The organism is Alkalicoccobacillus plakortidis, from assembly GCF_023703085.1.
Lineage (GTDB): Bacteria > Bacillota > Bacilli > Bacillales > Bacillaceae_D > Alkalicoccobacillus > Alkalicoccobacillus plakortidis.
Map to the genome: position 1 here is coordinate 1 of NZ_JAMQJY010000004.1, position 57,671 is coordinate 57,671.

55 protein-coding genes, 2 pseudogenes, 1 riboswitch and 1 other annotated feature (1 of these 59 running past the window's edge) are annotated in these 57,671 nt (G+C 32.9%); of the genes and pseudogenes, 47 read left to right on the forward strand and 10 right to left on the reverse strand.

The window, feature by feature from the left end:
* The 3 genes from fni to NDM98_RS19425 all read left to right on the forward strand — a co-directional run.
* A partial coding sequence (gene fni, locus NDM98_RS19415; protein WP_251611154.1) for a type 2 isopentenyl-diphosphate Delta-isomerase occupies positions 1 to 895 on the forward strand: 895 nt, incomplete at its 5' end.
* A 183-nt stretch (positions 896 to 1,078) separates the two neighbouring features.
* Complete coding sequence (locus tag NDM98_RS19420) at positions 1,079 to 1,981, forward strand: terpene synthase family protein (RefSeq protein WP_251611156.1); 903 nt, start codon at positions 1,079 to 1,081, stop codon at positions 1,979 to 1,981.
* 292 nt (positions 1,982 to 2,273) lie between these two features.
* Positions 2,274 to 2,666, forward strand: coding sequence for an RrF2 family transcriptional regulator (locus tag NDM98_RS19425; protein ID WP_251611158.1), 393 nt, complete (start codon positions 2,274 to 2,276; stop codon positions 2,664 to 2,666).
* A gap of 570 nt (positions 2,667 to 3,236) precedes the next feature.
* On the opposite strand, the gene NDM98_RS19430 is transcribed toward NDM98_RS19425, so the two are convergent.
* Positions 3,237 to 3,638, reverse strand: a complete 402-nt coding sequence (locus tag NDM98_RS19430; protein WP_251611160.1) for a hypothetical protein — start codon at positions 3,636 to 3,638, stop codon at positions 3,237 to 3,239.
* 113 nt (positions 3,639 to 3,751) lie between these two features.
* On the opposite strand from NDM98_RS19430, the gene NDM98_RS19435 reads away from it, so the two are divergent.
* The 16 genes from NDM98_RS19435 (at position 3,752) to NDM98_RS19510 (ending at position 19,029) form a co-directional block, all read left to right on the forward strand.
* A complete protein-coding gene (locus NDM98_RS19435; RefSeq protein WP_251611161.1) occupies positions 3,752 to 4,402 on the forward strand; it encodes a hypothetical protein in 651 nt (216 codons plus the stop codon).
* Between the two features lie 887 nt (positions 4,403 to 5,289).
* Positions 5,290 to 5,826, forward strand: coding sequence for an RNA polymerase sigma factor (locus tag NDM98_RS19440; protein ID WP_251611162.1), 537 nt, complete (start codon positions 5,290 to 5,292; stop codon positions 5,824 to 5,826).
* A complete protein-coding gene (locus tag NDM98_RS19445; RefSeq protein ID WP_251611163.1) occupies positions 5,819 to 6,595 on the forward strand; it encodes a hypothetical protein in 777 nt (258 codons plus the stop codon). The genes NDM98_RS19440 and NDM98_RS19445 overlap by 8 nt, the downstream gene beginning before the upstream one ends.
* Entirely contained in the window at positions 6,582 to 7,457 is an 876-nt protein-coding gene (locus NDM98_RS19450; RefSeq protein WP_251611164.1) for an ABC transporter ATP-binding protein, read from the forward strand. The genes NDM98_RS19445 and NDM98_RS19450 overlap by 14 nt, the downstream gene beginning before the upstream one ends.
* Positions 7,432 to 7,683 (forward strand): hypothetical protein, encoded by a 252-nt coding sequence (locus tag NDM98_RS19455; protein ID WP_251611165.1) that lies wholly within the window; start codon positions 7,432 to 7,434, stop codon positions 7,681 to 7,683. The genes NDM98_RS19450 and NDM98_RS19455 overlap by 26 nt, the downstream gene beginning before the upstream one ends.
* 91 nt (positions 7,684 to 7,774) lie before the next feature.
* The gene (locus NDM98_RS19460) at positions 7,775 to 8,368 is read left to right on the forward strand and encodes a hypothetical protein (RefSeq protein ID WP_251611166.1); all 594 of its coding nucleotides are present in this window, start codon (positions 7,775 to 7,777) and stop codon (positions 8,366 to 8,368) included.
* A gap of 32 nt (positions 8,369 to 8,400) precedes the next feature.
* Positions 8,401 to 8,586 (forward strand): hypothetical protein, encoded by a 186-nt coding sequence (locus NDM98_RS19465; RefSeq protein ID WP_251611168.1) that lies wholly within the window; start codon positions 8,401 to 8,403, stop codon positions 8,584 to 8,586.
* Position 8,587: 1 nt separating this feature from the next.
* Positions 8,588 to 9,814: a hypothetical protein gene (locus NDM98_RS19470; RefSeq protein ID WP_251611170.1), complete on the forward strand. Its 1,227-nt coding sequence runs from the start codon at positions 8,588 to 8,590 to the stop codon at positions 9,812 to 9,814.
* 885 nt (positions 9,815 to 10,699) lie between these two features.
* Positions 10,700 to 11,146, forward strand: a complete 447-nt coding sequence (locus NDM98_RS19475; RefSeq protein WP_251611172.1) for a hypothetical protein — start codon at positions 10,700 to 10,702, stop codon at positions 11,144 to 11,146.
* A gap of 73 nt (positions 11,147 to 11,219) precedes the next feature.
* Positions 11,220 to 13,385, forward strand: coding sequence for a DUF1430 domain-containing protein (locus NDM98_RS19480; protein ID WP_251611174.1), 2,166 nt, complete (start codon positions 11,220 to 11,222; stop codon positions 13,383 to 13,385).
* A gap of 233 nt (positions 13,386 to 13,618) precedes the next feature.
* Entirely contained in the window at positions 13,619 to 14,242 is a 624-nt protein-coding gene (locus NDM98_RS19485) for an ABC transporter ATP-binding protein (RefSeq protein WP_251611176.1), read from the forward strand.
* Positions 14,243 to 15,770: 1,528 nt separating this feature from the next.
* Complete coding sequence (locus NDM98_RS19490) at positions 15,771 to 16,397, forward strand: S8 family serine peptidase (protein WP_307728904.1); 627 nt, start codon at positions 15,771 to 15,773, stop codon at positions 16,395 to 16,397.
* A gap of 2 nt (positions 16,398 to 16,399) precedes the next feature.
* On the forward strand, positions 16,400 to 16,558 hold the full coding sequence (locus NDM98_RS19495) for a cupin domain-containing protein (protein ID WP_307728905.1): 159 nt from the start codon (positions 16,400 to 16,402) through the stop codon (positions 16,556 to 16,558).
* A 59-nt stretch (positions 16,559 to 16,617) separates the two neighbouring features.
* Entirely contained in the window at positions 16,618 to 17,475 is an 858-nt protein-coding gene (gene spoIIP, locus NDM98_RS19500; protein ID WP_308807785.1) for a stage II sporulation protein P, read from the forward strand.
* Between the two features lie 407 nt (positions 17,476 to 17,882).
* Positions 17,883 to 18,305 carry a MarR family winged helix-turn-helix transcriptional regulator gene (locus NDM98_RS19505; protein WP_251611178.1) on the forward strand — a complete coding sequence of 141 codons (423 nt, stop codon included), beginning with the start codon at positions 17,883 to 17,885 and terminating at the stop codon, positions 18,303 to 18,305.
* 88 nt (positions 18,306 to 18,393) lie between these two features.
* Positions 18,394 to 19,029 (forward strand): pentapeptide repeat-containing protein, encoded by a 636-nt coding sequence (locus NDM98_RS19510; RefSeq protein ID WP_251611180.1) that lies wholly within the window; start codon positions 18,394 to 18,396, stop codon positions 19,027 to 19,029.
* A gap of 195 nt (positions 19,030 to 19,224) precedes the next feature.
* On the opposite strand, the gene NDM98_RS19515 is transcribed toward NDM98_RS19510, so the two are convergent.
* Positions 19,225 to 20,238, reverse strand: a complete 1,014-nt coding sequence (locus NDM98_RS19515) for an alpha/beta fold hydrolase (protein ID WP_251611188.1) — start codon at positions 20,236 to 20,238, stop codon at positions 19,225 to 19,227.
* A 140-nt stretch (positions 20,239 to 20,378) separates the two neighbouring features.
* On the opposite strand from NDM98_RS19515, the gene NDM98_RS19520 reads away from it, so the two are divergent.
* Positions 20,379 to 21,284, forward strand: coding sequence for a LysR family transcriptional regulator (locus NDM98_RS19520; protein ID WP_251611189.1), 906 nt, complete (start codon positions 20,379 to 20,381; stop codon positions 21,282 to 21,284).
* A gap of 420 nt (positions 21,285 to 21,704) precedes the next feature.
* Here the strand turns inward: NDM98_RS19520 and NDM98_RS19525 are convergent, their stop codons facing one another.
* The gene (locus NDM98_RS19525; RefSeq protein ID WP_251611190.1) at positions 21,705 to 22,154 is read right to left on the reverse strand and encodes a VOC family protein; all 450 of its coding nucleotides are present in this window, start codon (positions 22,152 to 22,154) and stop codon (positions 21,705 to 21,707) included.
* 80 nt (positions 22,155 to 22,234) lie between these two features.
* Here NDM98_RS19525 and NDM98_RS19530 point away from each other — a divergent pair, with 80 nt between their 5' ends.
* Complete coding sequence (locus tag NDM98_RS19530; RefSeq protein ID WP_251611191.1) at positions 22,235 to 23,152, forward strand: helix-turn-helix transcriptional regulator; 918 nt, start codon at positions 22,235 to 22,237, stop codon at positions 23,150 to 23,152.
* Between the two features lie 33 nt (positions 23,153 to 23,185).
* Here NDM98_RS19530 and NDM98_RS19535 read toward each other — a convergent pair.
* Positions 23,186 to 23,753 (reverse strand): annotated as a pseudogene (locus tag NDM98_RS19535) (YdeI/OmpD-associated family protein).
* Positions 23,754 to 24,569: 816 nt separating this feature from the next.
* On the opposite strand from NDM98_RS19535, the gene NDM98_RS19540 reads away from it, so the two are divergent.
* A complete protein-coding gene (locus tag NDM98_RS19540) occupies positions 24,570 to 25,427 on the forward strand; it encodes a manganese catalase family protein (RefSeq protein WP_251611192.1) in 858 nt (285 codons plus the stop codon).
* A 78-nt stretch (positions 25,428 to 25,505) separates the two neighbouring features.
* Positions 25,506 to 26,015: a DUF3231 family protein gene (locus NDM98_RS19545; RefSeq protein WP_251611194.1), complete on the forward strand. Its 510-nt coding sequence runs from the start codon at positions 25,506 to 25,508 to the stop codon at positions 26,013 to 26,015.
* Positions 26,016 to 26,765: 750 nt separating this feature from the next.
* Here the strand turns inward: NDM98_RS19545 and NDM98_RS19550 are convergent.
* The 3 genes and pseudogenes from NDM98_RS19550 to NDM98_RS19560 all read right to left on the reverse strand — a co-directional run.
* Positions 26,766 to 27,127, reverse strand: a pseudogene (locus NDM98_RS19550) (alpha/beta fold hydrolase); the annotation flags it as partial.
* A 70-nt stretch (positions 27,128 to 27,197) separates the two neighbouring features.
* Positions 27,198 to 28,523, reverse strand: a complete 1,326-nt coding sequence (locus NDM98_RS19555) for a TrkH family potassium uptake protein (protein ID WP_251611201.1) — start codon at positions 28,521 to 28,523, stop codon at positions 27,198 to 27,200.
* A 1-nt stretch (position 28,524) separates the two neighbouring features.
* Positions 28,525 to 29,193 carry a potassium channel family protein gene (locus tag NDM98_RS19560; RefSeq protein ID WP_251611203.1) on the reverse strand — a complete coding sequence of 223 codons (669 nt, stop codon included), beginning with the start codon at positions 29,191 to 29,193 and terminating at the stop codon, positions 28,525 to 28,527.
* A gap of 57 nt (positions 29,194 to 29,250) precedes the next feature.
* Positions 29,251 to 29,403: riboswitch (cyclic di-AMP (ydaO/yuaA leader) on the reverse strand.
* Between the two features lie 216 nt (positions 29,404 to 29,619).
* Between NDM98_RS19560 and ytvI the strand changes: the two genes are divergently transcribed.
* Positions 29,620 to 30,678 (forward strand): sporulation integral membrane protein YtvI, encoded by a 1,059-nt coding sequence (ytvI, locus tag NDM98_RS19565; protein ID WP_251611205.1) that lies wholly within the window; start codon positions 29,620 to 29,622, stop codon positions 30,676 to 30,678.
* 11 nt (positions 30,679 to 30,689) lie between these two features.
* Here the strand turns inward: ytvI and NDM98_RS19570 are convergent, their stop codons facing one another.
* Both NDM98_RS19570 and NDM98_RS19575 read right to left on the reverse strand, forming a co-directional pair.
* Positions 30,690 to 31,607: a GerAB/ArcD/ProY family transporter gene (locus tag NDM98_RS19570; protein WP_251611207.1), complete on the reverse strand. Its 918-nt coding sequence runs from the start codon at positions 31,605 to 31,607 to the stop codon at positions 30,690 to 30,692.
* On the reverse strand, positions 31,543 to 31,767 hold the full coding sequence (locus tag NDM98_RS19575) for a GerAB/ArcD/ProY family transporter (RefSeq protein WP_251611209.1): 225 nt from the start codon (positions 31,765 to 31,767) through the stop codon (positions 31,543 to 31,545). Before NDM98_RS19575 ends, NDM98_RS19570 begins: the two co-directional genes overlap by 65 nt.
* 405 nt (positions 31,768 to 32,172) lie before the next feature.
* Between NDM98_RS19575 and NDM98_RS19580 the strand changes: the two genes are divergently transcribed.
* From NDM98_RS19580 to NDM98_RS19590, 3 genes are all read left to right on the forward strand, one after another.
* Positions 32,173 to 32,613, forward strand: coding sequence for a hypothetical protein (locus NDM98_RS19580; RefSeq protein ID WP_251611211.1), 441 nt, complete (start codon positions 32,173 to 32,175; stop codon positions 32,611 to 32,613).
* A gap of 241 nt (positions 32,614 to 32,854) precedes the next feature.
* Positions 32,855 to 33,517, forward strand: coding sequence for a potassium channel family protein (locus tag NDM98_RS19585; RefSeq protein ID WP_251611212.1), 663 nt, complete (start codon positions 32,855 to 32,857; stop codon positions 33,515 to 33,517).
* On the forward strand, positions 33,504 to 34,880 hold the full coding sequence (locus NDM98_RS19590) for a TrkH family potassium uptake protein (RefSeq protein ID WP_251611213.1): 1,377 nt from the start codon (positions 33,504 to 33,506) through the stop codon (positions 34,878 to 34,880). Before NDM98_RS19585 ends, NDM98_RS19590 begins: the two co-directional genes overlap by 14 nt.
* Before the next feature lie 256 nt (positions 34,881 to 35,136).
* Here the strand turns inward: NDM98_RS19590 and NDM98_RS19595 are convergent, their stop codons facing one another.
* Positions 35,137 to 36,012: an alpha/beta fold hydrolase gene (locus NDM98_RS19595; RefSeq protein WP_251611214.1), complete on the reverse strand. Its 876-nt coding sequence runs from the start codon at positions 36,010 to 36,012 to the stop codon at positions 35,137 to 35,139.
* 730 nt (positions 36,013 to 36,742) lie between these two features.
* Here NDM98_RS19595 and NDM98_RS19600 point away from each other — a divergent pair.
* The 20 genes from NDM98_RS19600 to NDM98_RS19695 all read left to right on the forward strand — a co-directional run.
* On the forward strand, positions 36,743 to 37,114 hold the full coding sequence (locus NDM98_RS19600) for a VOC family protein (protein WP_251611215.1): 372 nt from the start codon (positions 36,743 to 36,745) through the stop codon (positions 37,112 to 37,114).
* A 611-nt stretch (positions 37,115 to 37,725) separates the two neighbouring features.
* Positions 37,726 to 38,265, forward strand: a complete 540-nt coding sequence (locus NDM98_RS19605; RefSeq protein ID WP_251611216.1) for a nucleoside/nucleotide kinase family protein — start codon at positions 37,726 to 37,728, stop codon at positions 38,263 to 38,265.
* A gap of 813 nt (positions 38,266 to 39,078) precedes the next feature.
* Positions 39,079 to 40,032, forward strand: a complete 954-nt coding sequence (locus NDM98_RS19610) for a hypothetical protein (RefSeq protein ID WP_251611217.1) — start codon at positions 39,079 to 39,081, stop codon at positions 40,030 to 40,032.
* An 86-nt stretch (positions 40,033 to 40,118) separates the two neighbouring features.
* Positions 40,119 to 40,388 carry a hypothetical protein gene (locus NDM98_RS19615; RefSeq protein WP_251611219.1) on the forward strand — a complete coding sequence of 90 codons (270 nt, stop codon included), beginning with the start codon at positions 40,119 to 40,121 and terminating at the stop codon, positions 40,386 to 40,388.
* Between the two features lie 213 nt (positions 40,389 to 40,601).
* The gene (locus tag NDM98_RS19620; protein WP_251611221.1) at positions 40,602 to 41,006 is read left to right on the forward strand and encodes an NUDIX hydrolase; all 405 of its coding nucleotides are present in this window, start codon (positions 40,602 to 40,604) and stop codon (positions 41,004 to 41,006) included.
* A 443-nt stretch (positions 41,007 to 41,449) separates the two neighbouring features.
* The gene (locus NDM98_RS19625) at positions 41,450 to 42,079 is read left to right on the forward strand and encodes a flavin-containing monooxygenase (protein WP_251611222.1); all 630 of its coding nucleotides are present in this window, start codon (positions 41,450 to 41,452) and stop codon (positions 42,077 to 42,079) included.
* Positions 42,080 to 42,187: 108 nt separating this feature from the next.
* Positions 42,188 to 42,577, forward strand: coding sequence for a hypothetical protein (locus NDM98_RS19630; protein WP_251611224.1), 390 nt, complete (start codon positions 42,188 to 42,190; stop codon positions 42,575 to 42,577).
* A 448-nt stretch (positions 42,578 to 43,025) separates the two neighbouring features.
* Positions 43,026 to 43,448, forward strand: a complete 423-nt coding sequence (locus NDM98_RS19635) for a MarR family winged helix-turn-helix transcriptional regulator (RefSeq protein WP_251611225.1) — start codon at positions 43,026 to 43,028, stop codon at positions 43,446 to 43,448.
* A gap of 88 nt (positions 43,449 to 43,536) precedes the next feature.
* Complete coding sequence (locus NDM98_RS19640) at positions 43,537 to 44,172, forward strand: pentapeptide repeat-containing protein (RefSeq protein ID WP_251611226.1); 636 nt, start codon at positions 43,537 to 43,539, stop codon at positions 44,170 to 44,172.
* A 462-nt stretch (positions 44,173 to 44,634) separates the two neighbouring features.
* Positions 44,635 to 47,025, forward strand: coding sequence for a GH39 family glycosyl hydrolase (locus NDM98_RS19645; RefSeq protein WP_251611227.1), 2,391 nt, complete (start codon positions 44,635 to 44,637; stop codon positions 47,023 to 47,025).
* Positions 47,026 to 47,249: 224 nt separating this feature from the next.
* A complete protein-coding gene (locus NDM98_RS19650; protein ID WP_251611228.1) occupies positions 47,250 to 49,112 on the forward strand; it encodes a beta-glucoside-specific PTS transporter subunit IIABC in 1,863 nt (620 codons plus the stop codon).
* A gap of 24 nt (positions 49,113 to 49,136) precedes the next feature.
* Positions 49,137 to 50,564, forward strand: coding sequence for a glycoside hydrolase family 1 protein (locus tag NDM98_RS19655; RefSeq protein ID WP_251611229.1), 1,428 nt, complete (start codon positions 49,137 to 49,139; stop codon positions 50,562 to 50,564).
* Between the two features lie 446 nt (positions 50,565 to 51,010).
* Positions 51,011 to 51,553, forward strand: a complete 543-nt coding sequence (locus tag NDM98_RS19660) for a TetR/AcrR family transcriptional regulator (RefSeq protein WP_308807783.1) — start codon at positions 51,011 to 51,013, stop codon at positions 51,551 to 51,553.
* Positions 51,554 to 51,700: 147 nt separating this feature from the next.
* The gene (locus tag NDM98_RS19665) at positions 51,701 to 52,051 is read left to right on the forward strand and encodes a DMT family transporter (protein ID WP_251611395.1); all 351 of its coding nucleotides are present in this window, start codon (positions 51,701 to 51,703) and stop codon (positions 52,049 to 52,051) included.
* A gap of 2 nt (positions 52,052 to 52,053) precedes the next feature.
* Complete coding sequence (locus NDM98_RS19670; protein ID WP_251611232.1) at positions 52,054 to 52,365, forward strand: DMT family transporter; 312 nt, start codon at positions 52,054 to 52,056, stop codon at positions 52,363 to 52,365.
* 19 nt (positions 52,366 to 52,384) lie between these two features.
* Positions 52,385 to 52,627 (forward strand) — a binding site (T-box leader).
* 67 nt (positions 52,628 to 52,694) lie between these two features.
* Complete coding sequence (tyrS, locus tag NDM98_RS19675) at positions 52,695 to 53,909, forward strand: tyrosine--tRNA ligase (RefSeq protein ID WP_251611233.1); 1,215 nt, start codon at positions 52,695 to 52,697, stop codon at positions 53,907 to 53,909.
* 78 nt (positions 53,910 to 53,987) lie between these two features.
* On the forward strand, positions 53,988 to 54,665 hold the full coding sequence (locus NDM98_RS19680; protein WP_251611235.1) for an adenine nucleotide alpha hydrolase family protein: 678 nt from the start codon (positions 53,988 to 53,990) through the stop codon (positions 54,663 to 54,665).
* A gap of 61 nt (positions 54,666 to 54,726) precedes the next feature.
* Positions 54,727 to 55,041, forward strand: coding sequence for a family 1 glycosylhydrolase (locus tag NDM98_RS19685; protein ID WP_251611237.1), 315 nt, complete (start codon positions 54,727 to 54,729; stop codon positions 55,039 to 55,041).
* Between the two features lie 631 nt (positions 55,042 to 55,672).
* Positions 55,673 to 57,331: a glycoside hydrolase family 2 protein gene (locus tag NDM98_RS19690; RefSeq protein ID WP_251611239.1), complete on the forward strand. Its 1,659-nt coding sequence runs from the start codon at positions 55,673 to 55,675 to the stop codon at positions 57,329 to 57,331.
* A gap of 81 nt (positions 57,332 to 57,412) precedes the next feature.
* Positions 57,413 to 57,671 carry the 5' portion of a DUF4982 domain-containing protein gene (locus NDM98_RS19695; RefSeq protein ID WP_251611240.1) on the forward strand. The gene runs 662 nt beyond the window's last position, so only the first 259 of its 921 coding nucleotides appear in the window; its start codon is at positions 57,413 to 57,415; its stop codon lies beyond the right edge, outside the window.

Below are 57,671 nucleotides of genomic sequence, written 5' to 3' on the forward strand. Positions count from 1 at the left end.
GGTGGTGGAGGGAAGAAGACGAGAAATAAACAAGAAGTTAGCTTCAATGTGTAACAAGTACTCTATTGCAATGGCAGTAGGATCTCAAAAAGCCAGCTTAAAAGATAGGAGCGAACGTAAAACATTTGAAGTGGTGCGTAAATATAATGAAGATGGTTTACTTTTTGCAAATATTGGAGCTGAATGTAGCCTCGAATATGCAAAAGAAGCGGTTAAAATGATTTCGGCTGATGCATTACAACTTCATCTCAATCATATACAAGAACTTGTTATGCCAGAAGGTGATCGTAATTTTGTTAATAGATTACATAATATTAGTAAGATCGTAGAGAAAATTGGCGTTCCAGTCATTGTAAAAGAGGTTGGGTTTGGTATAAGTATGGAGACTGTAGAAACTTTAGAATCGATAGGGGTTCAGTACATAGATATCAGTGGAAGAGGAGGAACCAACTTCTCGAAAATCGAGAATGAAAGAAATAACCATTCCTATCTAGAATTATTTAATGAGTGGGGGATATCTACTCCAAGCTCTCTAATTGAAGCACTATCTGTTGCAAAACAATCCTCAATAATTTCTTCGGGAGGATTAACTAATGGTTTAGATATAGTAAAGTCTTTGGCGCTTGGAGCTAAAATATGTGGTTTATCATACCCGGTATTAAAGGCACTTAATGAAAATGGGGTGGAGGGGCTTGATACATTCATTCAGAGCTTGCAAAAGCAAATTACATTCATAATGACAGCATTAGGTACTCCTACTATTGATGATTTGAATAATACGGATATTGTTATTACTGGTGAAACAAATCATTGGTTAAGTAAAAGAGAAATTGATACATCAATTTACAGTGTAAGAAGCAAAGGAAAGAGATCTTTCCCAACCTATCATGTATAGTAAACCTTCATAATTTATAGTAAGTTTAGTCCAGGTCTTAAATACTATTAATTCTAACTTATTTTTAAATATAAGTTGTAATATATATAGGTATTTCTGATTACAACACATAAGGGAGATGATTATTTGACACATACCGTCGTAATACCTGAAATTAAGTATCCTTTCACAGGGGCAATTAACATGGAGCATGCGAAAGAAGTTAATTTAATCACCTACGAATGGGCAGCAAGTAAAAATATTTTAGATCCAATAAAATTAGAAAGTTATAACGATGAAAAAGCAGGTTATCTAGCAGCTAGGGTACATCATAAAGGTGATATACAAGATATGATAACAACATCTGAATTCATCTTATTATATTGTATCTTAGATGAATATAGCGATAATGCGAAAAATGAGATGGAATATAAACTTCATTCTGATGAAATTTTATCTATTTTTAAAAAGGGTTATACCAACCAGACTGATCCTATATTTGGTGCATGGGCAGATTGGTGGAGACAAATTAAAGAAATAACTAATTCGACTTGGAGAGAACAATTCATATATAATGCTACTAACTGCTTTAATACAATGGTTTGGGAAGTTGGTTATCGGATAAGTGATAGATCTCCCTCATTACATGAATACAGGATTGAGCGACAACATACTGTGACTTATTTGATGTTTGATTTAGCAGAAAAATCAAATCAAAATTATATTCCTGACAAAATTAAAGACGAAACATTCTTTAATATGATTGAGTCTGCCAATAAAATTGTAAACTGGGCTAATGATCTTGTTTCGCTAAATAATGAACTAGAAGATGGAGACGATCATAATTTAATAATACGTATTCAAAAAGAGAATAATGTAACATTAAATGAGGCAATAAATAAAGTATTTCTGATGCATAATCAAGAAGTTGATAACTATATGCGATTCGAGCATGAATTATTAACTAACGCTAACAAAGAATTCAAAGACGAATTGAAGGAATTTGCTCTCATACTTAGAAGATCAATAATTGGGTTTTATGATTGGAGTGAAGAGTCGAAAAGATATAAAACTTCAGAAAAAACAAAAGAGATAAAGTCAAACTAACTCTATTATCAAAAATTTCAAATGAGGTTACACATCTTGAATGTACAAAACTTATTTGAGTGCTCTCAAAAACAGGAAAATCTATCATTAGTTGATGCAATCAATAAAGTTGAAAAGTTGTATAATCAAGAGGTAGATAACTTTATGCAGATTGAGCAAGAATTGTTGAATGCTACTGATAACATCAACACGAATAAATCGATTTTATTCTTGGACTGAGAATTTAATAGCTAGATATTATGATTGGAGTGAAGAAACGGAGAGATATTAGATTAGAGGGAGTGAAAATAAAATGAAACTGACTTTATTTACTGAAAACTCAATCAAAGTTCTTGCATACTTTGTTAATAGCCAGCACAAGACTGTTATTACAGTAAAAGAAGTTGCTGACTATTTGTTACTCTCATATGATCATTTAAAGAAGATATTTTGGAATCTAGATAAAAAAGGGTATTTAGATTCTATAAGAGGTAGGAACGGTGGGTATCAATTTAATCACAATCCAAACAGGATTAAATTAGGTACACTTGTAGTAGAATTAGAAAATTTGAATGTATTATCAAATAAATTCATTGGCAATTGTGAATTGAAGAAAAGTATTAAGTTTGCATTAGATTGTTTTATTAAACGATTGGATCAATATACTTTGGATGATTTAATATCGGAAAATCAGAAAATAAGTTAGTTCGATTTAAAATTAATAACGAACATTTCCTTTTATAAATTCGGAAATGTTCGTTATTTTCATCTTCGATTCTTTCCACATTCTTTCCATAACTATCTAACTTAAACTAAAATACATGTAAGAGAGAACGGTTTTATATAGTTGAACGAGGTTAGTGTAGTCATGTATATCATTTCGCAAAATTGAGGGCTTAGTGAGGTTAAACTCGTGGAGGTTCGACTCCTCTCAACCGCATACCAGTAGTACCAATGCTTTCAGAGCTTTGGTGCTTTTTTTGGGTAATATATAGTCGATTAAATCTTGAAACTTTCCAAATTCTTTTTTGCTTATTTTCTATATATATTTACAAATAACTAGAATGTTCGTGTTTTAAGGAAATAAACAATTACGTTCGGATAGAAAGGTTATGTGTTCTTCATTATAATCGAGTTATAAATTATACAAATAAAAAAACGCTCAAACTCTTATCAAGAATCGGTTTGAGCGTTTTTCACGAAACTTACACAAGATAAATGTATAAGACTCATTGATTTGATCTTTTTCATATAAAATGAGAGTAAGTGGGTACTATCAATCTATTTCTAATATCTCGCTTAATTGTTTTGAAAGATCGTCATCCAATAGTAAAAAACTATTCTCTTCATTATTAAACCCTCTAGAAATTATGAATGTACTATTGTCGTTATTCCAAATAGAAACATACATAACGATTGTTGAGTCAGCTTGGTTATCAATTCTAACGATATGAACGGGTTCTTCCTTAGGAATTTCGTTAGGTTGACTCCCTAAACTTTCTGCTTCATTTATAATCGACTTGAATTGATTAATCTCTTCCTCATTGGTAATCACTTCTTGTGAGAATATCACATTGTTTTCATCATCATATTCTCCAACTGATAATTGTTCGTCCGTCGAGTTACAAGCAGTAAGAAAAGTAGCACACACTAAAACACCAACTAGTTTTTTAAACATTTTGAACACACTCCAAAATTATCAAATTAATTACAAATATATCTTGTGAAAAATATTCCACTAGTATATTATATACTAGTACGATTAAAAAAAATGTAGAAATGAGGAAAGAAATGAAAAGTATTGTTAGTATAAATAAAGGTCAATTGTTGCTAACTTCTTTTGTTTTGATTATCGCATCACTTTTTTACAACACTTCTTTTGCAGACGCTTTGACTAATGAAGAAGAAGAGTTTGAGACTGAGACTCCAGAAGTACAGTTTGTTCCGGAAATTATTGATCAGTATGAAGATGAGGATGGTAATTTAATTACTGAATATAGTGAATTGCCAGATGAATATACAACTGACGCTAATGGTAACTTAATTACTGAAGATACAATGAGTATTTTTAATGCATGTGCAAAAACTTATAGTTTTAAGGATAAATCTAATACTAGAATAAAAACAGATAAATTTATAGCCAATCACCCAGATTTCAAGAAATGGGACAAAGTTGATGGATATTGGTTTAGCAATAAATCAAAAAGTTATTCTGTTGGTTTAAGTGGTTATGGAGCTTCTGTTTCTGTTTCTGTCTCAGGTCCGGGAAGTGGAACCTTTATAAAAGCAACTTCTAGTAAATGGTCACGTCCAGGGATTTATGGTAACGTTAATAAAATTGTACAAGAAGTAACAGTGCGAAATCCATGCGGTCCTAATGATAAATACGATAGAACAGTATATAGAACTAATAATACGTACAATAAAACTGTTTATAAATAAAACACTGGTAGGTAAAGATCGATAGATCCTTACCTACTTTTTTATTGATATAAAAAGATTAGAGAGTATAATAATCAAAATTTAGAAAATGAATTGAAGGTTCTTTTAGTAACTTAAACAAATAGATTTATTGTATAAAGGGATTATTTATATAGTGGTGTAATTGATATGTCATGCTGGCTACCGTTATTCCTAATTATTAAAAAGCGAATAGTTTCGTTATTTTCAGGTTTGTTGTTCGGATATTTTATCATCATTTCTTTCCGAATTCTTTCCATAGCCATATGATTTAAACTGAAATATGTGTAAGAATGAAGGGTTTTATATAGCTGAACGAGGTTAGTGTAGTCATTTATACCAGTTCGCAAAATTGAGGGCCTAGTGGGGTTAAACCCGTGGAGGTTCGAGTCCTCTCAACCGCATATAGTGAAACGTAGTAGTACCAAGGCTTTTAGAGCTTTGGTGCTTTTTTTTGCCTGAATTGTCGTAGTCTAATAAATAGCTGTTTACTCCATGGGTAGAAATGGATATTTAACGGTATAAACTTTATGTTCGTGTTTTCCATATTCTGAAAATTCTATAATGTACAATGATTAATAATGTGTAATATAAAAAACCTATATTAATGTTTATAAAACATATCACCTATCTCGTTATCGAGTGCTTAGTGGGTTTAGACTGCTCTTAACCGCAAATAGCCACATATGTGTACCAAAATTTATAGATCTTTGGCATTTTTTTGAGAGGTATTAATTAAATTTCATACGTAGTGCAAGTGAACAACTTTTAAGTCCAATGATGATTATTTGATTTAATAAAGCTCAAAATGCAACGATTGCAAGTTAGATTTCGAATATAAGTATGATGAAGTCGAAAGGAGTAGAAATGTGTTATCTGATAAGCGTTTAATCCGTTACATTTTAAAAAAAGGCTCGGATCAAGCTTGGGATGAATTGATTCGACGTTATTACAATGACCTGTATTTTTATCTTTATCGTCAAGTTGGTCATGGAGATGATGCTCTTGATTTAACACAGGATGTTTTTATCGCCGCTCTAAAAGGTTTGAACTCTTATGATGATCGTAAATCTTCCTTTCGAACGTGGCTCTTTCGTATAGGAACATACAAAGTCATAGATGCGCGTCGCAAGGTGAAAATGACTTGGTTAGAACTGAAAGAAGTAGATTGGATAGAAGAGAAGGATTTTGATAACAGTCTGTATCAAAAGGAGCTGTTAGACGAGATTAATCAATTTGTTGCAAGTTTTAAACCGCAAATCCAGGAAATTTTTCGATTAAGAGTCTATGGAGATTTATCATTTCCTGAGATCGCTTCATTGCTTGGAGAAAAAGAAGAGAGAATTAAAGCTCAGTACTACCGTTTGATTAAAAAAATTAGAGAGGAGTTTAGTAACCATGAATAAAGACAGAAAGAATATTCCTTTCACACAAATTGAAAAAGAAAACAGTATTGATTTTATTTTAAAAGAAGTCAATCTTCAACCAGTAACGTTTAGAGCATTTATTCGTTCTTATTTTCAAGAAGTTGGTTTCCGTTATCTTTTCTGGGGTTTGGGAGATATCTTATTTATTGTCGGACTATTGTTGGTAGGAGTAGCCATTCTCTATCTTCCTTATTTACATCAGTCACTTGATAATGGGCATAGTGATAAGATTTATTTTACTGTTTTTATGGCCTCGCCTCTTTGCTATGCAGTCTTATACTTTTTGGGGATTTGGAAAGAAAGGTTGTTAGGTACCTTCGAGCTAAAAATGACACTACGCATTTCTTTAAAGGAACTACTTATCTTACGTATGTTGGCGTTTAGTGGGATTGCTTTGGTTGTTTCTGTGGGCAGTAACGTCCTTATGTGGCAATTGCTCGGACAAGAACTTTCGTTGATGAGATTGTTTAGTCTGTCGTTTACCTCCCTATTTTTATTTGCTAATATTCAACTCCTTTTAGAATATAAAGTACCGTTGCGTTGCAGTTATTGGGTGACGCCAATTATATGGAGTGTTGTGGGTGTTCTCTTAGTTTGGAAACAAGAATGGATTGCACAGCTTCTGGTGTATCTACCGTTTTCGATTGTGACAGTGATCGTTTTTGGGTTACTCCTTTTATTTATCTATTTATTGCGTCACAACTACTTTTTGCAAAAGGAAGGAACGATTACGTATGCTAATGCTTAATCATGTCAGTAAGAAGTTTCAGTCCAATTATATCTTGAAAGATCTTTCATTGACCTTCGAAAACGGTGTTTATGGCCTATTGTCTCCAAACGGTGCAGGAAAGACGACTTTATTAAAAATGATTACAACACTCTTATTTCCAACATCCGGTGAAATACTATGGAATGGACAAGCAATTAAAGAGCTTGGAGCAGATTATCGTGGAATATTAGGTTATTTGCCACAAGATTTTGGTTATTATGGCCATTACTCCCCTATAAAATTTCTAAAATATATTGCAGCTTTACAGAAAATGAATAAGAAAGTAGCAGATAAAAAGATTGATGAGCTTTTAGAACTTGTTGCACTTACTGATGTTAAAAATAAGAAAATGAAACGTTTCTCAGGTGGGATGATACAAAGAGTAGGAATTGCTCAAGCGATGTTAAATAATCCAAAGTTACTCATTTTGGATGAACCGACAGCAGGTTTAGATCCAAAAGAACGCGTCCGTTTCCGCAATTTGATTCATCGTCTTGCTCAAGACAGGATTGTCATTTTATCTACGCATATTGTTTCCGATGTGGAAACGATAGCAAAACAAATCATTATGATTAGAAATCAACAATTGTACTGTTGCGAAACGCCATCTCACATTACTCGGTCAGTACAAGGGAAGATTTTTGAAGTTCCTTCTAGCTATGCACTAACTGCAGAGCAATTACTATTAAGTGAAAGAGAAAGCGACGAAGGTCATTTGCTAAGAATAGCAAGCCCAGTTGTTCCAAAGGAAGGGGTGGAAGTACGCCCGAGTTTAGAAGACGCGTTTTTGTATATTTATCGAGACGAGGTGGCTAATGATGCTGCGAATCCTGCTTTTTGAAATTCGTAAGCTATTAGAACAGCCAATTATTCTCTTGTTTTTTATCGCATGTTTAATGTTGAATACCATTTATATTGCCACAGCAGGCTTGGATCAGTCGTATTTAAATTATGTTCAGGACACAGAAACAAAAACAGGATCCTTCATTACATCTGAATTCCATGAAAAACTCTCTAATATGTCATCTAGTAATCAACACCAAGCGATTACTGACCGAAACGGATGAACGAGAGAATATTTTTAACCATTATTCAACAGAAGCATTGGGCCAAGAGATGATTGATTATTTTCAAATACAAGGTTCAGTGGCTGAAAAAATGAAGATAAAATATGAAAAATTAACGCCCATTGTCCACGAATTAGCAGAAGAGCAAGCTGCACTAGAAGTGGGAGCAGCAGAAGAAACAATGAGTTTCTTTACCTTTTTAAGAAATCGATTATTTCATGCGATTTTAGGCGAAAGTTTAATTTTTGCATTATTGCTTGGTTTATATGGAAGTACATCTGAAAGATTAACCAAAACAGATGTACTCATGATAACCTTAAAAACAGGTCGTAAAACACAAGTGACTAAATATGTAGCGAGCTTAATGATTACGCTTCTTTTTTATGTAACGACGGTTACTTTGTCGTTTGCTATTTTTAATCAAATGCATTCCATTGGTACATTATGGAATGCAAGTATATCAACACAATTTCACCTAAATGTGTATGTTCTTCAATCATTAGAAATCCCTTTTATTCCTTGGCAACCAATGACATTGTTAAACTATATCCTCTTATCCATTGTATTAGGTGGCTTACTCGTTTTCATCTGTCATGGATTTAATTTTCTTATCGGCTTATGGACTGATCATTTATTTCGGGGGTTTGTACTATTTGTCGTCTTTTATGTTTCTTTGCTGGACTAGAACAAATCATTAATCATTTAAACTGGTGGGATATGCGTTCTCTATTAATGTGGCATCCCATTTCACTTTGGAATTTACAAGCTCATTGGTTTACGGAAATGGGTCCTTTTTCAACGATTCCATGGCATGAATCTATTGCAATGGCTGTCAATATTGTTCTCTTAATTATAGCAGGTATGTTAACAACTAAATACTATTCAACAAAGGAGGTAAAATAAAGTGTTAACTGTTGAGCTCAAGAAATTATTCCAACCGCTTTTACTGCTTGTAGCACTAATGATAACGATTGTTTACTATAATCAACAGTTGAACTTCATCCATACATATTGGCCGAACGGGGGTTTGGTACCAATTTATGATCATGCTTCTGATTGGCAAGATCGATTTGGACAATCTCTAGAGAAAGAAGATATAGCAGTAGTTGAGGATGAGTATTTAACTCTCGTAGAACAAGCAGACAATATTCTATTGGAAAATGCTATAGCAGAACAATTAGAGCTTAAAAATTATGCTGATTTTGAATCATGGTATAAAGAAAACCTACCTAGTGTAGCGATCAACGAGATGGATGAAGATGAAAAAGAAATCGTTGAAAAAATTGATGCAATTCAACAAGACTTAATAGATTATACTGGTCAATCAATAGAGGATAAAATTGTTGCCTTACAAACATTATATCTTTCGATAGAGCAATTTGATTCATCAGATACCTTTCTCATGAATGAACACTATACGGTAAAAGAAAGAGAAATACTTTCAGCAAACCTATTTATGGAAGAAGGTTGGCGCAATATTTTGCCCACGTATTTATCTTCAACAGTGTCCGGTTATTTTGAAAGTATTCTTACACTCCTTATTTTTCTTTTATCTTTATTAATCTCTTCCGTTTTTGTTAGAGATCGCTTGTTAGGATTACAGAAGCTTCAATGGAGTAGTCGCCACGGGCGGAACATTCTTTGGACACAATTTGTAAGTGGTATGATTGCCAGCTTCCTGTTGATTACGTGTATCGTGGGATTATTTTGGGGTTTGTTGTATCTCACTGATTTCACACAATATTTTTCGAATGGTTTGAATTCATTTTTTATAAGAGATGATGAACCTTTACTGGTATCATTATTTCAATGGACTTTTGGTGAGTGGATAATAAAATTGGTCCTGTTAGTATATTTGATTGGAATGGCTTATAGCGGGATTCTCATATTTCTCTCTCAGACTAGTAAACACTATCTGTCCTTACTAATGAAAATCATTCCCGTGGGCTTTATTTTTATTGCCATTGCTAATCGTGTGTTTAAAGATGCGTTTTACTTAAAGAATGATTTGTACCAATGGACAAACATTTCTTTAGTTGAATTATATGTGGGAATCCTTTTATTCGTTCTTTGTATTGGTTTGCCAATTATTTATTGTATTCATCAACGGAATAAAGATTTAGTAAATTGATTATGAAAGAAGTCGAATGTTATGGTTATTAATTATAATTTTGTTCGGTTTTAACTATAGTTGAATTCTCCTGTTTTACTCCATAATGAAGATAAATATTCAAAATCACGTGGAATAGAATTCAAATTATGTACTTAATACAAGGATGTGTACCCCACAACATCCATTCTCGCTATTGAGGGCCTAGTGGGGTTAAACCCGTGGAGGTTCGAGTCCTCTCAACCGCATATTTAACAAAACCAATTGGTATCAAGGCTTACGTGGCTTTGATGCTTTTTATTTTGCCAAAATTAGTCGTGTTGTCTAATGGGGGAAAAACTAATCCGTTGACATTTAGTTCTGATACGACGGCTAAATATATCTTTTGTCGGTTCGTGTTCTCTTTATTTAAATTGATGTACTTTGTCATTATGCTCTAACTTCATGCCATTATATTTAACTTTCTGTGTTTATTTCTGCAAAAGCAATAGTTCTATTAATCTTGAATTGATATTAATCCTTCTTATTGAGTTCTTCACTTTAGGCTTCTTAATTTGATTTATTTTTTGAAATAAGCAAGAAACTAGTACACTTTAATCTCATCAATAAAGGTTTCAATATATTTCTAATTAATTGCTAAAAATTCACCACAATACTTTCCAATAAAATAAACCACAGGAGGGGTATATAAATTTTTAAGATATTTATAAAAAATTTATAATTATAGGTTAATATATTATAAGGATTCTAAAAATTATTTACTTGCTATCTGGTAATTGTGTTCACAAAAAATTCGACTAAGAAATTCAACCTATAAAAGAATAAATTTGAAAAAATGAAAAAATGTTGATATATTTGGGATTCGTGATAATATTATCAAGTAAGATAAAAAAGGAGGAGAAATCTATGAAAAAGTTTTTAGTTTTTAGTTTTTGTTCAGCTGTTCTATGTGGGAGTATGTTTTTAACGAGTGGTGAAGCAAAAGCTCACGATGAGAATGAACCACAAAAAATAATCGCAGCTGAATACAATTACGACACTGGTTTATATTCTTTTGAGTATGTTGATGGTTATGACCCGGCAGATGAAGGTGAATTTAGCATTATGAGCCATGACCCTAGAGCTGGTGGCGGTTATTGGACTCACTATATGAACGGACTAAAAGATCATGTATCAAGTTATGATCACAAAACATGGTTACATAGAGGGAAGGCAAGTAATTCACGAAACACAGTTAATGGTCCATGGAAAAATAAAAAATCCGGGTATTCCACAGCTAGAGCCTATCAGTCTCTTACAGGAAACAAAGCAAATTGGCAGATCTCAGTTGACTCAAGCCTACCTGAAAACTAATTTACAAATTAAAGTTATACACAAGTAAACGCTTATATATTAGGCGTTTACTTATTTTAAAGGAGAATTTAGTTTGAAAAGAGTTAATGTTATTTATATATTGCTTTTTATTTCTACATTACTTTTTGGATTTGATTATGCTAGTAAATCATTAGCTGCTGATACCATTTATGATAATAAGCAAGAACTCAATCTTTATTTAGACCCAGAGTTGGAAGAGAGCATAGATATAAACCAGAAATTTGAGGATTTCTCAAAGGAATATGACATTGATATTTCACAATATACATATCTTGACGATAATACGTTATATATTTACTCTACAAACATAAAGTCAAACTCTTCGTTAAATTTAGCAAAAGGTGAGTTTCCTAAAAAAGAAGAGTTTCTATCAAATCAAAGTAGCAATAATAATAAGCAAGTTGGATTAGTTTTCTATCCATTGAGTTCTGATCTTTTAAGGGTATATAATTTTGAAGAAGTTCGTAATGTAGGTTTAGGTTCACAATTTTATCTGTCAAATGGTAATGCAGAGATATACTTAAAATTAAAAGAAGAATTAAGTTTATATGGACAAGTAGAAATTGAAGATGTAGCTATAAATAAGTTAATTTTATTAAATGTTACTTTATTATTTTTAATTGCTTTTTCTTTCTTAGTGTTCTCAATTATGCAATTTTCTTATTATATAACGACGAGAAAGAGTGTGTTTCTTCTAAAAGCATGGGGGTATGCACCATTAAGAGCGCATTTAATATTATTTAAAAGTTTCTATAAATTAAAAATAGTTCTACTCTTCATTTCATTATTTTTTATTGTCTTTATTTTACTTTTGAATCAACAGTTGAGTTACTTTGTTTATTACTTAAAATATCTAACTTTAATGTGGATTTTCTTAATTATAATACCCATACCCCTTTCATTTTTTGGGATGTCACTAGTTTATGGTCTTAAAAATGATTTAATAAATTTTAAAAATACTGTTCCGTTTAAAAACTATAACGCAGCTTCAATTATCTTGAAAACTATTTTTACAGTTATTTTTTTAGCGCTATTTTCAATTACCATGACGAAAACTACTGAGATTAATAAAGCAATTAATGATGATGATTATTGGGAAAGAACAGAGAACTTTAATCGTATTACTTTAAAACTTCCAGAGAGCGGTAATCTAAGTAGTGAGAGAATAATAAATGATCAGCTTAACAATTTATATAATCAATTAGTTGAAGACGTAGATGCATTTCTTATGTATGCAGAGAATTTTACAGACGTTTCATATATGGATGAGACAAACTACTTGTATGAGTTGAATTATGTTAATGGAAGTCCTTCTATATTACCGAATGGGCGATCTATTATAATAGATGAAAACTATTTAATTGTTAATCCCATTAATTCAGTAAACAAGAAGTCTATACAAGATCAACTTATTAGGGAGAAACATACACTTAATATTCTCGTACCAGAAAAATTCAAAGGTATTGAGGATATAATAGAGCAGACCTATAAAGAAGAATTTTATTTTAGTAGTATAGAAGTAGATAATATTTATAACCGAGCCATAGGTCGTAGTCTTAATATAACAAGTATTGATGATTTAAGTATAAATATAATTTATGTAGAGAATAACCAAAGTTATTTTTCTTACAATAGTGCAATTCATGATTATAGTGATGACCATTTTTTAAAGGACCCCGTCTCAATAGTATTAGATGGTGAATACGATACTTCTGCAATTGCTTCATTTATGACTACCAGTGTTTTTTATCAACATGATAAACAAAGTGAAGCTTTTCAAATAATAGAACCAATTTTAGATGAAACTAATACAAAAGCCTTTGTTAACGAAGTTCAATCAGTTTATCAAGAAAGAAGCAATGAAATAAATCAAATGAAAAAAGAGCTTATAAATTTAACGATTGGTTTGATAATGACAACTATTTTACTTTTAGTTTTATTATTTATCTTTATATGGAGTTATTTTCAAGAAAACTCGTATAAAATTACTCTACAATTTTTATTTGGTGTATCAAAATGGCGGAGTTACTTTTATATTATAATAGGTATCTGCAGCACTAATCTTTTAGCAATAGGAACGTTATTAATTTTACCTATACAAAATCAAATTATTCTTATCTGCGGAAGTGTTATGATTATCTTAGAAATGATCATTCTTATGTTTTTATTAATAAAACTTACCCGTGATAAGGTTCTACAAACAATTAAGAGCGATTAAAGTTATACTTTTTAAGGAGATAATTAAATGATTAAAGCTTTTATTAACTCAGTATTGTCAGTTATCGTTTTCTGTTTGTCTTTTGCAATACATAGAATTTTTATGAAGTTAAATTATACCCGGCTAGTGAACTATGGTTTTGGGGAAGTTTAGTAGGATTTTTCTTTATTGTAACGTTTATATCTCATTTGATATTCACTAGAAAAGAGATTTAGTATAGGAGGAATAATCAGATGATTTATTTGAGGAGTGTTAGTAAATCCTATAAAAATAAACAGATATTTAATGATTACACAATATCTATTGAAGAGGGTGAATTTGTAAGTATAATGGGTCAAAGTGGATCAGGTAAAACAACACTATTAAACTTAATGAGCTTAATAGATAAACCGGATTCGGGTGATGTAGAAATACTTAAACATATAAATCCTAAAAATAAGATGCTAAGAGATTTACGGAGAAATCATTTTGGCTTTATTTTTCAAAATTATGTTCTTCTAAATGAAAAAACAATATTTCAAAATTTACTAATCTCTAAATCTAATATTACTTCTAAAGCCAAGTTAGAGCATGAATTTGCTAAAGCATTAGAGTCGGTTCAGCTAGATTCCTCACGCCTGCACCAACCAGTCTATGAATTAAGTGGAGGTGAGCAACAGCGTCTTGCAATCGCGCGAGTGATATTGAAACCATTTTCAATTATATTTGCAGATGAACCTACAGGAAATTTAGATGATGAAAATAAACAGATAATACTTGATCTTTTTAAACAAATTCAGAGTACTGGAAAAACCATCGTTAGTGTAACTCATGATTCTTATTTTGCGGAGTATTCAGATCGAATTATAAAAATCTAATGTTTTACTTGAACAAAATAATATTCACAAATGAAGATGCAATTGTTTCAATGGATGCTAGAAGAGACAATAAGCCTTCTGCATCTACAGCATGAGAGAGTTCAAACTAATTGAAGTCTGAAGAGATGACGAATCTTTTAATTGATCTAGTGGTATTAAGGTTTTAGGCGATGTTGGGTATCTATTTTTAGATGTCAATGGAATTGCACTTACAGATGGCTAAGGTTGTTAAGTATGTAGAAGCTCACGAGAAAAATCACCTCATGAAATTACTAAGAATTAAATTTTCCGAACGATTAGTTTATAAAAAAACTTATAGTTCGTATATAGTTTGTGGTAGATTATTACATTGCGTCTCCGAATGGTGAAGAATAAGGATAATTTTGATTCACCAATTCTTCACCACGATATTTAAAAGTGGGCGATTTTATATGAAATGGGTGCAATTGAGTGTAAATGGTGTGCATGTTTGCAGGAGATAACACGTTTCCACGGAATTGAGGGCCTAGTGGGGTTAAACCCGTGGAGGTTCGAGTCCTCTCAACCGCATCCCAGTAGTACCAAGGCTTTCAGAGCTTTGGTACTTTTTTGTTTTTGGTAATATATAGGTGATTTAAGCGTGTTTCTTTCCACTTTCTTTCCACGGTTACTTTTACCTTATATTAACAAAAGTCCGGAATGTTCGGGTTTTATACTATTTGTCGATTTTAATAGTATATATATTTGATTAAAACTGAATTAAAGGAGGTATTCCTGCTTCGGGCAATAGAAAGGCGAAGATTGTAAATGCTATAAAAAATAGAGAAGTAAATAAAATTAAAGTACCTGACAAATACATTTTTTCTTTAACCAAAGAAATTAGAGAGGTAATAAATGCTCCTGCTGATGTTACTAACCAAAATGTAAATTCAACATAAACATTTGATGATGTTAAACCAAAAAAGCCGAAACTGAAATAATTCAATACAAATAAAAATATTAGCACAACTGATAATGAGGTGAATTTATTCTTTTTCATACCACAAGTCTTTCAAGTAGGTTAAACCGTGTATATAAATGAGGGATTTTATATACAGTGTTAAAGCAATATATACTCATTTACACCTATACACAAACTTGTGGACTGGGGTTTTAAGCTACAATTGATTCTTAAATTTATTTCTTTTTATATTAAAATCATATTTTGAAAAGAAGTGTGTCTTCATTAATTACTAAGTGAGGACACTTTTTTTATTTTCATATACAACTCTATTAATAGTAAGATTATACATTATAAATATATTATTTATAATATATTCTGTGAGTACCAAAATCAAAGCGAGTACACAGTTGTAAGATTTTATAAAAATTTTATAATTGTGTACTTATTACTATGCTATTATATCTATAAGTCATCTATAATTTACAATTTATTAAATTATAAAACATTTTTTGGTTATTATATGATATTTTAGTCTTGTTCGGTGGGGGGAGGAATATTCATAGAAAATTTATAATTATAACGCTATGCACGATAGGAATTTTTCTAATGTTTTATCTTGGTGTTAATGATGAAAGAAAATTGAAAGTAGCAATAATTGATAGTGGCATTAATACTGACTTAGAGATATTCCAAGGTTATTCGATTCTTCACTATGGTGAAAATCAAATTGATGAATTAGGACATGGTACAACAGTTGCTTCTATAATTTTAGATTGCTTAGACCCCGAAACCGACTTAAAAGATACTGTTGAAATTTTGAGTTTTAATGTACTAGGTAAGTCAGGTGCAAAAGGAAATGATCTAGCGAAGGCAATTAATCAAGCAGTTGAAGAAGAAGTTGATATTATTAATATTAGCCTTGGTCTTAGAGATGAGAATCCTGATCTACAAAACGCTATAAAAAATGCTCATAAGGAAAACATCCTTATCTTAGCTGCATCAGGAAACAATGGTTTATTAGCATCTGATTACCCTGCTAGGTATCCAGAAGTTTATTCAGTATCTGCAATTAATTCAAAGCAAGAGTACTTTGAGTATTCAGCTAAGAAGAAGGTTGATTTAGTTTCTGTTGGAGTGGAAGTTAAAGCGATTGATATTTTCGGTAAGGAAACTAATGTGACAGGCACTTCTTTCGCAACTGCCAATGCTACTAATGAAATTATAAATGGCTAAAAGTGCTCGCTGAACAAGGAGAAGACTCAATCATCTTAGAAAAAGGCGATTCTTTCAGTTGGAATGCGATTGTTCCACATATGGTAAAAAACATAGGGGATACAAAATCAGTCATCTTAATTGCCATTTATTCAGATACAAAATTGGATGAGCTATTATAAGGCATGGTGGCTAGGCTCGGAATAAATGGTATAGGTTAGCAAAGGGATCTTGCTAACCTATATTAGGGGATACTCGCACATTATTACTTAATGAAATTCCTGGATTAAGACAATATGATTATCGAATTATAGTCGCAGGAGAAGGTAGTGATATTACAAATTTACCACAAGAATCTTCTCCTCCCTTAGAGGAGATATTAAAAAAGAGAAAAGTAATAGACACTCCTGTTCCAAAAGATGATAACAAAGAAGACCCTAATGAGGGCGTACTAGATGATGAACCTAAAGTCCTGATTTATCATACGCATAGCTATGAATCATTCTTGCCCCACCTACCAGAAGTGACAGATAAAAACCTTGCAAAAAGTAGTGAATTAAATATAACCAACGTTGGTGACTATTTAGGGAAAGAATTAAATAACTTAGGTATAAATACAATTGTAGATACGACAGACATCGGACAAGAGTTAAAATCAAGAGGGTTGCAGCACAAGAACGCTTATGAATTGTCTAGAGAAATCGTTACAAACATTTTGGCAGAGCATGATAGTATTGAATATATTATTGATATTCATCGCGATTCACTTAGAGCAGAAGATACAATTGCTACAATAGATGGTGAAGAGCATGCGAGACTACTATTTGTGATAGGTGAAGCAGTCCCGGGATTTGAACAAAATGAAACGATGGCAAAAGAACTTCATGTAAAACTCGAAGAAAATGCGAAAGGTATCAGCAGATTTGTATTAGGGAAAGGTAGAAATGAAGGCAATGGAGTTTATAATCAAGATTTATTTAAAAAAGCTATGTTAGTAGAATTCGGCGGTGTCGATAATCATATGGACGATTTACAGCGTTCAGCTGATGTGTTCGCAGAAGTCTTAAGGGAATACATTAACGATATAGAAGGAAATTAAATTACATAATTTTCTTCTATAATCTATCATTATTTTTGAAGAGTGGGATTGTAAGAAAGGTATCTAAATGTTGAGAAACGAGGGTATTATAGATTCACCAAATCTTCACAACAATAATTAAAAATTACTGGTTTTGTATGAAAATGGCGCAAATGAGTGTAAGTCGTGTGCGTGGTTGAAGGAGATAATACGTTTCCACGGCATTGAGGGCTTAGTGAGGTTCGACTCCTCTCAACCGCATTTAGTTTTAAATGAGAAGTATCAAGGCTTTTAGAGCTTTGGTGCTTTTTTAAACTATAAAATTAATGACATTAATATGTGATATGTATAATTCTAAAGTGTCAAATATGAATTGTTTGATTCCATAGTATTAAATGGTACGATAAGATACTTAGGGAGGTGCGAAAGTGAGAAATTTTAATAGTGATTTATCGTACATGATTCAGCAGATTAATCATTCAATGGAACAAATGATTAATGAAAGACTTGAGAGTGAAGGTGTAAGTACTTCTCAAGCACGTGTTCTTTATCACCTTTATACGACAGAAGGGTCAAATCAAAGAGAAATTCAAACTAGTTTATCTATAAAGTCATCTTCATTAACAAAACTGATTGATATTCTTGAAAAGAAGCAGTTAGTCATAAGAAAAGAAAGTCCGAATGATTCTAGAGTAAAGCTTATTTTTTTGACGGAAAAAGGTAAAGAAAAAGAGAAGCGTTTATGGCAGTTAAGAGAAGAAACAGAAACATTCTTATCTCAATCATTAACACCAGAACAGAAAGATAAGTTGATTGAATACTTAGGAGAAATAAAAGGCACATTAAATTGATGTCTAGTAGGATAACATGTACTATGTTAATATTATAGTTAGTTAGCTAACTAACTATAATTAAAAATCTTAAATAGAAGGTGTTAATATGAAAATAGACCAACCTAAAATTTCAAATGAATTAACGACAAAGAGCTTTCAAGATATTTTTTACGAAGAAGACCCACATTTAAGTTATGGTTTGGTTTCCGAATCATCCTTTGATTCTGAAGATATGGACAGAGTTCATCTAAATAATATGATGATTAAGAACTCCACCTTTCAAAATACGATTTTTACAAATATTAATATTACCGATGTTCATTTTGAAAACTGTGATTTTTCAAATGCTGACTTGACCAGCGCAAGTATCCATAGAGCTACATTTAAAAATTGCAAATTATTAGGGGTTAAATTTACAGAGTCAAGTTTTGGTAATGTATCGTTTAAGGGTTCAGTGTTGACACTATGTGAGTTCGGGCACTCGAAGTTAAAACAAGTCATATTTGAAAGTAGTTTATTAAAAAATGCAGATTTTTATGATTGTAAGTTAACAAAAATAAAGTATGAACAATGCAATATTGATGGGGCAAGTTTTGACCGTACACCATTAAAAGGAATAGATATAAGTCGTTCTGAATTTGAGACTATAACTGTATCCATTGAGGAATTAAAAGGGTGTATAGTCTCCACTCATCAAGCCATGATGTTTGCAACTTTAATGGGGTTAGTGATAAAGGAATAAATGGACATGAGGGTGGAGGTTCGACTTCTATCAACCGCATATTTTTAAATAAGAAGTACCAATGTTTAAGGGACTTTGGTACTTTTCATTGTTGAGAATAGATATATGTGGGTAATATGATTAAAAATGTACCCCTAATTTATAAAAATTTCAGGGGTACAATATTTTTAGCAATTTATGAATCCTAATAATTATCTACCTGTTTGCACTAAGTGCTAACAAGCTTTTCAGGTTATGATCAATGAATTTATTATCAGCATCGTTAATCCCACGACCGGCGAAATGCCCCCAAATTGATTCAATAGGCAAGTAGGCACTATTTGGTATATGCTTAGCCTCATACTCGTTATCGTCAGCAGTACAGAATAAGTCGGTTTTAGCTGGCATGACATATGCATGAGCTTTGATATGACTAAGTGCTTCTTCAAAGTTTCCTTTGTAGATAGGATTATCACTAATATCTGCGTTCTGTCCTGTCCATAACATAGTTAGGAAATTGTGAGGATTCATTTTCATAAAGCTATCTTCTAAGATTCCTCCTACAAAATCTTCTATTGATTCACATCCCAACTCACGGTATAGCTCTTCTCTAAAAAATGCCTGTGATAAACCCCATCCTGCATAAACACTACCGACAGTGCGCATGTTTTCAGAAGTCAACTGATTTAATTTATCCGAAGGAACAGAAGCCGTAAGTGATGCTTTTAAGCCATTTAAGACCACATAATTATGCGACCACGTTTTAGCAGCACCGCAAAAAGGTGCAATTCGTTCGACCATGTCAGGATAAATGGCTCCCCATTGATAGGATTGAAGACCACCCATTGACCACCCTAGAACAAGAGAAATTTTCTTTATGCCGAATTTCTCTGTTACCAATTGGTGTTGAAGTACAACATTATCATAGATAGATACCTTAGGAAAATTATCCATATCATATGGGGCAGGTGTATTACTAGGAGACGAAGATAAACCATTTCCTAAGAGATTAGGAACAATAATGAAATATTTATCCGGATCTAGAGCCATTCCACTTCCAATTAGCCATTCGTTTTGATCATGCTGATCTCCTAAAGCAGTCGGAAAGATAATGACATTATTTTTATGCTCATTCAACTTTCCGTACGTTTTATAAGCGAGAATAGCATTGGGTAACCTTTCTCCTGATTGTAAAGTTACGTTCCCAAGATTAAAAATATCGTAATTCATTGTATAGTATCTCCCTTCAATATAAAAGAAACGTGAAACTGTTTCTTGTAATGAGTATATAGCTGTGTTACCTTCAATAAAAGTGAATGTAAATCAAAGTTATCTTCAATAAAAATGAAAGTAGAAAGGAAGAGAGAGTATTGGAAATTCGACAATTGAATACGTTTCGTACAGTTGCGTCTACTTTGAATTTTAGTCGTGCAGCTGAATCACTCAACTATGTTCCTTCTAATGTAACGATGCAAATTAAAGCCTTAGAGGATGAACTCGGTGTTCGTCTTTTTGATCGTTTAGGTAAGCAACTAGTTCTTACGACAGCAGGTAAACGTTTCTTAATTCATATTCAAAGCGTTCTTGATAAATTGGAGGAAGCTCGAAGTGTTGTTCATAATAGCGAAAATTTAACTGGTACACTAACAATAAGTGCCAATGAAGTCTTGTGCGCATATAGACTCCCGGCTGTATTTCAATTATTTCGTTCGCGCTTTCCTGGAGTGAGACTCATCTTTCGTTCTGTTCCAAATCAGCAACTCAAACAAACGCTTTTTGATGGTGATGCGGACGTGGTTTTCATTTTAGACGAACCTGTTCTATCAACAGGTCTTACAGTTGAACCTTTACTGGAAGAACATTTTGGATTTTTTGTGGCTCCTGACCATCCTCTCTTAAAACTACCTTTGTTAAGACTTGAAGATTTTCATGAAGAAGTATTTCTCGTCAATGAAAAGGGATGTACGTATCGAAACATGTTTGATCGATCATTTGAGCAAAAGGGAATGGATAGTATTACGTATTTAGAATTCCAAAATGCTGAAGCTATCAAACAATGCGCAATTACTGGGATAGGAATTGCCTTTCTTCCCATGAAAACTGTGGAAGTCGAAATAGAACGTGGGCAACTTGTATCACTGCCATGGAATATTCCGGACTTACATGTATATACACAGATGTTATGGCATAAAGACAAGTGGCTCTCACCCATAATCTCTGCCTTCATAGATGCGACAAGAGAGGGTATAGTTATGACAGAGAATAGAAACGTCTAGTAAATAAATGTAGTAGATAAGGGCGAATGATTTTATTGTATTTATAATTAATGTTCGTTTTAGAATGTTGAATATAATTACATGAGTCTCGGAGTGTTAAGAAATAAGGGGCTTTTAGATTCACCAATTCTTCGCCACGATATTTGAAAATAGGCGATCTAACATGAAAGTGGCGCGCATGTTTGCAGGAGATAACATTTTTCCACGACATTGAGGGCTTAGTGAAGTTAAACCGTGGAGGTTCGACTCCTCTCAAACGTATACAAATAAATTAAGTAAGTACCTTAGCGATAAGAGCTTTGGTGCTTTTATTTTAGGTAAACACGATTACATTAAAAAAGCTAAGTGATGTATTGCCTCACTTAGCTTTTTATAATGTCCTTAACCTTAAAAATGGATTGATATATTAGAACTTTATTTTTAGACTAGACTATTCAAGAATTGACTTGCGTCGCTGTTGAATTTCCACATTACGCCGAACTTGTCTATTAGCATGCCAAAACTAGATGACCATGGTACAGAAGAGATTGGCATTATAATTGTTCCGTCTTTAGAGAGGTTTTCAAAGTACAATTTGTTCGTTTCTTGTTCTCCATCAATTACGCTAATAATAACATTCGTTCCTTTTGTTACTTCACCTGTTACAGCTTGCATAGAAGGTAATACATCAGAAATCATTAATATGTTTTCAGAAAACTCAATGCGAGATTCCATAATCATGCCTTGTTCTTCTAAAGAAAGTGGTGCAGATGGATTTTGAGGAAGTGCACCAAAGCTGACCTTTTTTACTGTTCCTTGTAATGCTGTTTCATAAAATTCTAACGCTTCTTGTGCATTGCCATTGAATTGTAGGTATGCGATTGCTTTCATATGTTGTTGCCTCCTTATTGGTATATCAGTAGTATAATAAAGGATAGGTGACAACTGTATGTCGTATATGGGAGCGTGTTATGCAAAAAATTGAACGACTTATTTCAATTGTTATGATATTGCTACAAAAAGACGTAGTTTCAGCGTCAGAGTTCAGTCGTCTTTTTGATGTAACAAAACGAACAATACAACGTGATATGGAAACATTAAGTTATGCCAACATCCCTATTTATGCAAAACATGGTCATGAGGGCGGATATGCACTTATGGAAGAATACAAATTCGACAAACGTTTATTGACTCACAAAGACATTGAGAATATCACTGTAGCTTTAGATGGATTTGAACAGTTGACAACAAATGCTGACATACAAATGACCATACAAAAAATTAGAGGAATGAGTCATGTAGATGTAATACCTAAACTTTATCTATCTTTTTATAATTGGGTAGGAAGAAACCAATTACATGATGAATTGTCATTTATCATTGATGCAATTGAAAATCATTGGTTATTGGATTTTGAATATGTGGATCAAAAAGGAAACATAACGCATAGAGTCGTCGAACCTTATAAGTTACAGCTAATTGAGATGAACTGGTACTTATTAGGATATAGTTTAGAGCGTGAAGCCTATCGAACATTCAAATTAACGAGAATAACAGATATAGGGAAGAAAGGCTTTTTTACACCTAGACCAGAGCAAGAAGCCATTAAAGAAAAAGATGAAAAACGACCCGTTGTAAAACCTACTATGACAAATGTGAAATTACAAATAGATATTAGTGTTAGAGATCAATTTATTGAAAGGTATGGAAGACAATCTGTAGTAAAAAAGACTAAAAGGATTTACATGGTCAACATTAAATTACCTGAAAATCAATTTGCTTATCAGTTTCTCTCAGGTTTCGGTAACAAAGTAAAAATTATTGAACCAAAAGGTTATATTGATAAATATGTATCCTTTTTTAAGGAAGCATTAAAGCTTTATCAGTAAGCGACCAAATTACTTTGGTAGCTGTTTTTATCTCTAATAGTTGATTAGACGCCCATTATCATTCCAAAGACCATAAAGTTTGTTTTCTCTTGTATTTTTTATAAACTTATCTAGTCTTTTATAGTAAATATCAGGGGTATCTTTATAACTTTGTATCGTATCAATTCTAATTCGTATATAGAGTTCAGGAAGATGAGTAAAATTTTTGTATACTTCTTTGTCCGTTTTTATAAACGTGTTAATCTCTTTATCTATGATGAAAGATTCGGGGCTCATGTCAGGAAGAACAAGCAGCCCTCTTTCTTTCATTAAGCCTAATTTGCTTAAGCGCCTTACTCTTTCCTTATTTAATTGTCCAATTACTTTTTTTCTTTCGTGGAGAAAGCCTTTGAGCCAATTCGGTGTCTGAGATTTTTTTCTTAATGCCATCGATCCAACCAAAACATAAAGCTTCTTCTACGGCATCTAGATATAGAAGGGTATTTGGTTGTTCCGTCATACTAACAATAACCCAACAATATTCATCCTTAGATGAATGTTCCTCAAACCAATCTCTTAATTCTTGTCGGTTTTGTAAAGTAAGCAGATTTTTAATTTCCATGTTTTTTACTCCTCTCAACTCTTGATTTACAGCAGAATATAGACTATATAGTATTAATCCCCGTATTTAAAATATAGTAGGCAGATAGATATATATATAGTTACCATTAAAGATTTAAAAACAAATGAAATTATAGTGTACGGTATATCTGTATTATAATTCATGGTTCGGATTTTTAAATGGGTAATATTTACAGGCGGGTTTTTATTAGCGTAATATCAGAGGAATTAAGGTTCACCATTTCTTCACCACGATATTTGAAAATGGGCGTTTCGATATGAAAATGGTGCAAATGAGTGCAAGTAGTGTGCGTGCTTGTAGGAGATAACATGTATGCACCCGATTGAGGGCTTAGTGAGGTTAAACCCGTGGAGGTTCGAGTCCTCCGGGCCGCATATAGTTTTAAACTACTAATACCAAGGCTTCTAGAGCTTTGGTATTTTTTGTTCTACAAAAGAAGTTGCTAGTCTCATTACAGTACTGGAGTAAGAATTATATAGAAAATGCTTTGATTTTCTTTCTTGAAATTTTAAAAAACAGCTACTCTAGAGCAACTGGTTTACATACGAATCTCTTTCTATTAAGAGGTTGGAGGGGAAAGTGCATAAGTAGTAACGTACAAAACATATAGTATGCTTCAGTTTTAATTTTATACGTTATTTTTGGCAGTACTCATTTTTATTCAAATATTAAAGTCTCTATTTGATTCATTATGCAAAAGTTAAAAAGAACAAAACTCCTCAATTTACATATAACTGAATATTTTAATGAATACAGCTTAAACTTTACATATCAGAACAGAAAAGGGGCGTCTAAATGTATTATTACAAGGAAGAACTTATTAATATTGTTAAACCTGCTCAACCCGATCCTGCTGCTGCCAAAGTATTGCAGGAGATACTTGGAGGACATTATGGGGAGATGCGTACTATGATGCAATATTTCTTTCAAAGCTCTAATTTTAGAGGGAAAGAAAAACAATTTAAAGATCTAATACGTGGCGTTTTTCTTGAAGAGATCGCGCACGTTGAGCTCGTTCAAAATACAATTAACGCTTTATTAGATGAATCAGGTGCAAGTGGAGTAGGGAGTCAGGCTGATGACGGTGCTCCACTGGATGATGCTATAAAGCAAGAAGCTAATCCTCACCATTACATAATTGGAGCTCAGGCATCTCTTCCAGTGGATGCTGCGGGAAACCCTTGGAATGGGTCTTGGGTCTATAGTCATGGTAATCTTGTTGCTGATTTATTGAATAATGTTGTTTTGGAATCTACAGGTGTTTTACAAAAAACAAGGATTTATGAGATGAGTAGTAATCCAACATTCCGAGAAACGCTTGGTTTCTTAATTGTACGTGATAATGCCCATCAAAATGCATTTGCGAAAGCACTTGAAACATTAGGCGTTGAGTGGGGTAAGTTGTTCCCAGTTCCGAACTATGATATCAACAAATATCCAGAGTGTAGAAGATTTGTTGATCTTGGATATCATAATGTTCAATTCAATTTTCGATTGGATGAGACAAGAATGGCTGAGATTCTACACGGACAAACACCTAGTAGAAATGGTGGTGAATTTTCTGTCACTCCTCCACCTGAGGGTTTCCCAGTACCAGAGCTATCTGATATGCCAAACGAGCACAGTCCAGGTCTTAATGACTTAAATAATTAAGATTTCAGTTTGCTCGTATAGTTATAATTCCAATGGGAACTCTTAATACAGTAAGACAAAATTACATTGGAGGTACAAATGGGAATCTTAAGCGGTAATCCACAAGACGAACCAATGCATTATGGTGAAGTATTTAGCACTTGGAATTTTGTATTGATGGGGAATAAAGCCATTGCCGAAGCGCAAGTTTTATTGAACCATGTAGGAGATCATGACCTAAAAAAACTATTGCAAGAGTCAGTAGAAGCAGGACAAGCCGAAGTAAAAAAAGTATCAGATTTATTAAAAGAGAACGGGATTGCCGTTTCACCTTCTGCACCAGAACCACCGGCAGTTGATCTAAATGACATTCCTGTAGGTGCAAGGTTTTTAGATCCAGATATCGCTGCATCTGCATCAGAGAAACTCGCAGCAGGTTTAGTAACATGTAGCACAATCATGGGACAATCTATTCGAGAAGACATTGCCATGATGTTCGGTCAATTCCATATTAGTAAAGCAGCACTTGGTGCTAAGTACTTAAAGCTAATAAAAGAAAAAGGATGGCTTATACCTCCTCCCCTTCATCAGAGTCCTAAAGAAAAGTAAGAGAAGTTCACAGATGTAATCCAGAGTGCCAAGGCTAATAGCTTTGGTACTTATTTCGAAATTGTACTTGATACAGCTAAGAAAGCGGATCATGTTATAGGCATGTATACTGGTCGAGGATACAAATTTGTGGAGGATGTCGATTGGGATACTGCAAATTATCGTGGTATTATTATGAGTAAGATAATCAAGAGTTAAGCTAGAAATATAAGGGCGAATGATTCTATAATTTTTTTACTTAATGTTCGCTTATTGAAATTTGTTAAGATGAGCAAGGAGTCTCCAAATGGCAAAGAATAAGGATATTTTAGGTTCACCAATTCTTCACCACGGTATTTGAAAATGGGCGTTTCGATATGAAAATGGTGCAAATGAGTGCAACTAGTGTAGGTGTTTGCAGGAGATAACACGTTTCCACGGCATTGAGGGCCTAGTGGGGTTAAACCCGTGGAGGTTCGAGTCCTCTCAACCGCATATCAGTAGTACCAAGGCTTTTAGAGCTTTGGTGCTTTTTTATTTTTGGGAATATATAGGTGATTATAGCGTGATTCTTTCCACATTCTTTCCACGCTTGTTTTTTCTATATATTTACAAGTGGATGGAATGTTCGGAAATAGCTTTTAACGTTTAACTCGTGGGGAGGTTCGAGTCCTCTCAACCGCATAAGGTTAAACTAATGAATGAAGAAGTACCAAGGCTTTTAAAGCTTTGGTACTTCTTATATAAACGTAATTGGTTCTCTTAAACTAGTTCTGTTGTAACAGCAGATTGTAAAGTAAGTGAACAAACTACATTTTGATATTTAGAAGTGAAATATAAACCACTAGGACCACCTGCGGATATTGCGATAAGGTGAACTTTATTAATGTTCAAATGATTTAGTAACTCCATATAATACTTACATGCAATAGAAAGACTTTCTCCTACTCCTTTTGATGTACTTCCATACCCTGCTCTTGAAGGAGTAATAATAGAGAAACCATTAACTAATAGTTCCTTATATCCGAACTCTTCATTACAATTGAATGACCTCCGTGCATGATTAATATAGGTTCTCCTTTACCGATAATGGAATACTCTAAAGCATTAAATAGCCTCCATCTACATAAAATATTAAATGTTCTATCCTGAATTAAAATGAGCTGAAATATTTCACTCATTCTCTTATTGAGCTTCATGAGATTACCCTGTGAAAATATCTCCTTTAGGATAATTAATTTTTCGTTTGTCTGCTTTTGCCAAAGCAAATGCAAAGGTAACAGGACCAATTCTTCCTATAAACATGAGTAGACAGATGATCAATTTCCCGGAAGTCGATAAGCCAGAGGTTAATCCCATGGACAATCCTACGGTACCAAATGCGGAAAAGGCTTCAAAAGAAATCTCAAGAAGGCTTGCACTTTCAACAATTGAAAGCAAAAATATACCACTTAGAACAAATAGGAAGCTAGTCACAATTATTGCAAGTGAGCGGACAATAATACTAGAAGGCAGTGTGCGTTCATATAGGACAGGTTCTTGTCTACCTCGTAAGTAACTAATCACGGCAATGATCGTTACTAGAAAAGTGGTAAGCTTAATTCCACTTCCAGTAGAAGCACTACCTGCCCCTATGAACATTAATACCATGGTTAAGATCAATGAACTAGTCTCCATACTTCCGGTATCAAGTGAATTAAAACCAGCAGTTCTTGGGGTGACGGCTTGAAAATAGGAACTCCATATTTTCTCAATGAAAGGTAAGCTGCCTAAGGTGTTAGGATTTAGATATTCTAGACTAAAAATCAAAAGTGTTGCAATAACATTAATAATTAATGTTCCTACAAGCATCACTTTGGTGTGAAGTGATAAATGGTTAAACGTACGTTTTGAAATTAACTCGTAAATAACAGTGAAGCCAATGCCTCCAGTAATGAATAAAAAAGTAATTACTATATTAACTAATGGGTCGCCCTTGTAACTAGTTAAGCTGTCTGACCACAAAGAAACAGCATTATTAAATGCTGATACTGCATGAAATAAACTTGTAAAGAGACCCTCTCCCCACCCATACTCAGGGACCCATTTAATTGATAAGATGATCGTCGCCAGTAGTTCCATACTGATAGCAAAAATGAAAACTAATTTAACGAGCTTAACCATACCACCGGTAGAGTGTTGGTTAAAGGACTCCTGAACTAATAAGCGATCCTTAAGTCCAATTTTCTTTCCAAGTAGTAGCACAATGAAGATCGTAAAAGTCATTAAGCCAATTCCACCTATCTGCATCATGGTCATGATGACCACTTGACCAAAGCGCGTGAAATCAGCACCAGTATCGAGAACAACAAGTCCGGTAACCGTTGTTGCGGATGTCGCCGTAAAAAAGGCATTGAGTAAAGATATTGGAGCGTGAGTTGAATATGGGAGTGATAATAAGATGGTTCCCATAAGGATTGTAATCAGAAAACCTAATGCTAACGTTTGAGGGGGAGATCTATGAAAGAGCAACTTTTTTAGAATCTCCATACTAAAGACCTTTCTCTTGGAAACGTTTAACATCTTTTTTTAGTCCTATAATAATTAATAAATCATTTGTTTGAATCGTATCTTCTGGCATGGGTGAAACAGTTAATCGATTGTCTCTTTTTATAGCAAGAACATTAATCTTATATTTTCTTCTTAAATCTAAAGAAGCTAATGTTTTCCCATTGACGATTGGAGTAGCGAAAAGTTCTGCAATACTATAATCATCTGAGAGGTCAATATAATCAATTATCTTTTCTGCGACCATATTTTGAGCTACTCTAATCCCCATATCATACTCAGGGTGTATAATTCGGTCTGCTCCAATTCTCTCTAATACTTTATGGTGATACTGGTTTTGTGCTTTTGTCCAAACATTAGGAATGTCTAATTCTTTTAAGATAAGTGTAGTAAGAATACTTGATTGAATATCATTACCAATCGCTACAACGACATGGCTACAGTTTTTAATGCCAGCATTACTAAGAGCTTCCTCATCTGTCGTGTCCATTTGAATAGCATGGGTAGAGAAATCGACGTATTGGTTAATCTTTTCAGTGTTACGATCGATCGCAAGAACTTCGTATCCCGTTTTATACAGTTCTTTACATACACTACCTCCAAACCTACCTAATCCAATGACAGCTACTTGTTTTTTGGTCTCTTTGGCCATTCTTTATGTCCCCTCCATTTTTAAAAAAGACTATCCTTAAATAAATAGTCTAGACCTTCTCTCTCTAAAATAACGCTGACGAGATTAGTTGTCGGATTAGGAGCCAAGAGTACCCCTTCTTTAGTAAGATTCACCCCAAGACGAAAGTGTAAACCATCTGTTCTTTATCCTCCCGTTCCACCATTTAGATGGATTAAGCGATTTGAAGAAAATGAAGTTGTCAGAAGTAATTTACTCCTAATAGGAAGTAGTGTCAACCTAATTTTCCCTTACTATTTTTAAGTTTTCTTTTGTCACTACTTTCCTTCATATTTAAAAGAAATCAAGATAATTTCAATGGCTGATTTACATCTTAAAAATAAATTCTTTGGGAGAACATGATATAATTCTATAAGGTCGATTTACTTTATTGAAAAGAGGGATCTTTTGTTTTCATTAGTTAATCAAAAGTATCTAAAGTTCATTATTATTAGTTTAATTATTATTATCTTAGTTTATTTTATTCTCCCGGTTTCATATCCAATTTTGTTAGCTTTTGTTGTGGCACTTATATTAACACCGATTGTAAGGTATCTTACAATTGTTTTGAAAATAAAACGTGTATTTTCAGTTACAATTGTATTTCTACTGTTTTTTTTATTTTTAATTGGTCTTATTTATTTGACAATAACTCAAGTGATATCTCAAGGAGTTCAGTTCTTTGAAAATCTTCCTTCTTATATTACCAACATTAATGAGGGGTGGAATACAGTAATATCAGGACTAGAAACAAGTTTTTCTGATTTTCCTGATATCGTATTTTCATCAATAAATGACCAAATTAATTATTTTCTTGAAGAGATGAGATCGACAGTGAACCAGTTGGATATCATTTCAACGGTAACGGTCGGGTTAGCGAAAATACCTGGTTACTTAATATCTTTTATTGTATTTTTGATTACTTTGTTTTTGTTTTTAATTGAGATGCCAAGACTAAAGAAATTCATAAACAATAACCTGTCAAAGGACATGAACGAACGGTTTCAGTTTATGATCGCACGATTTTCGAAAGTTATCTCAGGTTTTTTAAAGGCACAATTTCTTGTGAGCATACCTATATTCTTAATTTCCTTAATTGGTCTGTTATTTATTTCACCAAAAGTAGCTCTCACGATGGCGATCGTAATTTGGATTATAGATTTCATTCCTCTTATTGGTTCGATAGTCATATTAGCACCTTGGGCAACCTATCTTTTATTGGTAGGGGACAATAGTACTGGCATACAACTCTTGGTTTTAGCTGGTATTCTTTTAATAATAAGAAGAACAATCGAGCCGAAAGTAATGGGAAATCAAATAGGTTTGTCGCCATTAGCAACTTTAATTTCAATGTACTTAGGAGCACAATTATTAGGAATAACCGGGTTAGTATTAGGTCCTTTAATAATAATAGGATTTAATACTGCAAAAGAAGCAAAGATTATAAAGTTCCCAAGTGGAACTTAGTTCATTTTACTTCATTTGTACTTCAATAATTTTTGGTACATTAAAAGAAAGATCGAAATGAGAATAGCAAAGACGATGTCAGCATATTCATTAAAATGAAAAATTCGTCGAATTGTTAATAAATTTTGAGGGATGTTACTTAAAATAACCACAATAGATCCAATTATAATTGAAAAAAGTTTTGTTTTACTTTTATTGAACATGATCTCCAAACCGGTTGTAGACGCGTAAAGTAGAATGGTTAATGTTGTTAACACGATAATAGACCAACATGCTAAAAAAATTAGATCAACCCGTTCAAAAATAGTAAATGAAATGGTTTTAATCATATATAAAAAAGGTTCAGGAAGAATATTAAATTGACCCGGACTAAAATAGATAAAACATGCGAGAACGATAAATGTATAAAAGATTGTGACAAAAATATTTGCATAAGTTGCTGTTAGCAATTTTTCCTTACTGGTTCCACTTACGAATGGATATATAATTGGTAGTATAAGAAATCCCTGCATAGCAAAAGTACTAGATAATGCACCTTTCCAAATCCCAATCCAATCTGTCTCAAATATAGGCAAAAGATAAAGGGGTTCTGAATCTGAAAATGCAAACGTAGCGCAAATTGGTGCTAAGAGAAGAAAAGGAGAAGAGATCGTCATAAAAGTTGCAATTGTTTTGAGAGGACTAATTAAAAGATAGAGAGCAGGTATAATAAAAAGTATTAATTTAACAATCCCTGGTGTATTCGGTAACACCCAAGCGCCTATAAGTGTATTAAAGAAAATTAAGAGCGTGATGGTAATAAAGATAAAATAAAAAGTATATAGTAGGATTAAAAAATTCCCCACAATATTACCTAAAACTTGTTTAAGATATGTATAAAATGTAAGATGCGGGTAGCTTGCGGATATAAACCAGAGAACGATAATCATGAACTGTGAAAATAGTCCAAGCTAATAGAACAGAAATCCACCCATCAGTATTGGCTTCTTGAAAAACAACGTATGGTAGTGTGAAAAGACCAGCACCAACTTGAGCTTGAACGAAGAACCAAAAAAATTGTGGGAGACTAATATCTTTAACCTGAGTCATTTTTCCCCTCCACTTTTAGTCGTAGTCTTAATCTCTCCAGAAAATAAAATTAAATTTATATTTCAGGAGCTTAAAATGAAAAATACAACTTTTCCATTCAATTACTAAATAAATTTGTATTCTTTACTACTTAGAAGAGTTTTGAAATATTTACTGTACTTTTAAATAGGTTCATGTATAATTTGAAATTATCATAGAACAATAAAATTTATCGAAGAATTTTTTGGAGGAGCCTGTCACCAAGGGGGAATTATGCCCATGTGTCAGGCTTTTTTTGCGTGAAGAAGGAAACTTTTTTAGGCTTATAGTTACGGTTATTCATCACATAGGCTACATAAAAGGAAAAAAGATGAGTTATAAAGAATCAAATCAGATTTGCTAAGTTCCAAGTGAAGAGGTGCGGGTATGAAGAAAATAATTGTTACAGGAATTGTTCTAATCGTCGTTTCTTATTTTAGCGTACTTAATTATGTTATATATTCTAATAATGAGACTACCACGACCGGAAAAATTGTAAGTATAATGGAAATGAAGTATGGTACTATTATGTCCATTCATCTCTTCGATAACAAAACAAATGAGGATAAATTAATCTCAGAAGAACAAACTATTAATCAATTCAAAGATGAACTTAACGGTATAGTACTTACTGATGTCAAAGGCGAGGAAATTGAAGAAATAATTTATTCATTTAGCATATATACTGCCGAAACTACAAATGCACAATCCAAAAGAATTGATGGTTATATATCTTCGGGGGAACTTAATATAGGAGATGAAACGTATAGGGGAAATGGCATAAACCAAGTACTGGATGTTATTCATAAATTTTTTGCAAATAATTAATAATCAAGTTAATAATAGGGTGACGAGAGTCAGGTAACCATTTAATGGAGGTGGAATGATTGAAGAAAAAAATATACTGGTATGTCTTGTATCATTTTTAATAATCGATATTTCACTATTTATCTATTCGCAGGTTAAAAAAACTAGTTTTAACGGTTTTATTTTAAACTGTTAAGAGAGGAAAAGACTTTCCCAAAGAAATAATCTGAACAATTTTTTAATAGATAGGAGTGAAGCTTTCTTGAAAAAACAATTTATCGTCATTGGGCTAGGACGCTTTGGAAGTAGTTTAACTCAAACGTTGGTGGAAGGAGGTCATGAAGTATTAGCAGTTGATAAAGATATTGATTTAGTACAAAACCTTGCTTCCACAGCCACCCACGTTATTCAAGCAGACGCTACAGACGAGGGAGTTTTAAGAGAGCTTGGAGCAGGAAATTTTCAACATGCTATTGTAGCGATAGGTGAGAATCTCCAATCGAGTATTTTAATAACATTACTTTTGAAAGAGATGAACATCCCAAAAGTCACAGTAAAAGCCAAAAACGTCATATATGGAAATGTGCTTGCTAAAATTGGAGCTGATCAGGTTGTGTTCCCTGAAAGAGATATGGGGATTCGTCTAGGCAGACAATTAAGTTCCGAAAATATAATTGATTATATTGAACTTTCAACTGATTATAACTTGGTTGAAATGAACGCCCAAGCTACCATGAATGGATATTCTATTATAGAATTAGACGTTAGGGCAAAGTATGGGTTGAATATTATGGCAATTAAATCAGGGAATGACGTTAATATCTCACCTAAAGCAGAAGACATCATTAAGGCAGGGGATATTCTGTTATTGATAGGTTCAAATCAAGAAATAAGGGCTTTGGAACGTAACTATGACAAAATATGATAAGAAAGATTACTTGAAATTTAATATGAAATCTATCGTAAGCAAATTAAGTCCTCCACAATTAATTATGATTGTATTTTTTATATTAATAATTATTGGTACTGCATTATTAATGCTACCTGTATCATCTTCAGGACCTCATTCTGTAACATTCTTAGATGCGCTTTTTACTGCAACGTCTGCGATTTGTGTAAATGGGTTAGTCGTAGTGGATACTGGGCTGACCTATTCTACTTTTGGACAAGGTATTATTATGATTCTTATTCAAATTGGTGGACTTGGGTTTATGACTTTAGGGGTTATTATTGCAATTGTTCTTGGTAAAAGAATTGGTTTAAAGCAAAGGCTAATTATCCAACAGACAACACACTCAAATTCTTCGTCTGGGTTAGTTAAGCTTTGTTTATACATTGCCTGTATTGCGTTTGTATTTGAAGCAGTGGCTGTTTGTGTATTAACAACCCGTTGGATGGCAGAATTGGGACTTAAAGACGCTTTTTTTCACGCAAGTTTTTATTCTATTTCAGCATTTAACAACGCTGGCTTTTCAATTTGGTCAGATAGTCTATCTGAATTTATAGATGATCCAGTTGTTAACCTAACAATTATGGGGTTATTTATAAGTGGGGGACTAGGTTATATTGTAATTGTAGAGATCTTTAGAAAAAGAAATTGGAAAAAGCTAACTCTACATTCTAAAATCGTTCTTGTAAGCTCTGGTGCATTGCTACTTACGGGCTTTTTATTAATATACGCACTCGAATCGATGAATCCAGATACATTTGGTCAGTTAACTTGGTCTGAACGTTTATGGTCTGGTTGGTTTCAAAGTGCGACCGCTAGAAGTGCGGGTTTTAATACTATTGATATAAATAGTATGTTATCCTCATCTCAGCTAGTATTAATCCTTTTGATGTTTATTGGTGCATCCTCAGGCGGAACAGGTGGAGGAATTAAAACGACAACATTTTTTGTCTTATTATTAGCTACTTTTACTACATTCCGTGGCGGTGGACAAATTCATGCATTTGAACGTAAAATTCCGAGTGAAACAATTATGCGAGCATTAGCAGTAGTTATCAGTTCTTTATCATTTGTTTTTTTAGTCGCTTTGCTTTTGACTGTTACTGAAGGAATACATGAAGAACATTTTATGGAAGTATTATTCGAAGCAACATCTGCTTTTAGCACAGCTGGTCTTTCGATGGGACTAACTAGTGAACTGAGTTCAGTCGGTAAATGTATTGTGATTGTTACGATGTTTATAGGGAGACTAGGACCACTTACATTAGCTTATGCCCTAGCAAAAAAGAAAAGGAAGTCAAAACTCGGATATGCAGAGGATCAGGTGTTAATAGGATAAATACTTAGTGATCTCTTTAAATAAGGTTAGCTATTCTGTAAAAGGGAATGAACAAAACTGTTCATTCCTTTTAGTGTATTTCAATCAAGTAAGGTTAAACTCGTGGAGGTTCGACTCCTCTCAACCGCATATTATATTAGAACAATGGTACTTTTTATGTTTGTGTTGAAAGTTCATTCAAATACCAACACGTATTAAAGTTATTAAGAGTAGCACCAAGCCTCAAGAAGCTTAGGTGCTTTTTATTTGAGTCAGCTCAATAATGATTAAACATGTTATGAGATTTAAGGAAATCCATAAGAATTTCATCCGTATTTCTTTTGGATTTTCCTAGCCAGATTAGATGTCCCCATGTATCAAGTAAATGTAGTTCTGAGTTAGATATTTTTTCATGTGCAAAGTAAGGATGTTCTAACGGTACTGAGCTGTCATGCTTACTGTGCATAATAAGAGTAGGGCAGGTGATAGCTTGTAAATTCTCGGTAGATAATTCATTTATTTGTGAAAGATCAATAAGAAATCCGTGACCGGACCGTTGTCGATTATTCATTTTTCTTATTTCTTCAACATCCTCTTTGCTTAACTCATTCATTGCTTCATCTCGTGTTAATTTGCTAAAGGAAGGAAACATTTGATTAAAAATGAATTGAGGAAATAAATTATTTACTGAAGATATTAATTTCCATGTGTACTTTTCAGTTCTTGGGTGAAATAAAATTCTCGCTGCTTTATATTCTTTATCTTTGATAGTAAGCCATTCCTTTGTAACAGCTGATTGTAAAGTAAGCGAACAAACTACGTTTTGATATTTAGAAGCGAAACATAAACCACTAGGACCACCTGCGGACATTGCGATAAGATGAACTTTATTAATATTCAAATGATTTAGTAACTCCATATAAAACTCACATGCAATGGCTAGGCTTTTGCCCACTTCTTTTGATGAATTTCCATATCCTGGTCTAGAAGGAGTAATGATAGAGAAACCATTATCTATTAAAGCCTTATACCCGAACTCTTCATTACAATTCGAATGACCTCCGTGCATAATTAGTATAGGTTCTCCCTTACCTATAATAGAATACTCAAGAGTTAACCCATTTTTACAGAATGTCTCTATTCTTCTTTCCATAATATAGCCTCCATCTGCATAATTTTTTATAAAACAGTCTAGACCTACCTCTCTATAATAACGGTAATAACATTAGTAGTCAGATTAGGAGCCAAGAGTACCCCTTCTTTAGCTTTTTGCTCTATTATGAATAAATTATAATATAATGAAATGATATCAATAATATGTAATAATGAAAAGCATACGAATTCAGCGTTACATATTGGGGAATATAGTTAGTTTAAGAATTGATAAGAGTGTATGAACTATAATATTTAGAAACATGGTAGACAGTCAGGCATACTCTTATCTTATGCAACCAATGAAATATAAGAAGAGGATTTAGGACTAGAGTATAAATGTAATGACGAATAATTGTGTAATATTATTAATTAATGTTCGTTTTTAGGTTGTGAGATATATTTTTAATTAGGGTCTGATTTGTTAATGGTAAGAGAATCTAGCTTCACCAATTCTTCACCACGATAATTGAAAATGAATGATTTTATATGAAATGGGCGCAAATGAGTGTAAGTGGTGTGCGTGTTTGCAAGAGATAACACGTTTCCACGGCATTGAGGGCCTAGTGGGGTTAAACCCGTGGAGGTTCGAGTCCTCTCAACCGCATACGAATAAGTAAAGTACCTTAGCTATAAAAGCTTTGGTGCTTTTTTATTTTTAATGCAGGTGGTGGAATGTATTTGAAGAATGTTTAGAAGGTGAGTTTTTTAACCTAAAAGGAGGAATTAAAATGTTAAAATTAGGAGCTATTTTTATTCCGGTAACTGATGTAAAAAAATCTGTAGAATGGTATAAGGATGTCCTTGAATTAAATCATGTTGGGAATTGGCAAGGAGATGAAGGAGCGGATTTTTATTTTAACTCAGAAAAGCAATATGTAACCCTTGTAAAGTTAAATGAAAATCAACCAACAAAGTTTCTTACTAATTCTGAGTATCAAAATACTTACTATAATTTCACTACAGATAATATTGAGGAATTACACAGAAGGTTAAGCCAAAAAGGCGCAAAGGTAACAGAGATTTATGATGATGGAGCAATTTATGCATTTGAATTTTATGATCTAGATGAGAATAAATTGGGCGTTGTAGTTGATAAATAATGTGGGTTTATAGACATTTAGATTGAATACATATATCTATTACATAAGTGGTAAGTCTGAATAAATTCATTAAAAGAGTTGGAACTATATATATTCACTCGAGTTAATTAATCATAAAAATTTTAAAGAAGATTTATTAGCTTGCTACAATAAAAATAAACACCCTTTCACACTGTACCTAAATGAATAATAATAATTAGAAGATAAAAATTTAGGTGTTCCACTAAAAGGCGTATAATTAAATAATATACACTATGATTATTCGTGTTTATTCGGGGTGATTCTTTCTAAATTCTTTCCGTAACCATCTAATTTAAACTTAAATACATGTAAGAGAGAACGGCTTTATAGAGCTAAATGAGGTTAGTGTACCCATTGATACCGTTTCGCAAAATTGAGAGCTTAGTGAGGTTAAACTCGTGGAGGTTCGACTCCTCTCAACCGCTTAAAATGAAAACCATTTGAGTGCCAAGGCTTTTAAAGCTTTGGTGCTTTACTCGTTTTCAATGCAGGTATTCTTTTTTAATTGGTGAATAATTAGATATGCAGTGGTATTCCCCTGATTATTAATTTTCAAAATAAATTGACTAATCTTAATGAGGTGAACTGTTATGAGAAAATTACCTGTTATTATTGCAGTCGCAGCAATTTCTGGTGGTGGAAAAACAACAATAGCTAAACAGTTAAATCAAAAATTAGAAAATGTAAAGACACTTTATTTTGATAACTATAATTTTGAAGGTCCAGATGACATTATAAATTGGTTAGATAGAGGAGCCAATTATGAGGAGTGGAATTTGGCTCCATTAGTAAAAGATTTAGAAATACTACTTAGCGAATCTCTAGATTATATAGTGCTTGATTATCCGTTTGCTTATAAACACACAAACATGAGCAAATTTATTAATATCGCTGTGTTCATCGATACCCCTTTAGATATTGCAATGGCAAGAAGAATCACTAGAGATTTTAAGAATAAATCTGTCGATGATATATTGTCGGAGATGACTAATTATACTGCACAGGGGAGGAGGGGTTATCTTGAGATGCTAAAAACAATCAAGCCAAATTCTGATATTGTTATTGATGGTACGTTACCTTTATTAGAAACTGTTAATAAAATCTTACAATCTATAAATTCTAGTACATAGCTGAGAGTAAAGATAAAGGAGACTTATCATAAGGCGTAGAAGGTAGTGAAACTTAGTATTATGAGACATATTGAAAATAAGATAAAATCTTAATATTGAAAGTCGAACATTTCAAATAAAAAAAAGCTTTTTATTCGTTTTTTTGTTGATGGAATATAGTTACAAATTGATTGTGAGTACTGAAAATTAGAGGCTTTTTAGCTTCACCAATTCTTCACCACGAAATTTGAAAATGGACGTTTTTATATGAAGTGAGTGTAAATGAGTGCAAGTGGTGTGCGTGTTTGCAGGAGATAACACGTTTCCACGGAATTGAGGGCTTAGTGAGGTTAAACTCGTGGAGGTTCGACTCCTCTCAACCGCATACAGTAGTACCAAGGCGTTTATAGCTTTGGTGCTTTTTTGTTTTTATACATAATAAGGAGCAATATTTACCACGTCTTTACCATTCGGTTCAAAAATATGAGTCAAACTGAAAAGAATTTCTTATAAAAAAAGAAAACTCATGAAATGTTCATAGTTCGTATTAAATAAAACCTTAGCTATTTTAGTTTTTTTGTTGTGATATTTTTTGGACGGATAAGGTTTATACAAGCAAGGTTAAAAAATGCGATTAGAATTTAAAACTAAAATTATTTTATAAGGTGAACTAAGTTTATTATACTTCATTCTAATGTAATTAATTGTATATTAAAGGTGTTTAATTCCTCTTTTTTTCAGAATAGAATAATAGTATAAAAGAACCTTTACGTGTGCTTTAGTGTAAAAAAATAGATATATTACAAACTATATTCTCAAAAACAAGGATTAAGGTTGAAAGATTGTGAACTAAAATGTAAAAATGACGTTGTACCAAAAAAGGAAGGATTTGATTTTATTATGAAGAAGTTGGCGTCAGTTTTAGTTGCAAGTACTATGGTTGCATTTTTTGGGGGGGATTTAGCAAGCGCTGAAAGTAGTGATAGGAACTATCTTATAAATGAAAAAGGATTTGATTCGGAATTTATTGAAGATGCTCATGATGATGTAATCAAAGAACTAATCACAAAAGACTCGGTTCCGGTCGATCTTGATATCGAGAGAGAAACAATTTACCATAGTTTAGATGGCAAGAGTTATGAACAAACAGAAGATAATAAGGAAGAAATAGATAAAATTCGAGAAAGAGATATTAAATTACATAATGAAGAAAATCCAGATGAACAAGTTTTAGTTGATCAGGGAAGTTCTATTATGAGAGATTGGAATAGTCAAGTGAACTTTGGTAGCTTTTATGGTGGGACTAATATTGCATACTTCGGTAAAAAAGGTAATGAACATGAATACAAAATTTTTGGACAGTGGATGTATGATAGCCCAGTTTCATTTTACAATGGATATGATACGTTAGGGTTATTATGGGGGAACAAGCTCACTGGAATTTCTAATTCTGAAACAGCTTATGCGTGGGTTAAAGCTTTTAATGCAGATGGGCATTATATGAGAGATAACTCACATAACATCAGTGTTACACCTGAGGTTTACGGAGCTTATGCAGATATAAAAGTAAGTACAGCTTCTGAACAAGGTGCTGAATTTGGTTATGAAGTCAGAGTTCCAGATAGATACGATGGGGATACTGAAAGTGTTGTTACCGCTTGGGCGCATCCTTATTTTAATGGTTCTGTAGGTGTGAATATAGGTCCAGGGTCTATTAATTTTGATAATTTTTCAGGTGATGAGGAAAGATGGAGAACAAACTTTACTATTGGAGGATCACCTAACTAATAAATTTTATTAGCTCAAAAGACCTTTCTTGTAAGGAAGGTCTTTTGTTTTAAATGAAGTTGAATTTCTAGTAGGAGGAATTAAATGTGTCAAAAAAAGTATTTTTATTTATATCTATCTTAATACTAGCTTCTTGTAGCTATGATATAAGTGGCGCTGCATTTATGGAAGTCACAGAAAGGTTAGAGGATGGTGATAATTATTATACTAAAGTAAAAAATCAAGGTGGAGAAATCTATACATTAGAAATAGATGAAAACGTATTTAATCTTATTGAGGTTGGTTCTGAATACTTTATTTCTTATAAAAGTAATAACGATAAGGTCGGTGAGTTAGAGACTATAGAACCAAAATAGAAAAAAGGTGTGTGGAGGTTCGAGTCCTCTCAACCGCATACTAGTAGTACCAAGGCTTTTAGAGCTTTGGTGCTTTTTTGTTTTAATGCAGGTTATAGTAACTATTTGTTGAATGTAAAATAGTGAACCAATTATTTTACATCTAAGGATCATAAATTAATTTAGGTTGTCTTCGCTAACATGTATAGAGATTATTTTGGGAGGAGATTGTCTATGAGAGATAGAGGATCAGTCATAATTATAGAAGATGAAAAGGTATTACTAATTAAAAGAATAAGGGAAAACTTAATTTATTTTGTTTTTCCTGGTGGCGGTATTGAAAATAGAGAGACTCCAGAAGAAAGTGCTAAAAGAGAGGCTTTGGAGGAGTTGGGTTTAAAAGTAAAAATTAAAGAGTGTATTTCTAAAGTTGAATTTAACGGAACTCAATACTTTTTTCGAGCTCAAATTGTTTCAGGAGTATTAGGGACTGGATCAGGTGATGAATACACTGAAAAAAATATGGATAGAGGAAAGTATTTTCCGTTATGGATAAATATAAAAAGTTTATCCTCTATTGATGTAAGACCAAAGGAAGTTTCTCTAAAAATTCTAACCCTATGTAATAAAAAGCACTAATTAATTTCAAGATATTAGAGGCACTATAGGTGAAAATAGAGGCGAACAAATTAATTATTGTTCGTAATTAAATGATGGTATTTAATTACAATTCGATTATAAGTGCTAAAAATAAAGAGGTTTTTAGCTTCACCAATTCTTCACCATGATATTTGAAAATGGACGATTTTATATGAAATGGGCGCAAATGAGTGTAAGTAGTGTGCGTGTTCGAAGGAGATAACACGTTTCCACGGCATTGAGGGCTTAGTGAGGTTAAACTCGTGGAGGTTCGACTCCTCTCAACCGCATACTTATTAGTACCAAGGCTTTTAGAGCTTTGGTGCTTTTTTATTTATAATTATAAAATCAAAACCTAATATTAAGATATTGACTTTTTCATCCATATCATACATTTTAACATTAAAACATATGTTTGAATATTATTTACAAGGAGGTTTAAAATGATAGATACATATGAAGTAATTATAATTGGTGGAGGTCAAGCAGGCTTAGCAATGGCTTACGCATTAAATCAACAAAGTACTAACTACATTATACTTGATGAAAATGAAAAACCAGGTACTTCGTGGGAGAAGAGATATGATTCATTAACCTTATTTACACCAAGGAATTATAGCTCTTTGTACGAATATAATATAGAGGGAGAACCGAAAGGGTTCCCTAGTAAAGACGAGATTGCTTCATATTTGCAAAAGTTCGTGATGGAAAATGGCTTATCTATTAAACACAATGAAAAGGTGATAAATGTTACAAAGAACAAGAATAATACATTCAGTTTAGAAACTAATTCAAATACTTATATTACTAATCAAGTAGTCGTAGCTACAGGAGCATTTCATGATCCTTTTATTCCTAACATCCATGACCAGACAATTCCTTATATGATTCATTCATCAGAATATAAAAATTCTAACCAAGTCCCAGAGGGAAAGGTATTAGTTGTAGGCGCTGGAAATGCAGGAGTACAAATTGCAGCAGAGTTAAGCCATTCCCATGATGTCATTCTGTCTAGTAGTAAAAAGATTAAAAACATTCCTAATCATATAGTAGGTAAGAGTTTATTTTGGTGACTTGACGTACTTGGCATATCCAAAGCGAAACCCAATTCATTAATTGGAAAGTACCTACAGAGAAGAGACCCTATCATCGGTAATGATTATAAACGTGTAAAGAAAGAAGTGAAGAGGGTAAGTAGAGTATTAAAAATTGAACGAGGAAAAAGCTATTTTCAAAAAGATCATCCAATAGAGATAAACTCTATAATATGGGCAACGGGTTTTAGAAACCGATATGATTGGATTCATATCGATGGAGTCGTTGATTCAGAAGGAAAGCCTGTTCATTCATACGGTGAGTCAGTGGTTAATGGACTCTACTTTATAGGTCTAAGCTGGCAAAGTCGAAGAAGTTCTGCTTTGATTTATGGTGTAGATAAGGATGCTAATTATGTTGCAAAACTCATTTTAAAAAGTCAGAGTATAATCTTTGAAGCAAAAGAAAGAGATGATGTTTTAATTGTAGAAGATAACGGAGAATCACATTATTATTACGCTTTAGTAGAAGGGTAAGAAGCAGGGATAAATATCAAGATTTAATTACCGAACGTTATAGAATTATGTAGTTTATATATTCGTATTTCATAGATGGTTTAATTTTGTTATCAGGATATGGATACTTAAATTTATTGGGTTTTTAGATTCACCAATTCTTCACCACGATTTATGAAAATGGATGATTTTATGTGAAATGGGTTTAAGTGGTATGCGTGTTTGCAGGTGATAACACGTTTCCACGGAATTGAGGGCCTATTGGGTTTAACCCGTGGAGGTTCGAGTCCTCTCAACCGCATTTAGTTTTAAATGAGAAGTATCAAGGCTTTTAGAGCTTTGGTGCTTTTTTCAACTATAAAAATCAATGAAAGTAATATGTGATATGTATAATTCTAAAGTGTCAAATATGAATTGTTTGATTCCATAGTATTAAATGGTACGATAAGATAATTAGGGAGGTGCGTAAGTGAGAAATTTTAATAGTGATCTATCGTACATGATTCAGCAGATTAATCATTCTATGGAACAAATGATTAATGAAAGACTTGAGAGTGAAGGTGTAAGTACTTCTCAAGCACGTGTTCTTTATCACCTTTATACGACAGAAGGGTCAAATCAAAGAGAAATTCAAACTAGTTTATCTATAAAGTCATCTTCATTAACAAAACTAATTGATATTCTTGAAAAAAAGCAGTTAGTCATAAGAAAAGAAAGTCCGAATGATTCTAGAGTAAAGCTTATTTTTTTGACGGAAAAAGGTAAAGAAAAAGAAAAGCGTTTATGGCAGTTAAGAGAAGAAACAGAAACATTCTTATCTCAATCATTAACACCAGAACAGAAAGATAAGTTGATTGAATACTTAGCAACAATAAAAGGCACATTAAATTAATGTCTAGTAGGATAACATGCAAAATGCTAGTATTATAGTTAGTTAGCTAACTAACTATAATCAAAAATCTTAAGTAGAAGGTGTTAATATGAAAATAGATCAACCTAAAATTTCAAATGAATTAACGACAAAGAACTTTCAAGATATTTTTTACGAAGAAGACCCACACTTAAGTTATTGTTTAGTTTCCGAATCATCCTTTGATTCTGAAGATATGGACAGAGTTCATCTAAATAATATGATGATTAAGAACTCCACCTTTCAAAATACTGTTTTTACAAATATTAATATTACCGATGTTCATTTTGAAAACTGTGATTTTTCAAATGCTGATCTGACCGGCGCAAGTATACATAGAGCTACATTTAAAAATTGCAAATTATTAGGGGTTAAATTCGTAGAGTCAAGTTTTGGTAATGTATCGTTTAAGGATTCAGTGTTGACATTATGTGAGTTCGGGCACTCGAAGTTAAAACAAGTCATATTTGAAAGTAGTTTATTAAAAAATGCAGATTTTTATGATTGTAAGTTAACAAAAATAAAGTATGAACAATGCAATATTGATGGGGCAAGTTTTGACCGTACACCATTAAAAGGAATAGATATAAGTCGTTCTGAATTTGAGACTTTAACTGTATCCACTGAGGAATTAAAAGGGTGTATAGTCTCCACTCATCAAGCCATGATGTTTGCAACTTTACTGGGATTAGTGATAAAGGAGTAAAGAGGTATAAGCTAGATATACGATTTTATAAGAAATGGATCAAATGAGTGCAAGTAGTCCGAATGATTTCTATTAATATTTAACTTTTATTCGGATTTATCCTCAATATGTACTGCCAGTTTTACTCCATAATAATTAGAGAACATACAAAAGCGTGTAATACATAACAAAGAGTGTACTTATACTAAGGGTTTGTAACCCACTATACCCTTTCTCGCTATTGAGGGCCTAGTGGGGTTAAACCCGTGGAGGTCCGAGTCCTCCGGGCCGCATATTAGTAGTACCAAGGCTTTCGGAGCTTTGGTGCTTTTTTTGTTGTATGAGATAAAGATATAATAGTTCACCGTTTTTATTGATGAAAAATGGTTATGATGTATGATTAGGTAGCTCTATTTCAACTAAAATGTTATACATAACTTAAGCTATAGACTTTTATTAAATAAGAAGGAGGTATAGATAACTTTGAAGAGTTTATTTTTACGTCATAATCAGTTGCTCACACATCAAATTAGTAATGAACGTCATATTCCCAATCATTCACATGAGAACGTAGAAATTATATATATATTAAAAGGACAAATGAGCGTCTATATGGATCAAGAAGAATATGTACTCGAGAAAAATGATATTATTAGCATTAATTCAAATGGAGTACATTCCTTAATTCTAAAAGAAGAGCAAACACTATATATGGTTTTTCATATAAATTATAAAATGCTTACAGGGTTAATGGATGAGAAAAAGATCTTATTTATATGTAATTCTTCGATAGAGAAAACACCTAATTATCTCCCTCTTCAATCTTATATTGATTCTTATCTTAGGGTCTCTTATGAAAATAGTTATTATAAAGATGTTAGTCTTAACAAATTATCTTACCAGTTGGTAGAATATCTGGTTCAACATTTTTCAGTCTCTTACAATCAATCGTTATCTCTAGATCATAAAAATAAGAATCGAAAAAAGGAGATTGAAGAATATATTAAATCGAATTATTATAATGGGTTAAGTTTAAAAGATCTGGCCGATTACTTTTATCTCTCACCAACATACGTATCTAAATACTTTAAAGAAGTATTTGGAATGACCTTCTTAAAATATCTAAATAAAGTGCGATTAAATCATGCAATTAATGAGCTTTCTAGCACAAATTATTCTGTTACTTCAATTGCTATGAATACTGGATTCCCTAATGTAAGCTCCTTTATAAAAGGGTTTAAAGACGAATTTGGGACAACTCCACATGAATATAGATTGAGAGAACCTGTGACTCAAAGTGAACAAGAATCTGTATTACTAGATAGCTTCACAGAAGAGATTGAAAAGTTGCTTGAGGATAATCGATTAAAACAAATGAATTTTGATATAGATCAAGAAGAATATAAAATGGATCTGAATCTACAAAATAAGAAACCATTTAATCGATACTGGCGTAAGACAGTTAATTTAAGTGAAGCATCTAGATTAATGAATTATAACTCAGAAGAACAAATCACTCAGATCAAGAAAGACCTTGATTTTGAGTACGGAAGAGTATGGGGTGTGTTTTCGAAAGAAATGAAGCTTGTTAAGTCAGGGAGATTGGATGAAATCAACTTTTTTAATATAGAAAGAATTTTTGATTTCCTTATGAATGTAAATATTAAGCCTTATATTGTTATAAACGCTGAGGTGGATACGCAATTTTTGAGGTTAACTGATCATCATAATGAACAAAAAACGATAGATGATTTTCTTTCTGTTTTCCAAGCGTTTATCTCTCACATTGCTAATCGATATGGACTTTCACAAGTAGAAAATTGGTGTTTTGAAATTACGAATGGGTCTGAAAATGAATATGGTCAGAGTGATGACTACTTTTATTTCTTTAGCAGCATAAAAAAAATTCTAAATCAATTTTCAAATCATTTTAAAATAGGGGGATCCGGGCTTCCTATTAATTTTAAAAACGATGAACTCAGAATGTTTTTGAAAAGTTGGTTTAGCCAACAACAAAAACCAGATTTTCTAAGCTTTCATTCAAATCCAGAAGCTTCCCATGAATTTTCTAATGATAAGGATATTAGAAAACTTCTCGATGGGCAGTATATTAGAAATCAAGTATTAATAGCCAAAAGTATATTAAAAGATGAAGAGCTATTAATTGAAGAAATTCAGATCCCTATTTGGAACTTCACACCATCTCATCACACCATTCTTAATGACAGTTGTTATAAAGGAGCCTACGTAATAAAAAATATAATAGATTGTTATGATCTTGTTGATGCAATGGGTTATTGGTATGCATTGGACTCTATATCACCCAGTTCAAACACACCACAACTTTTATATGGAAGTCCAGGGCTTCTAAGTAAGCAAAACTTAAAAAAGCCGTCTTACCATGCATATGCCTTTCTTAATATTGGAAGAGGTACATACTTTCTTGGTAGGAATAATAACAGTTTAGTTACAACAGATGGTTCTGATAATTATTTTATTGTCTGCCATAACTGTGGTCATCTTAACTACAAGTACTTTATGGATCAATACACAATGGATAATCTGAAAATGTATGATGATATCTTTGAAGAAGAAGAGAAAAAAGTCTATAGTTATAAAATTAGTAATGTGAAGAATGGAATATATAAGGTTAAAATTCAATCGATTAATGAAGAATCAGGAAACTTGCAAAAAGAATGGACTAATATGAATTTAGGTGCAGATATTAGTAATAGTGAAATTCAGTACTTGAAAAACATAACAGTGCCAAGAATTAAAATTAAACAAATAAAAGTCGAAAATGGAATACTAGATCTTAAAACAACGATTGGTAGAAACGAATTTCAAAGTGTAAGAATTTCTTATCAGTACTAATACTGTCTGAGTAGATTCAGCCTTCAGGGTACATAGATTTCCTCTGAAGGTTTTTCTTGGTTTATTAAACAAGAATTTATTATGAATTATTGTTGTAAGCTAAATTTGTGATGAAATAGAGTAATAATTCAATGTAAATTATGATTAAAAAAGAGTATTTACTAGTAAATAAAAGCGCTATCATGAGGTTGTAATCATTATATGTACTAAGTGGGGGAGAAAATATGGAGCATAAAAAATTAGCACAAGACATCCTCAAGAATTTGGGTGGAAGTAATAATGTTGAATCGGCTACTCATTGTGTAACAAGGCTGAGACTCTCTATAAAAGATAAGACAAAAGTAAATGATGCAGCCATAAAAAATATGGAAAATGTAAGCGGTACAACGAATAGTGGAGGTCAATATCAAATTATTATTGGCCCAGCAGTGGAAAATGTTTATAAAGAATTCGAGAAAATATATAAGGGGAGTTCTAGTACTTCATCTAGTCAAAAAACAGGTGAGGGTAATCAAAAAAAGAAAAATATATTTAGCCGTATTGTAGACGTTCTTATTAGTTGTTTTGCACCAATTATTCCTGTAATAGCTGGTTCAGGGATGATTAAGGTATTAATTACAATTCTATTAACTACGGGTTTATTTAAAGAAGATAGCCCAACTATCAGTATACTAGCTATTCTCGGAGATGGTGTATTTTATTTCTTGCCATTTTTCATAGCTTATACAGCAGCAAAGAAATTTAATGTAGATCATTTTACGGCAATGGTTATGGCAGCTATTCTACTTCATCCAAATTTAGCAGCTTTATCAGCTGAAGGAGCTACATTTACTAGTTTCTTAGAAATACCTTTATATTTATTTAATTATAGTGCACAAGCGATACCAGTTATCTTGGCAATATGGTTGATGTCATACGTAGATCCGATTGCTAATCGTGTTAGTCCTACTATGTTAAAAGTATTTTTAAGACCTATGATCACTATTTTAATTGTAGCACCTGTTATGTTAATTCTATTTGGTCCTATGGGAGCTATTTTAGGTGACTACTTTAGCCAATTTGTAGAAGTTATGAACACATGGGGATGGATTGCAGTAAGTATCAACGCTCTTATATTTCCTTTTCTGGTTATTACAGGAACACATAATGCGATGATCCCATTAATTATAACGATGTTTGCAACGAATGGTTACGATCCAATTTTACTTGTTAGTGGGTTGTTAGTTAATATTGCTCAAGCGGGAGCAGCTTTCTCTGTAGCGATGAGAACAAAAAATCTCGCGATGCGTGGTACCGGACTTTCTGCTGGGGTTTCGGCATTATTTGGAATCACAGAACCAGCTTTGTACGGAGTCAATCTTAGACTAAAACGTCCTTTTATTGCTGTACTGATTGGGTCTGCTTTAGCTGGGGTAGTAGCAGGTTTAGCAGGAGTAACAGCTTATTCATTCGTAAGTCCGAGTGTCCTAACTATACCAATTTTCATTGGTCCTGAAGGCTTCATCTCGCTTGTTTGGGCTATCGTAGCTATGCTAACTGCGTTTATTTTAACTTTTATTTTGGTTTGGATTATGGGCTTTAAAGATCCTACTGATGATAATAACTCAGAAAAGTCAGAAGATACCACTGATCATTCACATGAGTCCGAAGTAAAAGTATATAGTCCGCTAAAAGGAGAAGCACTTCCTTTAGAAAAGGTAAAAGACGAGACATTTTCTTCTGGTGCTATGGGTAAAGGTGTTGCCATTATGCCGTCAGAAGGCAAAGTTGTGGCTCCTTTTGAAGGAACTGTTCAGGTGGTTAGTAACACAAAACATGCCGTAGGATTAGTTAGCGAAAGTGGTATGGAGCTACTTATCCACGTTGGAATTGATACTGTTGAACTTAAAGGTGAGCATTTTCAAACTCGAGTTGAAGTGGGCAACCATGTGAAAAAGGGAGACGTCTTATTAGATTTTAATCTAAAAGAGATTCAGCAGCTTGGTTACGATACAACAACTTCTATCGTTATTCTAAACTCAGATAAATATAGTGATTTAACGATTGAAAATGGAGAAATTGATTTTGGAGAAGCGATTATAAAATAATGAGTACGGATAGGAGATAGAAAGATGGAGAAGAATTTTCCTGAGAACTTTTTATGGGGAGCTGCAACATCTTCCGCCCAAATAGAAGGCGGTTGGAATGAAGGTGGCAAAGGTGCAAGCGTAATGGACATACTAGGCGGGAGCATTAATGGTAGTGTGTTTAGAAACCAAACGAAAGAAGTTATGCCTGATGTTTTTTACCCTAGTCACGTAGGCGTTGACTTTTATCATAATTTTAAAGAAGATATTCGAATGTTTTCAGAGCTTGGGCTAAAAGCCTATAGAATGTCTATCGCATGGACTCGTATTTTCCCTAATGGAACTGAGCATACTGCGAATGAAGAAGGTCTGAAATTCTATGACGATGTATTTGATGAGTTAGCTAAATACAATATAGAACCGATTGTCACGATCCTTCACTATGATGCACCGCTCAATTTAGCCAATGAGTTTGGAGGTTGGCCAAATCGCAAAATGATTGATTTTTACGTAAAGTATTGTGAGACACTATTTACTCGCTACAAAGGAAAAGTAAGGAACTGGATTACTTTTAATGAGATTAATTGTTTATTGGTACCGTTTAGTATATTAACAGCAGGAACCGTGAATATGGATTTGAAATCAGAAGATAATACAGATCAACTTAGATTTCAAGCCTTGCATAATCAATTCGTGGCAAGTGCATTAGCTGTACAACTAGGTCATAAGATTGATAAAGATAATAAAATTGGTTGTATGATTGCTTATATGTGTAATTACCCACTAACGTGCAGACCAGAAGATATATTAATGGCTCAAAAAGAAGATCAAATTAAGAATATGCTAAGTGGAGATGTACAAGTTAGAGGGGCATATCCTCGATTTGCTAAACGTTATTTTAAAGACAATAACATTAAAATTGAGATGTTACCTGAGGATAATGAAATTCTCAAAAAAGGAACCGTTGATTTCTACTCATTAAGCTATTATATGACAAACTGCATTGGGACAGATGAAACCCAAGAAAAAACAGCTGGTAATCTTGTATATGGAATGAAAAATCCCTACTTAGAAGCTACAGAGTGGGGATGGCAAATTGATCCATTAGGCTTAAGATGGGTTCTGAATAACGTATATGATAGATATCAACTTCCAATAATGATTGTAGAAAATGGAATGGGTACTGCTGATGTAGTTGAGAATGGCGAAATTAATGATGATTACCGTATCGATTATCTTCAAAAACATATTAAACAGATTTCAGAATCGCTTGAAGATGGCGTAGAAGTGATTGCTTATACACCATGGAGTGCTTTAGACTTAGTTAGTCTTTCAGGTGGCACTATGAAGAAAAGATACGGGTTTATATATGTAGATAAAGACGATCATGGCGAAGGAACTTTGAAAAGAATTAAGAAGAAATCCTTCTATTGGTATAGAAATGTGATTGATACAAACGGAGAAGAAATCTAGGCAAAAACTGTTTTAGATTCACTTTGTCTAAAAATCATTTCTATTTCTAACAGATGTGAAAAGTGTCAAGGTTATTATAGCTTTGATGCTTTTTTCATTTATTAAAGGTCATCGTAGCGTACCTATATCAGGTAGTAATGAATGATATTATATGAAATGAGCGCAATTGATTGCAAGTGGTGTGTGTTTTTTAAGGAGATAACACGTTTCCACTGTATTGAGGCTTAGTAAGGTTAAACTCGTGGAGGTTCGACTCCTCCGGTCCGCATACCAGTAGTACTAAGGCTTTAACAGCTCTAGTACTTTTTTATATTTTATAAACGCCTATTACTCAAAATAAAAAATGTATTGTGTTGACAAAGTTAATAAATAAATATAGTATTACTTACGAACGTTCGTAAGGGAGAGTGTTACATGAAGGCTAATGAAATAAAAAAAGTGCTATAGTGCAGTTTGTGAATAAAGGATATGAAGAAACGTCTTTAGATGACATTGTAGAAGAAATAGGTATTAAAAAGCAGTCTATCTATTCACATTTTAAAAATAAAGAAGACATTTTTCTTCAAGTGATGAATGATGCAGTTAATAAGGAGATATCCTTTGTTAATCATTTTTTTGAAAGTCGTTCACAGGTCGAACTGCAAGAGGTCTTATTTAAATTATTAGTAAGGTACAAAGAAAGATATTTGCTTGAAGATGATAAAAATATCAAGTTTTTATTACGTATGGCATTTATGCCACCATATCATTTACGGGATACGGCAATGGAACAATTTGAAAAATATAACCAGGAATTAGAACGCAATGTAAAAGAAGCTTTTTCAAAAGCAGAACATATCCGTGTTACGGCTGAAGAAGGAACGATTTCGTTCTTAAACTTTTTAGACGGAATCTTAGTTGAATTGATTTATACAAACAGTAGTAAATTTGAAACTAGGCTACGTGTTTCGTGGGAAGTCTATTGGCAAGGAATATCGATGGTCAAATAAGAATTAAGTTATTCAAATTTTGATTGTTAATAACAGCAAGGTAATTAAAAATAATTTTTATCAAAGCATGATTACATGATTTTTGCCTTACGAATGTTCGTAAGGGTGAAAAGTTAACTATACTTGCTTGTTGAGAAGGGCGTAATGATGAATCGAAATTGGTTATTTGTTTTTTTAGCAGGTTTTTTAGAAATTTTTTGGGTATCTGGGTTAAAGCATGCGGACAATTATGTTCTTTGGGGACTAACGATATTAGTGATTATTACTAGCTTTTGTTTGTTAACTTACGCTTCAAAAACATTACCTATAGGAACTTTGTATGCTGTATTTGCAGGAATCGGTACAGCTGGAACTGTCATTGTGGAAATGATTGTTTTTGGAGAACCGTTTAATCTTTATAAAATCCTTCTTATTGTAATACTCCTAAGTGGAGTCATGGGATTGAAGATGATAAGTAGTTCTAAAAATTCCAAGGTGAACGTAAAGGAAGGAATTTAATCATGTCATGGATAGCGTTGTTAATAGCAGGGTGTCTTGAAGTAGTTGGTGTCTTGAATGTTAAGAGATTGGGGGAAAATAAAAAAAATGCACTTTACTATATGGTCTTAAGTTTTGGGTTAAGTTTCTTTTTATTATCATATGCAATGAATGAAATCCCTATGGGAATGGCTTATGCTACATGGACAGGTATTGGAACAGTAGGATCTGCATTATTGGGAATGATTATTTTTAATGAATCAAGTGATTGGAAGAGACTATTCTGCATCGCATTAATTTTATTTTCTGCTGTAGGGTTAAAAGTTATTGTCTAAAAAATGAATGAGTATAAAGATAAAAGCGTTGAAGAGAACAAGTAACTATAACGAATGCTGACAGAGAGTAGCCGGAAGGTGAGAGGCGCAAGTGTTCTTATAGTGAATACATCTTGGAGCTGTGGACCGAACTAATAGTAGGTTAAACCGGAGTTGCACCCGTAATCATTGCAGAGTATCGCTTCGGCTATACTTGTTGAGGAAAGTTATGTGAGTAACTTTTGAACAAAGGTGGTAACACGTGAAATTACACGTCCTTTAGAGATAATCTCTATTGGGCGTTTTTTTAATACTTTAGGGAATTCATAAAGATGAATGGAGAGGTTTTAATGTTTAAAGAACCGAAAGAACAATTAGAAATGATTAAAAAAGGAACGCACTCGATTATTGATGAAGGAGAATTACTAAAAAAGCTCAATCGTTCACATAATGAGCAACAACCTTTAATTATCAAATTAGGTCTTGATCCGTCTGCTCCTGACATTCACTTAGGACACGCGGTTGTTCTTCGTAAAATAAAGCAAATGCAAGATTTAGGGCATCATGCGATTATTTTGATTGGTGACTTCACAGGACGTATTGGAGATCCTACAGGAAAAGCTAAGGGTCGTTCTGCTTTAAGTGATGAAAAAGTAAAAGAAAATGCAAAGACGTACTATGAACAGATCTTTAAAGTATTAGACCAAGAAAAAACAACTGTTCGATTTAATAGTGAGTGGTTGTCAAAAATGACTTTTGAAGATGTTATGAAGTTAGCTGCAACGTCTTCTGTAACAAGAATGTTAGAAAGAGATGATTTTCAAAAACGCTATAAGAATAACATTTCAATAGGGATTCAAGAGTTTTTCTACCCGTTAATACAAGCTCATGATTCTGTAGAATTAAAAGCAGATATAGAGCTAGGTGGTACAGATCAAACATTTAATGTTCTAATGGGGCGCACTCTTCAAAATCAATTAGGACTTGAAAAACAAATTGCGATCTTTATGCCTTTACTAGAGGGTTTAGATGGTGTTGAAAAAATGAGTAAGAGTCTTAAGAATTATATTGGTGTTAATGAAGAAGCAGAAGTGATGTTTAAGAAAGTGATGGAAGTTCCTGATAAGCTTATTGTTAAATATTTTGAATTAGCAACGGATGAACACCCAAAAGAAATCGAAAAAATACAAAACAGGATAGCTCTAGGCGAGAATCCTCGTGATATTAAACTTGAATTAGCAGAGATCATTACCGCTCTATATTGTGGAGAAAAGAAAATGGATGAAGCAAAACAATACTTTCAAACTGCATTTCAAAAAAAGCTAATACCATCGAATATTCCTACTATCTTAGTTGAGATTGGGCAAGAAAAGATTGCAGATATTATTCCATTGTTAATCAAGAATCAGTTTGTTAAAAGTAAAAGCGAATTTTTACGATTAGTCAAACAAGAGGGAGTTTCTTTTAATAGCTCAAAGCTAACCGAAGATGATTTAGATCGTGTTATTATGAACAACGATGTTTTACAGATTGGTAAAAAACGATTTATAAGATTTGAAAAGTAAACCCTACTTACTAAGGCAAGAACAGTTTCTATTTGCCTTAGTATTATCTTAAAAACTTTTAGATTGAGGTAAAATTAGATGAACGTAATTAGTGTAAGAGAACATGTATTAATTCTAATTGATTTTGACACCTATAGTATTGATTTAATAAAAAAAGGTGTGAACTTAGCAAAACAAATGAATTCCAAGTACTCTGTTCTGCTGATAGCTAATAAAGGAAATAAATTGGAATTGGATCTTGATTTCTATTATGTATTATCTGAATGTAAAAAAGCCTTTAATACGTATGAAGTAGAAGATTTATTTGTTAGGTTTTTTCAGACAGACAACGATTTTGTTCATGAACTAACAAAAATATGTATGATCTTAGATATTTCTCAAATTGTCTTAGCAAAAGATGTAATGAGTAGATGGGAGGAAATTATACACGGTTCAAAATCAAATTTCCTATTAAGAACGGTACCTTCCGTTGATTTACATTTTGTGACTGTAGAAAAAACTGAACTAGAGAATACCGAATACGATACCGCTGTTCATGGCTATTTATTTAAAACATCACACAAAGAATATGCACTGACATTTTCTGAAGGTAATAAAAAAAACAGTATAGAAGGTATCTTTTTCAAACAAATAGCAACAGATTTAAATACGGGGATTTTTGTTAGCTTAGATGACCAAGACTTAACACATTATGAAGTAGTAGATAATAAAGCTTATAAATCTTGTTATCAGTTAAAGGATTATTTGTCTTCGTAAATGGTGGTCAACGGTGTATCTTTTTAAATTTAAAAGAAGCGTCCGAATTTGGTGAAATGACGTGATTGTAGAGAATGGAATGGGTACGGCTGATGTAGTTGAGAATAGCGAAATTAATGATGACTATCGCATCGATTATCTTCAGAAACATATTAAAAAAATTTCAGAATTACTTGAAGATGGTGTAGAGGTGATTGCTTATACACCTTGGAGCGCTTTAGACTTAGTTAGTTTGTCATGTGGCACAATGCAAAAAAGATACGGTTTTATTTATGTAGATAAAGATGATCTTGGCGAAGGAACATTGAAAAGAATTAAGAAGAAATTCTTCTATTGGTATAGAATTGTGATTGATTCAAATGGAGGAGAAATTTAGACGAGAACAATTTGGGATTCAATTGAGCTAAAAATCATTTCTGTTTCTAGCTGATATGAAAAGTATCAAAGTTATTAGGACTTTGATACTTTTTTTCATTTATTATAAGTTATTGTAAGGTACCTATTTCAGATAGATAAGCGATGGGAATTGCGCCAGAGAAGTTGGTGAGGGAAATCTGACACATCGTAAACTAAATTAATTCTTATTTCTTTCACTGCCCAATCTTTATATAAGATCCTATACTTAATTTTAAAGCAACTTAAATTTTTTTTTTATTGAAAAAGGTTGAGATATAGCCTTTTTTCTTTTTAACTATTATACGAAATTACAAAAACAAGTTACATTAAAAGTATTGTCTTATAAGGACTTCATATGACTTCAAAAGCAGAGGAAATTAAGAACGTGCATCCATTACGATCGCTCGAATTAATCTAGGATATGAAATGATCACTTAAGCATCATCAAGATATTTTACAACTCTAATTATATTTTTAGATACAAATAGTACATAAAATAAATTCAAATTACCATACAACAATATTTTTAAAGAGTATCATAATAATGAAAGCGCTTCACAAAAAACAGATCGGATAAATTTTAATAAGTAAAAGGATTGGAGAGATATAAATTGGATAAATGGTTATTGGATAGAGAATGGGGATATTTAGAAAGCGCAATTGGTAATTCAACGTTAATCCAAATGAGCCGGGACTGGAAACCAGTGAATTTGCCGCATGATATTTCACTTGAAAAAGAGCGAAAAAAAGAGAACCCTTCTGGTTTTGAAGAGGGATTCACATCTGGTGCCAGTTTGTATTACAAAAAAGAATTGATCATTGAAAAAGAGATGAAAAACAAAACATTTACTCTAGAGTTTGAAGGAATTATGGGTATTTGTTCAATTATCATTAATAATAATGTCGTGGCAAAACACGTAAATGGTTATACAAGTTTCTTAGTAGATGCGTCTGATCATCTTCTTATAGGAGAAAAGAACGTCATTCTTGTTCATGTTGAAAATACTCACAAACCAAGCTCCAGGTGGTATGCAGGGACTGGTATTTATCGGCATGTGTGGCTCCACGTAGGAGAACAAGTACATGTAAAGCCTTGGGATTGTAAGGCTCACGTAACATCCTTTGAAGATCATATAGCTCACCTACAAGTGAATACAACTGTTACAAATAACCTCCATTCAAACGAAAAAGCATCGGTAATCATAAGTGTTCTCTCACAAGAAGATGAAGTGATAGCAGAAGAAACAAAAGATATCGTACTAAACAGTAACAATAAGCTAGTGGTAACAACCGATTTCGAATTATCGTCATTTACCTATTGGGAACTTGAGCAACCTTACCTCTATACGATTCAAGCACGTGTGATCCGTAACGGAGTAGATGATGAGATTCACTCAACAACTACTGGGATACGTGAAATTTCTTTTGATGCTAAAGACGGATTTAAACTAAACGGAAAGAGCCTTAAATTAAAAGGCGGATGTATTCATCACGATCACGGCCCACTTGGAAGTGCAAGTTATGATCGGGCTGAAGAACGCCGTGTTGAACTATTAAAAGCATCTGGTTTTAATGCCATTAGATTAGCTCATAATCCCCATGCACCAGCTTTATTAGATGCGTGCGATAAATTAGGTATGTTAGTAATTAATGAAGCTTTTGATTCTTGGGTAGCGGGTAGAAAAAGTTTTGATTATCATCTATTCTTTGAGAAATATTGGGAAGAGGATTTAGAATCATTTGTAAATAGAGATTTTAATCATCCTTCCATTATTATGTGGTCTACAGGTAATGAAGTGGAAGAAAGAAATGGCTCTTCTAATGGATATGAATGGAGTCAACGGTTAGCAGATAAAGTGAGAGAGTTAGATTCTAGCCGTGCAGTAACGGCTTCAGCATGCTCACTTATGTCAGAATATGCAAATATGACGACGATTGTAGATGGGAATATCATTTTAAACATGTTAGGAAACAACGTGGATCCAGAAAATGATATTTGGGGAGAAGCAACGGAAAATTATTTTGCACCAGTAGATGCGGCGGGCTATAACTATAAAGTTAAGCGATACAAATACGATGCAACTCGTTTTCCTGATCGCGTCATTTATGGCTCAGAAACATATCCTCACAACCTCTTTGAGAATTGGGAAGAAACGGAGAAAAATCCTAATGTAATAGGAGACTTTGTATGGACAGCTATTGACTATTTAGGAGAAGCTTGGACTTGGACGAGTAAATGTTGGGGCTTCGAGTATGTCAGCAGGTGGTGAGTTCCCTTGGTTCTATGCAAATACTGGTGATATTGACGTATGTGGGGAAAAACGCCCTCAGTCCTATTACCGTGACATCGTATGGGGAAATCGAACGCACCCATACATGGCAGTATTACCCCTGAATTGTATGAAGAAAGCATTTATTTCAAACCATGGGGCTGGGAACCTGTTGAGAGAAGCTATACATTTTCGAGCTATGAAAATCAGAAAACCAGAGTTGATATCTACTCAGATGCAGAAGAAGTAGAGTTATTCATAAACGGTCGATCTTATGGAAAAAAAGAAGCAGGATGGGATCATAAATATAAGACTTCTTTTGACATTGTATATGAGCCAG

Coding starts and splice junctions, on each gene's coding strand:
- NDM98_RS19575 (WP_251611209.1), bottom strand. CDS start 31,767: ATGACTCAGGTTAAAGATATTAGTCTCCCACAATTTTTTTGGTTCTTC.
- NDM98_RS19590 (WP_251611213.1), top strand. CDS start 33,504: ATGACAAAATATGATAAGAAAGATTACTTGAAATTTAATATGAAATCT.
- NDM98_RS19605 (WP_251611216.1), top strand. CDS start 37,726: ATGAGAAAATTACCTGTTATTATTGCAGTCGCAGCAATTTCTGGTGGT.
- NDM98_RS19510 (WP_251611180.1), top strand. CDS start 18,394: ATGAAAATAGACCAACCTAAAATTTCAAATGAATTAACGACAAAGAGC.
- NDM98_RS19600 (WP_251611215.1), top strand. CDS start 36,743: ATGTTAAAATTAGGAGCTATTTTTATTCCGGTAACTGATGTAAAAAAA.
- NDM98_RS19540 (WP_251611192.1), top strand. CDS start 24,570: ATGTATTATTACAAGGAAGAACTTATTAATATTGTTAAACCTGCTCAA.
- NDM98_RS19465 (WP_251611168.1), top strand. CDS start 8,401: ATGCGTTCTCTATTAATGTGGCATCCCATTTCACTTTGGAATTTACAA.
- NDM98_RS19490 (WP_307728904.1), top strand. CDS start 15,771: ATGTTTTATCTTGGTGTTAATGATGAAAGAAAATTGAAAGTAGCAATA.
- NDM98_RS19435 (WP_251611161.1), top strand. CDS start 3,752: ATGAAAAGTATTGTTAGTATAAATAAAGGTCAATTGTTGCTAACTTCT.
- NDM98_RS19650 (WP_251611228.1), top strand. CDS start 47,250: ATGGAGCATAAAAAATTAGCACAAGACATCCTCAAGAATTTGGGTGGA.
- NDM98_RS19580 (WP_251611211.1), top strand. CDS start 32,173: ATGAAGAAAATAATTGTTACAGGAATTGTTCTAATCGTCGTTTCTTAT.
- NDM98_RS19670 (WP_251611232.1), top strand. CDS start 52,054: ATGTCATGGATAGCGTTGTTAATAGCAGGGTGTCTTGAAGTAGTTGGT.
- NDM98_RS19545 (WP_251611194.1), top strand. CDS start 25,506: ATGGGAATCTTAAGCGGTAATCCACAAGACGAACCAATGCATTATGGT.
- NDM98_RS19450 (WP_251611164.1), top strand. CDS start 6,582: ATGCTAATGCTTAATCATGTCAGTAAGAAGTTTCAGTCCAATTATATC.
- NDM98_RS19665 (WP_251611395.1), top strand. CDS start 51,701: ATGAATCGAAATTGGTTATTTGTTTTTTTAGCAGGTTTTTTAGAAATT.
- NDM98_RS19555 (WP_251611201.1), bottom strand. CDS start 28,523: ATGGAGATTCTAAAAAAGTTGCTCTTTCATAGATCTCCCCCTCAAACG.
- NDM98_RS19530 (WP_251611191.1), top strand. CDS start 22,235: ATGCAAAAAATTGAACGACTTATTTCAATTGTTATGATATTGCTACAA.
- NDM98_RS19680 (WP_251611235.1), top strand. CDS start 53,988: ATGAACGTAATTAGTGTAAGAGAACATGTATTAATTCTAATTGATTTT.
- tyrS (WP_251611233.1), top strand. CDS start 52,695: ATGTTTAAAGAACCGAAAGAACAATTAGAAATGATTAAAAAAGGAACG.
- NDM98_RS19445 (WP_251611163.1), top strand. CDS start 5,819: ATGAATAAAGACAGAAAGAATATTCCTTTCACACAAATTGAAAAAGAA.
- NDM98_RS19595 (WP_251611214.1), bottom strand. CDS start 36,012: ATGGAAAGAAGAATAGAGACATTCTGTAAAAATGGGTTAACTCTTGAG.
- NDM98_RS19570 (WP_251611207.1), bottom strand. CDS start 31,607: ATGATTATCGTTCTCTGGTTTATATCCGCAAGCTACCCGCATCTTACA.
- NDM98_RS19655 (WP_251611229.1), top strand. CDS start 49,137: ATGGAGAAGAATTTTCCTGAGAACTTTTTATGGGGAGCTGCAACATCT.
- NDM98_RS19640 (WP_251611226.1), top strand. CDS start 43,537: ATGAAAATAGATCAACCTAAAATTTCAAATGAATTAACGACAAAGAAC.
- NDM98_RS19620 (WP_251611221.1), top strand. CDS start 40,602: ATGAGAGATAGAGGATCAGTCATAATTATAGAAGATGAAAAGGTATTA.
- NDM98_RS19425 (WP_251611158.1), top strand. CDS start 2,274: ATGAAACTGACTTTATTTACTGAAAACTCAATCAAAGTTCTTGCATAC.
- NDM98_RS19455 (WP_251611165.1), top strand. CDS start 7,432: ATGATGCTGCGAATCCTGCTTTTTGAAATTCGTAAGCTATTAGAACAG.
- NDM98_RS19525 (WP_251611190.1), bottom strand. CDS start 22,154: ATGAAAGCAATCGCATACCTACAATTCAATGGCAATGCACAAGAAGCG.
- NDM98_RS19515 (WP_251611188.1), bottom strand. CDS start 20,238: ATGAATTACGATATTTTTAATCTTGGGAACGTAACTTTACAATCAGGA.
- NDM98_RS19560 (WP_251611203.1), bottom strand. CDS start 29,193: ATGGCCAAAGAGACCAAAAAACAAGTAGCTGTCATTGGATTAGGTAGG.
- NDM98_RS19475 (WP_251611172.1), top strand. CDS start 10,700: ATGAAAAAGTTTTTAGTTTTTAGTTTTTGTTCAGCTGTTCTATGTGGG.
- NDM98_RS19460 (WP_251611166.1), top strand. CDS start 7,775: ATGAAGATAAAATATGAAAAATTAACGCCCATTGTCCACGAATTAGCA.
- NDM98_RS19420 (WP_251611156.1), top strand. CDS start 1,079: ATGGAGCATGCGAAAGAAGTTAATTTAATCACCTACGAATGGGCAGCA.
- NDM98_RS19485 (WP_251611176.1), top strand. CDS start 13,619: ATGATTTATTTGAGGAGTGTTAGTAAATCCTATAAAAATAAACAGATA.
- NDM98_RS19625 (WP_251611222.1), top strand. CDS start 41,450: ATGATAGATACATATGAAGTAATTATAATTGGTGGAGGTCAAGCAGGC.
- NDM98_RS19430 (WP_251611160.1), bottom strand. CDS start 3,638: ATGTTTAAAAAACTAGTTGGTGTTTTAGTGTGTGCTACTTTTCTTACT.